The 56,618-nt window shown below is 71.4% G+C and carries 52 protein-coding genes (1 of these 52 only partly in view); 24 read left to right on the forward strand and 28 right to left on the reverse strand.

The features are described from left to right. Window positions 1-167: 167 nt before the first annotated feature. From ACH4K4_RS08525 to ACH4K4_RS08555, 7 genes are all read left to right on the forward strand, one after another. Window positions 168-1,049 (forward strand): helix-turn-helix domain-containing protein, encoded by an 882-nt coding sequence (locus ACH4K4_RS08525; RefSeq protein WP_398165744.1) that lies wholly within the window; start codon window positions 168-170, stop codon window positions 1,047-1,049. Between the two features lie 3 nt (window positions 1,050-1,052). Next, entirely contained in the window at window positions 1,053-1,256 is a 204-nt protein-coding gene (locus tag ACH4K4_RS08530; RefSeq protein WP_398165745.1) for a DUF397 domain-containing protein, read from the forward strand. A gap of 290 nt (window positions 1,257-1,546) precedes the next feature. Further along, window positions 1,547-2,842: an ABC transporter substrate-binding protein gene (locus ACH4K4_RS08535; RefSeq protein ID WP_398165746.1), complete on the forward strand. Its 1,296-nt coding sequence runs from the start codon at window positions 1,547-1,549 to the stop codon at window positions 2,840-2,842. Window positions 2,843-2,928: 86 nt separating this feature from the next. Beyond that, window positions 2,929-3,843: a carbohydrate ABC transporter permease gene (locus ACH4K4_RS08540; RefSeq protein ID WP_398166296.1), complete on the forward strand. Its 915-nt coding sequence runs from the start codon at window positions 2,929-2,931 to the stop codon at window positions 3,841-3,843. 3 nt (window positions 3,844-3,846) lie between these two features. After that, the gene (locus ACH4K4_RS08545) at window positions 3,847-4,725 is read left to right on the forward strand and encodes a carbohydrate ABC transporter permease (RefSeq protein WP_398165748.1); all 879 of its coding nucleotides are present in this window, start codon (window positions 3,847-3,849) and stop codon (window positions 4,723-4,725) included. A gap of 134 nt (window positions 4,726-4,859) precedes the next feature. Continuing rightward, complete coding sequence (locus ACH4K4_RS08550; protein WP_398165749.1) at window positions 4,860-5,303, forward strand: GNAT family N-acetyltransferase; 444 nt, start codon at window positions 4,860-4,862, stop codon at window positions 5,301-5,303. Window positions 5,304-5,664: 361 nt separating this feature from the next. Next, window positions 5,665-6,618: a TauD/TfdA dioxygenase family protein gene (locus ACH4K4_RS08555; protein WP_398165750.1), complete on the forward strand. Its 954-nt coding sequence runs from the start codon at window positions 5,665-5,667 to the stop codon at window positions 6,616-6,618. An 80-nt stretch (window positions 6,619-6,698) separates the two neighbouring features. Here ACH4K4_RS08555 and ACH4K4_RS08560 read toward each other — a convergent pair whose 3' ends face one another. The 3 genes from ACH4K4_RS08560 to dusB all read right to left on the reverse strand — a co-directional run bounded on the left by ACH4K4_RS08560 (window position 6,699) and on the right by dusB (window position 12,419). Continuing rightward, on the reverse strand, window positions 6,699-7,580 hold the full coding sequence (locus ACH4K4_RS08560; RefSeq protein WP_398165752.1) for an ArsR/SmtB family transcription factor: 882 nt from the start codon (window positions 7,578-7,580) through the stop codon (window positions 6,699-6,701). A gap of 550 nt (window positions 7,581-8,130) precedes the next feature. Further along, window positions 8,131-10,869 (reverse strand): pyruvate, phosphate dikinase, encoded by a 2,739-nt coding sequence (ppdK, locus tag ACH4K4_RS08565; protein WP_398165754.1) that lies wholly within the window; start codon window positions 10,867-10,869, stop codon window positions 8,131-8,133. Between the two features lie 422 nt (window positions 10,870-11,291). Next, on the reverse strand, window positions 11,292-12,419 hold the full coding sequence (gene dusB / locus ACH4K4_RS08570) for a tRNA dihydrouridine synthase DusB (RefSeq protein ID WP_398165755.1): 1,128 nt from the start codon (window positions 12,417-12,419) through the stop codon (window positions 11,292-11,294). A 159-nt stretch (window positions 12,420-12,578) separates the two neighbouring features. On the opposite strand from dusB, the gene ACH4K4_RS08575 reads away from it, so the two are divergent. Beyond that, window positions 12,579-14,054, forward strand: coding sequence for an MFS transporter (locus ACH4K4_RS08575; protein WP_398165757.1), 1,476 nt, complete (start codon window positions 12,579-12,581; stop codon window positions 14,052-14,054). Here the strand turns inward: ACH4K4_RS08575 and ACH4K4_RS08580 are convergent. Beyond that, the gene (locus ACH4K4_RS08580) at window positions 14,027-14,971 is read right to left on the reverse strand and encodes a helix-turn-helix transcriptional regulator (protein WP_398165758.1); all 945 of its coding nucleotides are present in this window, start codon (window positions 14,969-14,971) and stop codon (window positions 14,027-14,029) included. The genes ACH4K4_RS08575 and ACH4K4_RS08580 overlap by 28 nt on opposite strands. A 101-nt stretch (window positions 14,972-15,072) precedes the next feature. On the opposite strand from ACH4K4_RS08580, the gene ACH4K4_RS08585 reads away from it, so the two are divergent. The 4 genes from ACH4K4_RS08585 to ACH4K4_RS08600 all read left to right on the forward strand — a co-directional run bounded on the left by ACH4K4_RS08585 (window position 15,073) and on the right by ACH4K4_RS08600 (window position 19,054). Next, on the forward strand, window positions 15,073-16,521 hold the full coding sequence (locus tag ACH4K4_RS08585; protein WP_398165759.1) for an MFS transporter: 1,449 nt from the start codon (window positions 15,073-15,075) through the stop codon (window positions 16,519-16,521). 157 nt (window positions 16,522-16,678) lie between these two features. Next, window positions 16,679-17,686, forward strand: a complete 1,008-nt coding sequence (locus ACH4K4_RS08590; protein ID WP_398165760.1) for an aldo/keto reductase — start codon at window positions 16,679-16,681, stop codon at window positions 17,684-17,686. 112 nt (window positions 17,687-17,798) lie between these two features. Next, a complete protein-coding gene (locus ACH4K4_RS08595) occupies window positions 17,799-18,383 on the forward strand; it encodes a TetR family transcriptional regulator (protein WP_398165762.1) in 585 nt (194 codons plus the stop codon). Between the two features lie 74 nt (window positions 18,384-18,457). Next, entirely contained in the window at window positions 18,458-19,054 is a 597-nt protein-coding gene (locus tag ACH4K4_RS08600; protein WP_398165763.1) for a Uma2 family endonuclease, read from the forward strand. Between the two features lie 5 nt (window positions 19,055-19,059). Here ACH4K4_RS08600 and ACH4K4_RS08605 read toward each other — a convergent pair whose 3' ends face one another. Together ACH4K4_RS08605 and ACH4K4_RS08610 are read right to left on the reverse strand one after the other, a co-directional pair. Next, window positions 19,060-19,692 carry a response regulator gene (locus ACH4K4_RS08605; RefSeq protein ID WP_398166298.1) on the reverse strand — a complete coding sequence of 211 codons (633 nt, stop codon included), beginning with the start codon at window positions 19,690-19,692 and terminating at the stop codon, window positions 19,060-19,062. A gap of 20 nt (window positions 19,693-19,712) precedes the next feature. After that, window positions 19,713-20,921: a sensor histidine kinase gene (locus tag ACH4K4_RS08610; RefSeq protein WP_398165764.1), complete on the reverse strand. Its 1,209-nt coding sequence runs from the start codon at window positions 20,919-20,921 to the stop codon at window positions 19,713-19,715. A 175-nt stretch (window positions 20,922-21,096) separates the two neighbouring features. Here ACH4K4_RS08610 and ACH4K4_RS08615 point away from each other — a divergent pair, with 175 nt between their 5' ends. Further along, window positions 21,097-21,504 carry a hypothetical protein gene (locus ACH4K4_RS08615; RefSeq protein ID WP_398165765.1) on the forward strand — a complete coding sequence of 136 codons (408 nt, stop codon included), beginning with the start codon at window positions 21,097-21,099 and terminating at the stop codon, window positions 21,502-21,504. A gap of 101 nt (window positions 21,505-21,605) precedes the next feature. On the opposite strand, the gene ACH4K4_RS08620 is transcribed toward ACH4K4_RS08615, so the two are convergent. Beyond that, window positions 21,606-22,988 (reverse strand): glycine--tRNA ligase, encoded by a 1,383-nt coding sequence (locus ACH4K4_RS08620; protein WP_398165766.1) that lies wholly within the window; start codon window positions 22,986-22,988, stop codon window positions 21,606-21,608. Between the two features lie 200 nt (window positions 22,989-23,188). Here ACH4K4_RS08620 and ACH4K4_RS08625 point away from each other — a divergent pair, with 200 nt between their 5' ends. From ACH4K4_RS08625 to ACH4K4_RS08640, 4 genes are all read left to right on the forward strand, one after another. Further along, window positions 23,189-24,154, forward strand: a complete 966-nt coding sequence (locus ACH4K4_RS08625; protein WP_398165767.1) for a metal ABC transporter substrate-binding protein — start codon at window positions 23,189-23,191, stop codon at window positions 24,152-24,154. Window positions 24,155-24,221: 67 nt separating this feature from the next. Continuing rightward, on the forward strand, window positions 24,222-24,995 hold the full coding sequence (locus ACH4K4_RS08630) for a metal ABC transporter ATP-binding protein (protein WP_398165768.1): 774 nt from the start codon (window positions 24,222-24,224) through the stop codon (window positions 24,993-24,995). 1 nt (window position 24,996) lies between these two features. Next, on the forward strand, window positions 24,997-25,905 hold the full coding sequence (locus tag ACH4K4_RS08635; protein WP_398165769.1) for a metal ABC transporter permease: 909 nt from the start codon (window positions 24,997-24,999) through the stop codon (window positions 25,903-25,905). Between the two features lie 97 nt (window positions 25,906-26,002). Next, window positions 26,003-26,431 carry a Fur family transcriptional regulator gene (locus ACH4K4_RS08640; protein ID WP_398165770.1) on the forward strand — a complete coding sequence of 143 codons (429 nt, stop codon included), beginning with the start codon at window positions 26,003-26,005 and terminating at the stop codon, window positions 26,429-26,431. A gap of 80 nt (window positions 26,432-26,511) precedes the next feature. Here the strand turns inward: ACH4K4_RS08640 and ACH4K4_RS08645 are convergent, their stop codons facing one another. From ACH4K4_RS08645 to leuA, 4 genes are all read right to left on the reverse strand, one after another. Continuing rightward, complete coding sequence (locus ACH4K4_RS08645; protein ID WP_398165771.1) at window positions 26,512-27,327, reverse strand: isoprenyl transferase; 816 nt, start codon at window positions 27,325-27,327, stop codon at window positions 26,512-26,514. Window positions 27,328-27,405: 78 nt separating this feature from the next. Next, window positions 27,406-28,152, reverse strand: coding sequence for a DNA repair protein RecO (gene recO / locus ACH4K4_RS08650; RefSeq protein ID WP_398165772.1), 747 nt, complete (start codon window positions 28,150-28,152; stop codon window positions 27,406-27,408). 57 nt (window positions 28,153-28,209) lie between these two features. Further along, on the reverse strand, window positions 28,210-28,935 hold the full coding sequence (locus tag ACH4K4_RS08655) for a TerB family tellurite resistance protein (protein WP_398165773.1): 726 nt from the start codon (window positions 28,933-28,935) through the stop codon (window positions 28,210-28,212). 250 nt (window positions 28,936-29,185) lie between these two features. Then, window positions 29,186-30,973 (reverse strand): 2-isopropylmalate synthase, encoded by a 1,788-nt coding sequence (gene leuA, locus ACH4K4_RS08660; RefSeq protein ID WP_398165774.1) that lies wholly within the window; start codon window positions 30,971-30,973, stop codon window positions 29,186-29,188. 302 nt (window positions 30,974-31,275) lie between these two features. Between leuA and ACH4K4_RS08665 the strand changes: the two genes are divergently transcribed. From ACH4K4_RS08665 to ACH4K4_RS08680, 4 genes are all read left to right on the forward strand, one after another. After that, the gene (locus ACH4K4_RS08665; protein ID WP_398165775.1) at window positions 31,276-32,340 is read left to right on the forward strand and encodes a M4 family metallopeptidase; all 1,065 of its coding nucleotides are present in this window, start codon (window positions 31,276-31,278) and stop codon (window positions 32,338-32,340) included. Between the two features lie 61 nt (window positions 32,341-32,401). Beyond that, entirely contained in the window at window positions 32,402-32,668 is a 267-nt protein-coding gene (locus ACH4K4_RS08670; RefSeq protein ID WP_398165776.1) for a protealysin inhibitor emfourin, read from the forward strand. Between the two features lie 82 nt (window positions 32,669-32,750). After that, window positions 32,751-34,136, forward strand: a complete 1,386-nt coding sequence (locus ACH4K4_RS08675; RefSeq protein ID WP_398165777.1) for a GH1 family beta-glucosidase — start codon at window positions 32,751-32,753, stop codon at window positions 34,134-34,136. Further along, complete coding sequence (locus tag ACH4K4_RS08680; protein WP_398165778.1) at window positions 34,133-35,392, forward strand: MFS transporter; 1,260 nt, start codon at window positions 34,133-34,135, stop codon at window positions 35,390-35,392. The genes ACH4K4_RS08675 and ACH4K4_RS08680 overlap by 4 nt, the downstream gene beginning before the upstream one ends. Before the next feature lie 17 nt (window positions 35,393-35,409). On the opposite strand, the gene era is transcribed toward ACH4K4_RS08680, so the two are convergent. Genes era through ACH4K4_RS08705 form a run of 5 tightly spaced genes read right to left on the reverse strand, consistent with a single transcriptional unit; the run spans window position 35,410 to window position 41,808 of the window. Then, on the reverse strand, window positions 35,410-36,357 hold the full coding sequence (era, locus tag ACH4K4_RS08685) for a GTPase Era (RefSeq protein WP_398165779.1): 948 nt from the start codon (window positions 36,355-36,357) through the stop codon (window positions 35,410-35,412). A gap of 54 nt (window positions 36,358-36,411) precedes the next feature. Then, on the reverse strand, window positions 36,412-37,677 hold the full coding sequence (locus ACH4K4_RS08690; protein WP_398165780.1) for a cation:proton antiporter: 1,266 nt from the start codon (window positions 37,675-37,677) through the stop codon (window positions 36,412-36,414). Next, the gene (locus ACH4K4_RS08695) at window positions 37,659-39,101 is read right to left on the reverse strand and encodes a cytochrome P450 (protein ID WP_398165781.1); all 1,443 of its coding nucleotides are present in this window, start codon (window positions 39,099-39,101) and stop codon (window positions 37,659-37,661) included. The genes ACH4K4_RS08690 and ACH4K4_RS08695 overlap by 19 nt, the downstream gene beginning before the upstream one ends. Next, window positions 39,098-40,189: an alpha-hydroxy acid oxidase gene (locus ACH4K4_RS08700; RefSeq protein ID WP_398165783.1), complete on the reverse strand. Its 1,092-nt coding sequence runs from the start codon at window positions 40,187-40,189 to the stop codon at window positions 39,098-39,100. The genes ACH4K4_RS08695 and ACH4K4_RS08700 overlap by 4 nt, the downstream gene beginning before the upstream one ends. After that, entirely contained in the window at window positions 40,186-41,808 is a 1,623-nt protein-coding gene (locus ACH4K4_RS08705; protein ID WP_398165785.1) for an NAD(P)-binding domain-containing protein, read from the reverse strand. The genes ACH4K4_RS08700 and ACH4K4_RS08705 overlap by 4 nt, the downstream gene beginning before the upstream one ends. Window positions 41,809-42,013: 205 nt before the next feature. On the opposite strand from ACH4K4_RS08705, the gene ACH4K4_RS08710 reads away from it, so the two are divergent. Further along, window positions 42,014-43,624: a class I adenylate-forming enzyme family protein gene (locus tag ACH4K4_RS08710; protein WP_398165787.1), complete on the forward strand. Its 1,611-nt coding sequence runs from the start codon at window positions 42,014-42,016 to the stop codon at window positions 43,622-43,624. 29 nt (window positions 43,625-43,653) lie between these two features. On the opposite strand, the gene ACH4K4_RS08715 is transcribed toward ACH4K4_RS08710, so the two are convergent. From ACH4K4_RS08715 to ACH4K4_RS08735, 5 genes are all read right to left on the reverse strand, one after another. Next, entirely contained in the window at window positions 43,654-44,007 is a 354-nt protein-coding gene (locus ACH4K4_RS08715; protein ID WP_398165789.1) for a cytidine deaminase, read from the reverse strand. A gap of 99 nt (window positions 44,008-44,106) precedes the next feature. After that, window positions 44,107-44,307: a DUF397 domain-containing protein gene (locus ACH4K4_RS08720; RefSeq protein WP_398165790.1), complete on the reverse strand. Its 201-nt coding sequence runs from the start codon at window positions 44,305-44,307 to the stop codon at window positions 44,107-44,109. Between the two features lie 53 nt (window positions 44,308-44,360). Next, window positions 44,361-44,561, reverse strand: a complete 201-nt coding sequence (locus tag ACH4K4_RS08725; protein ID WP_398165792.1) for a DUF397 domain-containing protein — start codon at window positions 44,559-44,561, stop codon at window positions 44,361-44,363. Continuing rightward, complete coding sequence (locus ACH4K4_RS08730) at window positions 44,558-45,385, reverse strand: helix-turn-helix domain-containing protein (protein WP_398165794.1); 828 nt, start codon at window positions 45,383-45,385, stop codon at window positions 44,558-44,560. Before ACH4K4_RS08730 ends, ACH4K4_RS08725 begins: the two co-directional genes overlap by 4 nt. A gap of 1,149 nt (window positions 45,386-46,534) precedes the next feature. Beyond that, window positions 46,535-47,317 (reverse strand): helix-turn-helix domain-containing protein, encoded by a 783-nt coding sequence (locus tag ACH4K4_RS08735; protein ID WP_398165795.1) that lies wholly within the window; start codon window positions 47,315-47,317, stop codon window positions 46,535-46,537. A gap of 105 nt (window positions 47,318-47,422) precedes the next feature. Here ACH4K4_RS08735 and ACH4K4_RS08740 point away from each other — a divergent pair, with 105 nt between their 5' ends. Next, a complete protein-coding gene (locus tag ACH4K4_RS08740) occupies window positions 47,423-48,670 on the forward strand; it encodes an MFS transporter (RefSeq protein WP_398165796.1) in 1,248 nt (415 codons plus the stop codon). Here ACH4K4_RS08740 and ACH4K4_RS08745 read toward each other — a convergent pair. The 4 genes from ACH4K4_RS08745 to ACH4K4_RS08760 form a co-directional block, all read right to left on the reverse strand. Continuing rightward, window positions 48,633-49,952 carry a hemolysin family protein gene (locus tag ACH4K4_RS08745; RefSeq protein WP_398165798.1) on the reverse strand — a complete coding sequence of 440 codons (1,320 nt, stop codon included), beginning with the start codon at window positions 49,950-49,952 and terminating at the stop codon, window positions 48,633-48,635. The two genes, ACH4K4_RS08740 and ACH4K4_RS08745, sit on opposite strands and share 38 nt — an antisense overlap. A 14-nt stretch (window positions 49,953-49,966) precedes the next feature. Next, the gene (gene ybeY / locus ACH4K4_RS08750) at window positions 49,967-50,464 is read right to left on the reverse strand and encodes an rRNA maturation RNase YbeY (protein ID WP_398165800.1); all 498 of its coding nucleotides are present in this window, start codon (window positions 50,462-50,464) and stop codon (window positions 49,967-49,969) included. Between the two features lie 25 nt (window positions 50,465-50,489). Next, the gene (locus tag ACH4K4_RS08755; RefSeq protein ID WP_398165801.1) at window positions 50,490-51,491 is read right to left on the reverse strand and encodes a PhoH family protein; all 1,002 of its coding nucleotides are present in this window, start codon (window positions 51,489-51,491) and stop codon (window positions 50,490-50,492) included. 169 nt (window positions 51,492-51,660) lie between these two features. Beyond that, a complete protein-coding gene (locus tag ACH4K4_RS08760; protein ID WP_398165803.1) occupies window positions 51,661-52,872 on the reverse strand; it encodes a carbohydrate kinase family protein in 1,212 nt (403 codons plus the stop codon). A gap of 66 nt (window positions 52,873-52,938) precedes the next feature. Between ACH4K4_RS08760 and ACH4K4_RS08765 the strand changes: the two genes are divergently transcribed. After that, the gene (locus tag ACH4K4_RS08765) at window positions 52,939-54,273 is read left to right on the forward strand and encodes a 6-phospho-beta-glucosidase (RefSeq protein ID WP_398165804.1); all 1,335 of its coding nucleotides are present in this window, start codon (window positions 52,939-52,941) and stop codon (window positions 54,271-54,273) included. An 11-nt stretch (window positions 54,274-54,284) separates the two neighbouring features. Here the strand turns inward: ACH4K4_RS08765 and ACH4K4_RS08770 are convergent, their stop codons facing one another. The 3 genes from ACH4K4_RS08770 to ACH4K4_RS08780 all read right to left on the reverse strand — a co-directional run. Then, window positions 54,285-54,923, reverse strand: a complete 639-nt coding sequence (locus ACH4K4_RS08770; protein WP_398165806.1) for an MBL fold metallo-hydrolase — start codon at window positions 54,921-54,923, stop codon at window positions 54,285-54,287. Further along, on the reverse strand, window positions 54,923-56,008 hold the full coding sequence (locus ACH4K4_RS08775; RefSeq protein ID WP_398165808.1) for an S-(hydroxymethyl)mycothiol dehydrogenase: 1,086 nt from the start codon (window positions 56,006-56,008) through the stop codon (window positions 54,923-54,925). The genes ACH4K4_RS08770 and ACH4K4_RS08775 overlap by 1 nt, the downstream gene beginning before the upstream one ends. A gap of 95 nt (window positions 56,009-56,103) precedes the next feature. Further along, on the reverse strand, window positions 56,104-56,618 hold the end of the coding sequence (locus ACH4K4_RS08780; protein WP_398165810.1) for an enolase C-terminal domain-like protein. It continues 829 nt past the right edge of the window; 515 of the gene's 1,344 nt are visible here — the last part of the coding sequence; its start codon lies beyond the right edge, outside the window; the stop codon is at window positions 56,104-56,106.

Below are 56,618 nucleotides of genomic sequence, written 5' to 3' on the forward strand. Positions count from 1 at the left end.
GACGCGCACCCTGCGCCAACGAATGCCGCCGCGCGAGCAGTTCGTTCGTTACGGACGGTAGGGGCGGGGCCGCGTCGGCCACAATGCAGCCGTGCAAATTTCACCCGTGCGGGTTGCGGCGACCCGTAACTGCACGCGAACGGCCACCATGGGCAAAGGTGGACGACATGGAACGCAGCCAGACACCGCAGGGCAACCGCATGTCGACCGTGCTGGGCCGTCGCCTCGGCGGCGAACTCGCCAAGCACCGCCTCGACGCCGGCCTGACACAGGGACAGGCAGCCAAGGTCATCAGCGCCTCGACCGGCAAGGTCGCCAGAATGGAGAGCGGCTGGGTCCCCATGCGCGACCCGGATGTGCGCGTCTTGTGCGAGCTGTACGGGGTCACCGATCCGGTAGCGGTAGGCGGGCTGCTCGAACTGGCGCGCGTGGACCGTGAACGGCGTAAGGCGAAGGGATGGTGGAACGACTTCCCCGATCTGGGTGACATGCGCGAGTACATCACCCTGGAGAACGCCGCGACCACTATTCGAACGTGGCAAATCGCCTTCATCCCCGGGCTTCTTCAGACGCCGGCGTACGTGCGTGCATTGGTCTTCGGAAACTCTTCACGAAGCCACACCGACGGCGGGCAGCAGGTCGTCGCGACACGCCTGGCGCGCCAGCAACGCCTGCACGATCACGCGCCGCTGTCTCTACGGGTCGTCATCCACGAGGCCGCTCTCCGCCACCTCGTCGGCGGCAGCGACGTGATGCGCGCCCAGCTCAAGCACTTGGCCGAGGCCGCTCAGCAGAGCAACATCGAAGTTCGGGTGTTGCCCTTCACTGCGGGAGAGCATGCGGGCATGGGCGGCACGTTCAACATCATCTCGTTTGCCGAACCGGGTGCCATGGATGTTGTTTACACCGAGACGGCGATGGGGCAGTTGTGGGTCGAAGGCGGCGATGGAGCCGCCCAGCACGACAGGTTGTTCAGACGCCTTGCGGAGAGCGCACTCTCCCCCGCCGACTCAAACGCATTCATCAACGCTCTACACAAGGAGATGTGAACGGTGACACCAGAATGGCGCAAGTCCAGCTACAGCAGCGCCGACCGCGAGTGCGTCGAGGTAGCCACCAACCACCCCCACACCATCGCCATACGCGACTCCAAGAACCCCACCGGGCCCATACTCCGCCTCTCGCCCGACGCGTGGGTCAGCTTTCAAACTGCCGTCGCGGGGGGCCGCTTCGGGCTGCCGGGTGGGGGCATATAGGGCGCGCCTGCACAGCGGGCTGTCCGAGGGACGCGGTGGGGCCGCCCGTACCGAAATCATGCACGTGGGGTCTGACAATCGGCCTGGGGCGGGAACACCAAGACCATCCACGGCGCTCACCCCTACGGGCGCCCTCACCGGCCGGTTTCGTGAAGGTGCAATGCGTTCTTCACGCCGGTGCGGCAAAGTAGGCGCCCGTGGCGGGCGGTGATCGACGATCACCGGAGCCGCACGGCAGCCGTACGACGACCACGCGCGACGCGCGACGGGCTACGCAGGGGGCGATCGGCATGACACGCGGCAGCGACAGAGGCAGAGTCAGAGGCGCCGAGGTCGGCAGGCGGCGGGTGCTCGGCGCCGCCGGTGGCGTGGCGCTCACCGCCGTACTGGCGGCCTGTGGTTCCAATACCGGCCGCAGCGGGAAAGGTTCGGGGCCGGCACTGAGCCAGTGGTACCACCAGTACGGGGAGCCGGGCGCCGAGCAGGCCGTGAAGCGGTACGCCGCCGCGTACGACAAGGCGCGGGTGAGCGTGCAGTGGCGGCCCGGCGACTACGACCGGCAGACGGCCGCCGCGCTGCTGACGGATTCGGGACCTGACGTCTTCGAGGTCAACGGTCCGAAGCTGGAGCAGTTGAAGGGCGGCCAGGTCGTCGATCTGACCGCGGAGATCGAGTCCGTCAAGGACGACTTCAACCAGGCGGTGCTCAAGCCGAAGATCTGGCGGGACAAGGTCTGGGCGGTGCCGCAGGCCATAGACACGCAGTTGCTCTACTACAGGAAGAGCATGCTGAAGCAGGCGGGTGTGGAACCGCCGCGCACCGTGGACGCGTTGGTGGACGCGGCCAAGGAGCTGACCGCCCGGCTCCGTGGCGACAAGGTCAAGGGGCTGTTCCTGGGGAACGACGGCGGGGCCGCCGTGCTGGGCGGTACGCCGCTGTTCGCCGCGGGGCTGAGCCTGATCACCGAGGACGGGAAGGCCGGGTTCGACGACCCGGCCGCCGCCCGCGTGTTCGCGAAGATCCGGCAGCTGTACGCCGACGAATCGTTGCTGCTGGGGGCGCCGACGGACTGGTCCGATCCGGCGGCCTTCGTGCAGGGGCTGACCGCCATGCAGTGGTCGGGGCTGTGGGCGCTGCCGCAGGTCGAGAAGGCCCTGGGGGACGACTTCGGGGTGCTGCCGTTCCCGAAGGACGGGGCCGGCGGGCCGGCCGTGCCGGTGGGCGCATACGGCGCGGCGGTCAGCGCCCGCAGCGAGCACCGGGACGCGGCCAAGGCGTATGTGAAGTGGCTGTGGGTGGACGGGGCCGACAAGCAGGAGGACTTCGCGCTCTCGTACGGCTTCCACATCCCGGCCCGTACCTCGCTCGCCAAGAAGGCGAAGCAGCTCCAGGAGGGCTCGGCGGCCGACGCGGTCTCGTACGCCACCCGGTACGGCCACGCCGAGCCGCTGCTCTGGACGACGCCGAGCAGCACCGCCTATCAGGACGCGCTGAACCGCGTCATCAAGGGCGGCGCGAACCCGGAGAGCGAGCTGAAGGCCGTGGTGCGCAAGGTCGAGGCCGAGTTGCGGCGGGCCGGTAAGTGACCGCCGGGCGGACGGGGGCGGGTACGGGGGCGGGGACGAGTGCAGGTACGAGTGCGGGTACGGGTACCGGCGCGCGGTCTGGCGGGCTGCTCGGGCGGCTTCGGGGGCCGCAGAACCGGAACCTGTGGTTCTGGGCCTTCGTGGGCCCGTTCGCCGCCGGTCTGGCCCTGTTCACGTACGTGCCGCTGGCCTGGAGCGCCTACCTCAGCTTCTTCGACGCGCACAACACGGTCACCCCGACGGACTTCGTCGGGCTGGACAACTACGCGGCGATGCTGGGCGACCGTGCCTTCCTGAGCAGCCTGGGCACCTTCGCGCTGTTCACGGCGTTCATCGTGCCGGCCACGTACGTCCTCTCGCTCGCCCTGGCGCTCATGGTCAACCGGCTGCGGTTCGCCCAGGCGTTCTTCCGCTCGGTCTTCTTCCTGCCGACGGCCTGCTCGTACGTGGTCGCCGCCCTGGTCTGGAAGTTGTCGATCTTCAACGGGGTGCGGTTCGGGCTCGCCAACACCGTGCTGGGGTGGTTCGGCGCGGACCAGACCGCCTGGCTGTCCACGACCGACCCACCCTGGTACTGGCTGGTGATCGTGACCGTCCGGCTGTGGCTGCAGGCCGGTTTCTACATGATCCTGTTCCTGGCCGGACTGCAACGGATCTCGCCCCGCCTGTACGAGGCGGCCGCGGTGGACGGCGCGCGGCCCGGCTGGCAGACGCTGCGGTACATCACGCTGCCGCAGCTGCGCGCGACGTCGGTCGCCGTCGTACTGCTGCTGGTGATCAACGCGTTCCAGGCGTTCGACGAGTTCTACAACCTGATGTCCGACGCGCGCGGCTATCCGCCGTACGCGCGCCCGCCGCTGGTCTACCTCTACTACACCGCACTCGGACAGGAGCAGAACCTCGGCCTGGGCAGCGCGGGCGCGGTGATCCTGGCGCTGATCATCGCCGTGGCGACCGTCGTGCAGGCCCGCTGGTTCGGCCTCGGGCGGAGGGAGGACTGACCGATGCCGACGACTCCGCCTACAGGACGCGCACGCTCCGGTGCCCGGCAGGACGCCCGCGTACGGGCCGGGCGCGCGCTGCGTGCGGTGCTCCTCGCCGTCCTCGCCGTGCTGTTCCTCATCCCGTTCTACCTGCTCGTACGCAACGGGCTGGCCACCGAACAGGACATCACCGCACCCGACTGGACGTTCTTCCCGCGCGACGTCCAGTGGTCGAATCTCGCCGAGGTGTTCGACGATCCGAACCTGCCGCTGGCGCGGGCGCTGCTGAACTCCACGCTGATCGCGGTCGCGACGACGGTGGGCACGGTGCTGCTGGCGTCGCTGGCCGGGTACGGGCTGGCCCGCATCCCGTACCGCCACGCGAACGCCGTCTTCTACGCCGTCCTCGGCACGCTGATGGTCCCGGCGGCCGTCACGTTCGTGCCCAGTTTCGTGCTCGTCTCGTCGCTCGGCTGGATCTCCACCCTGCGCGGGCTGATCGTCCCGACGCTGTTCAGCGCCTTCGCCTGCTTCATATTCCGCCAGTACTTCCTGGGGTTCCCGCGGGAGCTGGAGGACGCGGCGCGGGTGGACGGGCTCGGGTACTGGCGTACGTACTGGCGGGTCGTGGTGCCCAACTCGCGGCCCGTCTTCGCCGCCGTCGGCACCATCGTGTTCATCGGCGCGTGGAACGCGTTCCTGTGGCCGCTGGTCATCGGCCAGGACAAGGAATCCTGGACGGTGCAGGTGGCTCTCTCCACCTTCACCACGGCGCAGAACCTCAACCTGCACGAGCTGTTCATGGCCGCGGCGATCTCGATCGCGCCGCTGGTGGTGGTGTTCGTGCTGTTGCAGCGGTACATCGTGGCGGGGGTGGAGCGGTCGGGAATCGACGACTGAGCGCGCGGGACGCCGTACACCTTGGCGTGCGGGGAACGGCGGTGGGCCTGCCGGAGCGCGGCGGCGGTCTCCGGTGCCGGCCGCGCGCGGAAAGTCGGTGGCGGTACGCCGGGGACGTATGGGGATACTCGGCCATGAGCGATGCGGAAACGCCGGTCCCGGAGCCGGCTCTCACGGTCGGCGAGCACGACCCCAAGCTGGACAAGCGCCTGGAGGACGAGCTCGACGCCTTCAACGCCGCCGCCACGGACGGCGCCGAGCACGCCGAGTTCTCGGTGCGGGTGACGGACGAGGACGGCGAGCTGGTCGGCGGCCTGAGCGCCTGGACCTGGGGCGGGCTCTGCGGGATCCACCTGCTGTGGGTCCGGGAGGACCGCCGCGCGGAGGGCTGGGGCGCGAAGCTGCTGCGGGCCGCCGAGGAGGAGGCGGTACGGCGTGGCTGCGACCGCTCCACGGTGTCCTCGTACACCTTCCAGGCGCCGGGTTTCTATCAGCGCCAGGGGTACACCGAGGTGGGGCGCGTGCCGGGCATGCCGGGTGGCCACGCGGACGTGTACCTGTTCAAGAAGCTGGGCTGAGGCGGGCCGGCGCCCGTTCCCCGTACACCGGACATGAGGTACGGTGCGAGCCATGACCACGTACTCGATCTTCCGTGAGACGGAGCCGCCGCACCACGGCCCCCACGGCGAGTGCGCTCCCCGCGGCATGACGTTCCTGCGCCGCCGCGGCCGGGTGGGATCTCCCCCGGCCGCTTTCCGCTGCTGTCGGTGACTCCCGGGCTCCGGGCCCTCCCGAGAAGCAGCGACCGCCCACCGCGGGCAGCTCCGCACCCCGAAAGGCGGCACTCTGCGCGCTCTGCGTCCGCATCCACGCTGGCGTCCCTGCCGTACTCCTCGTTCCTGCCGTACTCCTCGTTCCGCGCCCCGTCAGGAGGACACGTTGCCGGCCGCAGCCGACTCCCTCACCCCCGTCCCCGCTCCCTCCGCCCCCGCGCTCCGCGACCACCGCATTCCCGCCGACGGCCTGTACGAGGGCCACCGCGTCCTGCGCCGCACCCCCGAGGGCTGGGAGGACCGCCCGTACGAGCGCTTCGCGGTCGTCCCGCAAGCGGCCACCATCGGCGCGGAGATCCGCGGCCTCGACCTGTCCCGCCCCCTGGCCCCCGCGCTGCGCGAGGAGTTGAACCGCGCGCTCCTGGAGTGGAAGGTGCTCTTCTTCAGAGGCCAGCACCTGACCTCCGCCGCGCAGCGCGCCTTCGCCCGCAACTGGGGCGAGCTGGAGACCAACCCGCTGCTGGCGACGGGCGACGCCGAGGACGTGGCCCGGTTCGACCGCAGCGCCGTGTCCACCTTCGAGAACGTCTGGCACACGGACGTCACCTTCCGCGAACGCCCGGCGCTGGGCGCGGTGTTGCAGCTGCGTGAGGTGCCGGCGTTCGGCGGCGACACCATGTGGGCCGACATGGCGGCCGCGTACGACAACCTGCCGCAGGACGTACGGGACCGTATCGACGGGGCCACCGCCGTCCACGACTTCCTGCCGGGCTTCGCCCGTTTCTACTCCGCCGAACGGCTGGCGCCGTTCCAGGACCGGTTTCCGCCGGTGGAGCACCCGGTGGTGCGCCGGCACCCGGAGACCGGCCGCCGGATGCTGTTCGTCAACACCTCGTTCACCACGCACATCGTGGGCATGGAGCGGGCGGAGAGCGACCGGCTGCTGCGGTTCCTGTTCCAGCAGGCGCACGTGCCGGAGTATCAGGTGCGGTACCGCTGGCAGGCGGGCGACGTCGCCTTCTGGGACAACCGCGCCACCCAGCACTACGCGGTCAACGACTACGGCGCGCAGCGCCGGGTGGCCGAGCGGGTGGCCGTCAGGGGCGACCGGCCGTACTGACCGAGGGCGCCACCGGTCGAGGAACATCGCCGGTCGAGGAGCGCCGTCGGAACGTTCCTGCACGCCTCCGGCCGCCGCCCCTAAGCATCCACCTCCCGGGCCTCCAGCCCACGGATCTCCAGCCCCCGCGTATCCACTCCCCGGACGTCCACCTCAGGCCCGCCCCGCAGCAACGCCGCCCCCAGCGGCGTCAACGTGTGCAGGACCGCGCTGCCGTGACGCAGCGTCAGCAGCAGGCCGGCGTCCCGCAGCACCGTCGCATGCTGGCTGGCCGAGGCCAGCGAGACGTCGACGCGCCGCGCCAGCTCGCTCGTCGTGCAGCCGCCGCCCACACCGTGCAGGATCGCCGAGCGGGTACGCCCGACGAGCTTGCCCAGGGAGTGGGCGGGCGGCACCGGCGGCGCGGGGCGGGGCGCCGGGTGGTCGACGGGATAGACGAGCACCGGCGTGAGGTCCGGGTTGTAGAGAGTGACGGGGGCCCGGCGGCAGAAGTAGGACGGCAGCAGGAGCAGCCCCCTGCCGTTCAGGAAGAAGTCCCGGTCCACCGGGTAGTCCACTTCCAGGACGGGCGGCAGCCAGCGCATGGCCGGCGGGAGCGAGGCGAGCAGTTGGTCGGCCCCGCCGTCCACCAGCGCGCGGCCGCGGGCGGCGCGGTCCGCTTCTATGCGGGCCTGGAGGCGCGGCCAGTACGGGGCGACCGCGTTCTCGTAATAGCTCCGCAGCGCCCCGGTGAGCCGCCCGAGCGCGGCGGAATCGCCCTCGCTCAGCTCCCGTAACCACGAGGGCAACGGCCGGGTGGCCGGCAGCCTGGAAAGTTCGGCGTGCAGTCGCGCGGGCGGGGTTGCGCGGAGCGCTTCGAGTCCTTCGTCGATGCCGAGCAGCCCCTCCGGCGGCGTCAGGAAATCCGGAAAATAGCCTCGCGTCGGAACGAGCGGCGCCAACAGCCGTGTTTCACCGTTCAACCGGCAACGCGCTTCGGAGCGCCATTTACCGAAGGCCGGCCCCGGCCGCCGGTCGCGCAGTCGGTGAAAACTTAAAACGGTCTCCCACAGCACGTCAGGCCGCGCGGCTATGCGCACCCGGGCCAGATCCGGTCCACTGAAATGGACGCGTAGCACCGAACCCCCACCATGCTCCCTAGTCGACCCCCGGCCATCTGAGTATGCACGCAGACACAGCCTGTCACCACGTTCTTTTGGCCAGAGTTGAAAGGGGTCGCGCCAACACCGCGATCCCGGAAAGCTGTTACTCAATTCGACGGCAGTGCGAATGGAACGGATTGCTCGATCCCGTGGGGGGTGACGAGGCAAAAACCGACCGCTCAGCATTTGCCGTGGAAGGCCGTCAACCAGGCCGACATGGCTGACGGCAGCTCCCGAGGGGGGAGTCCGGAGAAAAGCGAGGGCGGCACCTCCGCACAGGTGCCGCCCTCGTTGGGTTCCGGAGCCGGCGTCAGGGTGAGGGTTGGATGGTCTGACGCCAACTCCGGTTGGTGCGTGGGACGTTGCCGCGTCAGCGGCTGTCGCTGCCCAGGGACTCCGCCGCGGCGCGGCCCGCTTCCAGGCGGGCCACCGGGATGCGGAACGGGGAGCAGGAGACGTAGTCCAGGCCCACCTCGTGGAAGAAGTGCACCGACTCCGGGTCGCCGCCGTGCTCACCGCAGACGCCCAGCTTCAGGTCGGGGCGGGTGGCCCGGCCGGCCTCGGCGGCGCTGCGGACCAGTGAGCCGACGCCGTCCTTGTCGATGGTCTCGAACGGGCTGACGCCGAAGATGCCCTTCTCCAGGTAGGCGGTGAAGAAGCTGGCCTCGACGTCGTCGCGGCTGAAGCCCCAGACCGTCTGGGTCAGGTCGTTGGTGCCGAAGGAGAAGAAGTCGGCGGACTCGGCGATCTGGCCGGCGGTCAGCGCGGCGCGGGGCAGCTCGATCATGGTGCCGAGGGTGAGCTTGAGGTCCACGCCGTGGGCCTTCTCGACCTCGGCGATGACCTGCTCGGCCTCCTCGCGGACGATCTCCAGCTCCTGGACGGTGCCGACCAGCGGGATCATGATCTCGGCGCGCGGGTCGCCCTTGGCGGCGTTCTTGCGCTCGGCCGCCGCCTCGGCGATGGCCCGTACCTGCATGGCGAACAGGCCGGGGATGACCAGGCCGAGGCGGACGCCGCGCAGGCCCAGCATCGGGTTCTGCTCGTGCAGCTTGTGCACGGCCTGGAGCAGGCGCAGGTCGTTCTCGTTGGCGTCCTTGCGGGACTCGGCGAGGGCGACGCGTACGGACAGTTCGGTGATGTCGGGCAGGAACTCGTGCAGCGGCGGGTCCAGGAGGCGGACCGTCACCGGCAGGCCGTCCATGGCCTCGAACAGCTCGACGAAGTCGGCCTTCTGGAGGGGCAGCAGGCCCCCGAGGGCGGCCTCGCGGTCGGCGTCGGTGTCGGCGAGGATCAGGCGCTCGACCATCTCGCGGCGCTCGCCGAGGAACATGTGCTCGGTGCGGCACAGGCCGATGCCCTGGGCGCCGAAGCGCCGGGCGCGGGCGGCGTCCTCGGCGTTGTCGGCGTTGGCCCGTACCCGCAGCCGGCGGACCCGGTCCGCGTACGCCATGATCCGGTGCACGGCCTTGACCAGCTCGTCGGCGTCGTCGGCGCCGGCGTGCATCCGGCCCTCGAAGTACTCCACGACCGGGGACGGCACGACCGGCACCTCACCGAGGTACACCTTGCCGGAGGAGCCGTCGATGGAGACGACGTCGCCCTCCTCGACCACGATGCCGCCGGGCGCGGTCATGCACCGGCGCTTGGTGTCGACCTCCAGTTCCTCGGCGCCGCAGACACAGGTCTTGCCCATGCCGCGGGCGACGACGGCGGCGTGCGAGGTCTTGCCGCCGCGCGAGGTCAGGATGCCCTCGGCGGCGATCATGCCGTTGAGGTCGTCGGGGTTGGTCTCGCGGCGGATGAGGATGACCTTCTCGCCGGAGCGGGACCACTTGACCGCGGTGTAGGAGTCGAAGACGGCCTTGCCGACGGCGGCGCCGGGCGAGGCGGCGATGGCCCGGCCGATCTGCTGCGTCTTCGCGTTCTCGTCGAAGCGCGGGAACATCAGCTGGGCGAGCTGCGCGCCGTTGACCCGCTGGAGCGCCTCGGCCTCGTCGATCAGGCCCTGGTCGACGAGCTGGGTGGCGATGCGGAAGGCGGCGCCGGCGGTGCGCTTGCCGACACGGGTCTGCAGCATCCACAGCTTGCCGCGCTCGATGGTGAACTCGATGTCGCACAGGTCCTTGTAGTGCGTTTCGAGCGTTTCCATGATCTGCATCAGCTCGTCGTAGGACGGCTTGTCGATGCCTTCGAGGTCGGCGAGCGGCACGGTGTTGCGGATGCCGGCGACGACGTCCTCGCCCTGCGCGTTCTGCAGGTAGTCGCCGTAGACGCCCTGCTGGCCGCTGGCGGGGTCGCGGGTGAAGGCGACGCCGGTGCCGGAGTCCGGGCCGAGGTTGCCGAAGACCATGGAGCAGACGTTGACGGCGGTGCCGAGGTCGCCGGGGATGCGCTCCTGGCGGCGGTAGAGCTTGGCGCGGTCGGTGTTCCACGAGTCGAAGACCGCGCGGACGGCGAGGTCCATCTGCTCGCGGGGCTCCTGCGGGAAGTCCCGGCCGGTCTCCTTGGCGACGATGTCCTTGAACTGCCCGACCAGGTTCTCCAGGTCGGCCGCGTCCAGGTCGACGTCGACGCGTACGCCCTTGGCCCTCTTGGCCTCCTCCAGCGCCTCCTCGAAGAGGTCGCCGTCCACGCCGAGCACGGTCTTGCCGAACATCTGGATGAGCCGGCGGTAGGAGTCCCACGCGAAGCGCTCGTCGCCGGCCTGGGCCGCGAGGCCGGAAACCGACGCGTCGGACAGGCCGATGTTCAACACGGTGTCCATCATGCCGGGCATCGAGAACTTTGCCCCGGAACGCACCGAAACGAGAAGGGGGTTGTCGGCCTGGCCGAGCTTCTTGCCCATGGTCGCTTCGAGCGCTTCGAGGTGCTCGGTGACCTCGGCACGCAGTGCCGCGGGCTCTTGGCCGCTGTCGAGGTAGACCTTGCAGGCCTCGGTGGTGATGGTGAACCCCGGCGGAACGGGAAGCCCCAGGTTGGTCATCTCGGCGAGGTTGGCACCCTTGCCGCCGAGAAGGTCCTTGAGGTCCTTGTTGCCCTCGGTGAAGTCGTAGACGAACTTCGAAGGCTCGGACGGGGTTACGTGGGGATCTTGTGTTTCCGGCACGAGACTGTCTCCTCGCTGGGGGTCCCCCCTGCGAAGCCGGGGGAGGGCTGCCCTGACGGCGAGGAACATACCCAGATCGAAGGTGTCTGGGTACGTCCACTCGGTCGACATACGCCCGTAACCCGTCGTCCGCCAGCAGATCGAAAGTCGTGGCGGCCGGAGCAAGGCGTTCAAGTCTTGAAGCCAGGGTTGCTCAGGGCGAGGGAACGGGCGGTGACCGGTCACCCACCGCGAACTTCGCTTGATCATGCGAACGCGAGGCTGGTGGCACCCAGTGCCACCGTTTGGAAGGTGCACTCCCCCGTCAACTGCTCATCTGAGCGCACCCCCTATCAAGGGTGGCGAGAATCACGCCCCCTCGCACGCCCCGGTCCCGCCATACGGACCCGGTTCCGAACCCGGAACCGGACCCGGCGAGCGCCTCAGCCGCCCGAAGTGTCCAGTTCCGCGTCGGCCGTGACGCCCGTACGGTCGTACGGATCGTCCAGCCAGCCGTCGGGCAGAACCACCCGGTTCCGGCCAGATGTGCGGCCGCGCGGTCCGTCCGCGCCCGCGGGCCACGGCTGGTCCAGGTCCAGCTCGCTCATCAGAGCGTCCAGTTCGTCCAGCGACGAGGCGATTGCCAGCTTCTTCCGCGCCTCGGAGCCGATCGCGAAGCCCTTCGTGTACCAGGCGACGTGCTTGCGGAAGTCGATGACGCCGCGCGCCTCGTCCCCCAGCCACTCCCCCAGCAGCGTGGCGTGCCGCAGCATCACGGCAGCGACCTCCTTGAAGGTCGGCTCGGCGTACGTACCGGTGCCCTCGAACGCCGCCACCAGATCGCCGAACAGCCACGGCCGCCCCAGGCACCCGCGCCCCACGACGACGCCGTCACAGCCGGTCTCGCGCACCATCCGCAGCGCGTCCTCCGCCGACCAGATGTCCCCGTTGCCGAGCACCGGGATCTCCGGCACGGCCTCCTTCAGGCGCGCGATGGCCTCCCAGTCGGCGGTGCCGCCGTAGTGCTGGGCCGCGGTCCTGCCGTGCAGCGCGATGGCCGTGACGCCCTCCTCGACCGCGATCCGGCCCGCGTCGAGGTAGGTGATGTGGTCGTCGTCGATGCCCTTGCGCATCTTCATCGTCACCGGCAGATCACCCGCGTTGGCGACCGCCTCGCGCAGGATGGAGCGCAGCAGGTGCCGCTTGTACGGGAGGGCCGAGCCGCCGCCCTTGCGGGTCACCTTCGGCACCGGGCAGCCGAAGTTCAGGTCGATGTGGTCGGCCAGGTCCTCTTCGGCGATCATGCGGACGGCCTTGCCGACGGTGTCCGGATCGACGCCGTAGAGCTGGATGGAGCGCGGCTTCTCCGTCTCGTCGAAGTGGATCAGCTGCATGGTCTTCTCGTTGCGCTCGACCAGCGCCCGCGTCGTGATCATCTCGCTGACGAAGAGGCCCTTGCCGCCGGAGAACTCCCGGCACAGGGTCCGGAAGGGGGCGTTGGTGATCCCGGCCATCGGCGCGAGGACCACGGGCGGCTGCACCGCGTGCGGGCCGATCTGCAGCTGAGTCATGAGGAGCGGGTTTCCTTCGGGGTCGGCGGGTGGAGGGGGCGACCTCCCATTGTCGCGCACTCGCGCGACGGCCCCGCCAGAGCCGGATGCCCCCTGGTCGCGCACTCGGGCGGCCGCCTTGCCGGAGCCGCCCGCCCGCATTCGTTGTAGCGTTCATCTATGCCTGAGCCGAGCCACCGGCGGCGTCTGCTCGTCCTGGCGATCTGCTGCATGAGCCTGCTGATCGTCAGCCTCGACAACACCGTCCTGAACGTCGCGCTGCCCTCCATGCGGAAGGACCTGGACACCACGGTCTCCGGCATGCAGTGGACGATCGACGCCTACACCCTGGTCCTCGCCGCGCTGCTGATGCTGGCCGGCTCCACCGCCGACCGGCTCGGCCGGCGCCGCGTCTTCCAGGCGGGCCTGGTGGTCTTCGCGCTCGGCTCGCTGCTGTGCAGCCTGGCGCCGAATCTGGAGTGCCTGGTGGCGTTCCGCATGGTGCAGGCCGTCGGCGGCTCGATGCTCAACCCCGTCGCCATGTCGATCATCACCAACACCTTCACGGAACCGCGCGAACGGGCCCGCGCGATCGGGGTGTGGGGCGGCGTCGTCGGCATCAGCATGGCGGCCGGGCCGATCGTCGGCGGGCTGCTGGTGGAGTCGGTCGACTGGCGGGCGATCTTCTGGATCAACGTCCCCATCGGGGCGCTCGCGCTGTTCCTGACCGTGCGGTACGTGCCGGAGTCGCGCGCGCCCAGGCCGCGTCGCGTGGACCCGGTCGGCCAGCTCCTGGTGATCGTGCTGCTCGGGGCGCTGACGTACGCGATCATCGAGGCGCCGGCGGCCGGCTGGACCTCGCCGCTGATCCTCGGCTTCGCCGCGACGGCCGTCGCCGCGCTCGCCGGACTGCTGCTGTACGAACGGCGCCGCGCCGAACCACTGATCGACCTGAGGTTCTTCCGCAGCGCGCCGTTCAGCGGCGCCACCGTCGTGGCGGTCTGCGCGTTCGCCGCGCTCGGCGGCTTCCTCTTCGTCAACACGCTCTACCTCCAGGACGTCCGCGGCCTGTCCGCCCTCGACGCCGGCCTGTACATGCTGCCGATGGCCGGGATGACGCTGGTCTTCGCGCCGCTGTCCGGGCGGCTCGTCGGCGCCACGGGCCCCCGCCTGCCGCTGCTGCTGGCGGGGCTGGCGATGGGAACCAGCGGCGTGCTCTTCGCGGCCTTCGAGGCGGAGGCGGACACCGCCCTGCTGTTCACCGGGTACGTGCTCTTCGGTATCGGCTTCGGCCTGGTCAACGCGCCCATCACCAACACCGCGGTCTCCGGGATGCCCCGGACGCAGGCGGGCGTGGCCGCGGCGATCGCCTCCACCAGCCGGCAGGTGGGCCAGTCGCTGGGCGTCGCGGTGATCGGGGCCGTACTGGCCGGCGGGACCCGCGCCGCCGCCACCGGCAGCACGTTCGTCGAGGCGAGCCGCCCCGCCTGGTGGATCATCGCCGGCTGCGGCGCGGCCGTCCTGCTGCTGGGCGCCCTGACCACCGGCCGCTGGGCGCGGGGCACCGCGCACCGGGCCGCCGAGCTGCTCGAACAGTCCGCGCCGGCCGGGCAGGCACCGCCCGGCAGTCAGCCCTCGGCGCGCACCAGCTCCTGAAGGCGCTCCAGCCGCTCCCGCGACTCGTCGTCTTCGGGCGTGTAGGTGAGCATCCTGGGGCCGTGCTTGGGGCCGGTCCACAGGCCGGTGGAGGACAGGCGCAGCAGGCCGACGTCCTTGTGGCGGAACAGCTTGGAGTGGCTCACCGGCCGTACGACCTCCTGGCGCGCCCAGATCTCGCGGAACTGCGGCGACGCCGCCTCCAGCCGTGCCACCATCGCCTTCCAGGCGGGCTCGGCGACATGGTCCGCCATGGAAGCGCGGAACTTGGCCGCCATCACGCGCAGCGTCTCGTCCAGGTCCACCAGGCTCGCCCGCCACTGCTCGTCGGTGAACGCCAGCCACAGGCAGTTGCGGTCCTCCTCCGGGAGCGCGTCCAGGTCGCACAGCAGCCGCCCGTACGTGCTGTTGTACGCGAGGATGTCGAACCGGCTGTTCTGGATGACGGCGGGGAACGGCGCCAGTTGGTCGAGCAGCAGCCGCATCGGCAGCGGTACGCCGGTGCACTCCTTGCCGCGCACCGGGTCGATCGCCCCCGCCAGCGCGAAGAGGTGGGCACGCTCGGCCCGGTCCATCTGGAGCCCCCTGGCCACCGCGTCCAGCACTTGCGGCGAGACCCGGATGTCCCTGGCCTGCTCCAGCCACGTGTACCAGGTGACGCCGACCGCCGAGAGGTGGGCGACCTCCTCGCGGCGCAGGCCCGGCGTACGGCGGCGGGCGCCGCGCGGCAGGCCGACCTGCTCCGGGGTGATCCGCTCGCGGCGGCTGCGCAGGAAGGCGGCCAGCTCGCCACGCCTGACGGCGCCGTCCGTGGCCGTCGGGCGCTCCGCTGTCCCGGGCGGGGTGGCGCTGGTCTCCGGCCGGGTGGCGCTGGTCTCCGGGAGAGTGGTGCTGGTCTCCGGCAGGGTGGCGGTCATGATCCCAGAGTGCCGGAGCGCCCAGCCCGTTGCCAGGTAGCGCTGGTACCAGGATAAGGACACTCTGGTACCCCCCTGCGCGGCCGACGATCGTCGTACTCGTGAGCGATACCCACGTACGAACCGTCCCCGTGCGGACCCCCGTGTCCGCCCCGCACCGCCCGGCCTCTCCCCTGCTGAGCACGCTCGGCCTGGCCACCGTGCTGCTCGGCGCCGCCCTGCCGATGATCGACTTCTTCATCGTCAACGTCGCGCTGCCGACCATCGACCGTGACCTGCGCGCGGGCCCGGCCCTGCTGGAGATGGTCGTCGCGGGCTACGGCGTCGCGTACGCGGTCCTCCTCGTCGTCGGCGGCCGGCTCGGCGACATGTTCGGCCGGCGGCGCCTGTATCTGTGGGGGCTGGCCGCCTTCGGGCTCACCTCGCTCGCCTGCGGACTGGCGCCCGACGCCTGGACGCTGGTCGCGGCACGGGTGGCCCAGGGCGCGGCGGCCGCGCTGCTGCTGCCGCAGGTGCTGGCCACCATCCAGGCCGCGACCAGCGGCGCGCGGCGGGCCAAGGCGGTCAGCCTGTACGGCGGTACGGCCGGGGTCGCCAGCGCCGTCGGGCAGGTGCTCGGCGGGCTGATGGTCGCGGCCGACCTGGCCGGGACCGGCTGGCGCGCGGTGTTCCTGGTGAACGTGCCGATCGCCGCGGTCGCGCTGCTGCTCGCGCTGCGCAGCGTGCCGGAGACCCGCTCGCCGCACCCTTCCCGGGTCGACGTCCCCGGCACCGTGCTGCTGGCCGTCGCGCTGGTCAGTCTGCTGCTGCCGCTGACCGAGGGCCGTGCGGCGGGCTGGCCGGTGTGGTCGTGGCTGCTGCCGCTGGTCTTCCCGTTCGCCGCCGCCGCGTTCATCGCCGTGGAACGGCGCGCCGAACGCACCGGACGCACCCCGCTCGTACCGCCGTCCCTCCTGCGCCTGCGCTCCGTGCGCAGCGGCCTGACCGTGCTCCTGCCGTTCTCGCTGGGCTTCGGCGGCTTCATGTTCGTGGTGGCCGTCGCCCTCCAGGACGGACTGCGCTACGGGCCGCTGGCGGCCGGACTCTCCCTCGCGCCGCTGTGCGTGGCCTTCTTCTTCGCCTCGCTGGCCGGGCCGCGGCTGGTGGCCCGCTTCGGGCGGCGGGTGGTGCTGGCCGGCTCGCTGATCCAGGGGACCGGGCTGCTCACGCTGGCACTGGTCTTCCGTACGCAGTGGCCGGACGTGTCCGCACCGGCCATGGCGGGCGCCATGACGGTCCTCGGCGTGGGCCAGGGCCTGGTCCTGCCGGTCCTGATGCGGATCGTGCTCAGCGAGCTGCCGGCGGCGCAGGCCGGAGTGGGCGGCGGCGCCATGGTCACCACCCAGCAGGCCGGCCTGGCCCTGGGCGTCGCGACCCTCGGCACGCTCTTCCTCGCCCTGCTGCCGTCCATCGGCGTACGGAACGCCCTCGTCGTCGCGCTCCTGGCGCAGCTGGCGACGGTGCTCCTGAACGCGGGCCTGACGTTCCGGTTGCCACGGGTGGTGCGGTAGGCGGGGGGACCGGCACGGGGTCCCCTCGGACACCAAATGACAGATATTGAAACCTGTCATCGCACGTGTCATGGTTGAGGCGTGCCGCCGCGCATGCCGCGCCCACCGCGGCGCGTGGCGGCCCTCCACCCACCCCTCCCCTTCTGAGGAGCACCCCGTGCAGACCCGCACCCTCGGCACCACAGGCCCGCAGACCTCGGCCCTCGGCCTCGGCTGCATGGGCATGTCCGCCCTGTACGGCGACCCGGGCGACCGGGCCGAATCCGTCGCCACCATCCACGCGGCCCTCGAAGCCGGCGTCACCCTGCTGGACACCGGCGACTTCTACGGCATGGGCCACAACGAGCTGCTGATCAACGAGGCGCTGCGCACCGCGCCCGCCGCCCGCCGCGAGCAGGCGCTGACCAGCGTGAAGTTCGGCGCCCAACGCACCGTCGAAGGCGACTTCATCGGGTTCGACGGCCGGCCCGCCGCGGTGAAGAGCTTCGCCGCGTACTCGCTCCAGCGCCTGGGCACCGACCACATCGACATCTACCGGATCGCCCGCGTCGACCCCGACGTGCCGATCGAGGAGACGGTCGGCGCCATCGCCGAACTGGTCGAGGCCGGTCACGTACGGCACATCGGGCTGTCCGAAGCCGGCGCGGACACCCTGCGCCGGGCCGCCGCCGTCGCCCCGATCTCCGACCTCCAGATCGAGTACGCGCTGATCTCCCGCGGCATCGAGGAGACGATCCTGCCCACCGCGCGCGAGCTGGGCATCGGCATCACCGCGTACGGCGTGCTCTCCCGCGGCCTGCTCAGCGGCCACTTCACGCGAGACCGCAAGCTGGCGGCGGATGACTTCCGCGCGGCGAGCCCGCGCTTCCAGGGCGAGAACCTCCAGCGCAACCTGGACCTGACCGACGCGCTGCGCAAGATCGCCGAGGAGAAGGGCGTCACGGTCGCGCAGACCGCCATCGCCTGGGTGCTCGCCCAGGGCGAGGACATCGTGCCGCTGGTCGGCGCCCGCCGCCGGGACCGGCTGGCGGAGGCACTGGGCGCGCTGGACGTCACCCTGGACGCCGCGGACCTCGCGGCCATCGAGCACGCCGTCCCGGCGGGCGCCGCGGCCGGCGACCGCTACCCGACGGACCAGATGGCCCTCCTGGACAGCGAGCGCTGACCTTAGGGGCACACTCGGGGGCCGTGCGGGTACGGTCCGTGGGAGGACGCCCCCGCGTCCGTACCAGGACGCCCCGCACGGCGTCCCCGACCGAAAGGCCCGTACGCCCGCCATGCCTCCCGCCGAGACCCTGACCCCCGAACGCATCCTCGAAGCCACCGAGGACGTACTGCGCCGCTACGGCCCGGCCAAGGCCACGGTCGTCGACGTGGCGCGCGCGCTGGGCGTCAGCCATGGCAGCGTCTACCGGCACTTCCGTACGAAGACGGCGCTGCGCGAAGCGGTCACGCAGCGCTGGCTGGACCGGACGAGCGGCCAACTGCGGGCCATCGTCACCGAGGACGGCCCGGCGCCGGAACGGCTGCGCCGCTGGGTGCACACGCTGTTCACCGCGAAGCGGCACAAGGCGGGCGACGACCCCGAACTGTTCGCGACCTACATGACGCTGGTCGGCGAGAGCGGCGGCGTCGTGGAACAGCACGTCGCCGACCTGACCGGCCAGTTGGCCGCGATCATCCTCGACGGCATCGAACAGGGCGCGTTCGCGCCGGGCGACTCGGCGACCCTGGCCCGCGCGGTCTTCGACGCGACCGGCCGCTTCCACGACCCGTGTTACGCCGCGGAGTGGGCGAAGCCCGGGATCGAGGAGGCGACGGAGGCGGTGGTGGAGTTGGTGTTGCGGGGGCTGGGGGTTTGACGTAACGGGGGCGACTGTCAGTGGTGGCCGCTACGCTGTGTGTTGACTGGCTCACTTCGCGAGAAGGGCGCATCATGACAGTGATGTCCGAACGATCGAAGAGCATAGACGTTCCCCGCGGCTCGGCCCGCTTCCAGGAGCTGTGCCAGACGCTCCTGAGCATGTACGTGCCCGATGGTTACCGGGCGGAGATCATCGGGGGGAACATCGTCGTGTCACCATGGTCGAGGGGTTACTACGGCAACGTCATGCGATCGATCCGATCACAGCTGGATCCATACGCTCCGCACACTCACCACCTTGAGTCCGCCCCCTTCTTGTTCGCCTTCCCTGGGCAGGAACGGGCTTACGGACCGGATGTCTACGCCGCCGCTGCGAGCGCGTTCGACACTGACTCCGTCTTCCTCGACGGCGAAGCGCTTTCCCTGGTCGGTGAGCTGACCTCCACGTCGACGCGTGACGTTGACTGGGGGGACAAACTCGCTGTGTACGGACGCGCCGGTGTGCCGGTGTGTCTGCTCGTGGACATGCAGAAGCAGCAGACAACGGTCTTTTGGGGGCCCTCCGAGAACGGCTACAACGGGTCCGAGACCACGTTGTTCGGCAACAAGCTCCGCATCCCCAAACCTTTTGACTGCGACTTGGACACCACCGACTTCATCCGACCCTGACCCCCTCACACCCCCAAGAACCGCAACACCGCCAGCACCCGCCGATGATCCGCGTCCGCCCTCGGCAGATCCAGCTTGGCCAGGATGTTGTTGATGTGTTTCGCCACCGCTGACTCGCTCACCACGAGCGCTCCCGCGATGCCCGCGTTGGAGCGGCCCTCCGCCATCAGGGCCAGCACCTCCCGCTCGCGTTCGGTCAGCCGCTCCAGTGGGTCGCTCTGCCGTCGTACGAGCAACTGCGCCACCACCTGAGGGTCCAGTGCCGTACCGCCATCGGCGACCCTGCGCAGCGCCTCGATGAACTCCTCCACGTCCGCGACCCGCTGCTTGAGCAGATAGCCGATGCCGCTGGTGTTCGAGGCCAGCAAATGCGCGGCGTACCGTTCCTCCACGTACTGCGACAGCATCAGTACGGCCGTGTCCGGCCACCGCTCCCGGATCTCCAGCGCCGCGCGCACCCCCTCGTCCGTGAAGCCGGGCGGCATCCGTACGTCCACCACCGCGAGGTCAGGACGGTGCCCCTCCACCGCCGCCAGCAGCGCCTGCGCGTCACCGGCCTCGGCTGCCACCTCGAAACCGGCCGTCTCCAGCACCTTCACCAGCCCGACCCGCAGCAGGACGGAGTCCTCGGCGATCACGGCGCGGCGTACGGCGGGCGTCAGGTCGTGCACGGCAACTCCACGGTCATGGTGGTCGGGCCCCCGACGGGGCTGCTCATCCGGAACGCCCCGTCCACGGAGCGCACGCGCTGGGCCAGCCCCTTCAGACCGCTCCCCCGTGCCGGATCGGCACCGCCCACCCCGTCGTCGGCGACGACCACCCGCAGTATCTCCCCGAGGCGGGTCACGGTCACCTCGGCCCGGGTCGCCTCCGCGTGCTTGGCCACGTTGTTGAGGGCCTCGGAGACGACGAAGTAGGCGACCGCCTCGACGGCGGGGGCGGCCCGGCCGGGCAGGTCCGTCCACAGCCGTACGGGCAGCGGCGCCCGGGCCGCGAGGCCCGACAGCGCGGCGTCCAGGCCGAGTTCGTCCAGCACGGCCGGATGCAGGCCGCGCACCAGGCTGTTCAGCTCCTCGATGGCCTCCATGGCCTGGCGGTGGGCCTCGTCGACGACCTGCCGGGCCTCGGGCGGCAGGTCCAGCGTGACCTTGGCGAGCCCCAGGTTCAGCGCGAGCGCGACCAGCCGCTGCTGCGCGCCGTCGTGCAGGTCGCGTTCGATGCGGCGGCGTTCGGCGTCGGCCGCGTCGACCGCGCCGGCCCGGCTGGCGGTCAGGTCCTCGACCCGCCGTTCCAGTTCTTCGGAGCGGCTGACGTACAGCACCGCGCGGGCGACGACATTCTCCAGCCGTACGAGGCCGCCGGCCAGGGCGGGTACGGCGGCCAGCACGAGCAGGCCCGCGACCGTGGCGTAGCCGAGCGGAGTGGCGTACCCACGGTGCTCGACCCGCCACTGCCACCCGAGTGTCGCTGTCCACACCAGGCTGGTCGCCGCCGCCAGGGCCGCGCCGATTACTGCCAGCAAGGCGACTTCGAGAATTCCGAAGAGCGGCCCGATCAGGCAGTTGTAGGCCCACTGCCGCTTGCCCTCACGGAAACGCAACCTTGGCAGGTCCACGCCGCACAGCGCCCGGAAGCGCCACCGCTGGGCCTCGGTCAGGCCATAGGCGGAGAGGACGAGCAGCGTCACCGGAATCAGCAGCCCCAGGGTCCCCCAGGTGGTCCCCGGACCGAGGATGTCGGCGATGTGCAGGCACGCCCATGAGCACAACAGGGGCGGTATGCCATGCAACGGCACCCCCGCGGCCGCGAAGAGAAGGTCACGGCGCAGCCGTACAAGCGCACGGCGCAGCCGGGGCGGGATGTTCATGATCCAACGGTATGCGGGGGCCCGGCGGGCGGCCATGAAGCCACTTTCCGCTCCCGGGGTGCAACTAGTGCCACCCCAGGTCGGAAACGGGCGTTACTGACGGCGACCGCCCTCGCCGGAAGAGTGGGACACGAGCCCGAAAGCCGGGCCGCCCCGGCCCGGAAGAGGCACACCCATGGCGCTCATCGCCTTCGTCCCGCCTTGTGCGACCCGCCCGTTCACCCTCGCGGCGAGCCGCCGTACGTGGGCGGGGCGGGTGCTGACGGGGGCCGGGCTGGCCCTGCTGCCGTGGATGGGCTACCTCGCGGTGGCCCTGCCGCCCGCCGGGGCGGCGGCCTGGGTGGCGCTGGACGCGGTCGAGGCGGCGTGCCTGCTGGCTGCCGGTACCCGGCTCGTGAGCGGGCGGCCCGGCCACCGCGCCGCCGCTGCGGTGGCCGCGGCGCTGCTCGCCGCCGACGCGTGCGCCGACGTGGCGACGGCCGGGCCGGGCAGCGAGCTGGTGGTCGCCCTGGTTATGGCGGTCGGCGCGGAGCTGCCGCTGGCGATCACCTGCGCGGCACTCGCCGCGCGATCGCCCCGGTGACCCGTCGTGACGATCTCGCGGAAAACGAACGCCGGCCGGGCTGGACGATTCCAGCCCGGCCGGCGTTTGAGGCCGTCAGTTCGGCGGCGCCCCGCGCAGGGTCAGCAGCCCAGCAGGCGCCCGCCCAGGTACGACTGGATCTGGTCCAGCGACACCCGCTCCTGCTTCATCGTGTCGCGCTCGCGCACGGTGACCGCGTTGTCGTCCAGGGTGTCGAAGTCGACGGTGACGCAGAACGGCGTGCCGATCTCGTCCTGGCGGCGGTAGCGGCGGCCGATGGCGCCCGCGTCGTCGAAGTCGATGTTCCAGTTCTTGCGCAGGTCCGTGGCCAGGCCCTTGGCCTTCGGCGAGAGCTGCGGGTTACGGGACAGCGGCAGCACGGCGACCTTGACCGGCGACAGGCGCGGGTCGAGGCGCAGCACCGTGCGCTTCTCCATCTTGCCCTTGGCGTTCGGCGCCTCGTCCTCGTTGTACGCGTCGAGCATGAAGGCGAGCATCGCGCGGCCGACACCGGCCGCCGGCTCGATGACGTACGGGGTGTAGCGCTCGCCGGCCTCCTGGTCGAAGTACGACAGGTCCTGGCCGGACGCCTTGGAGTGCGAGGACAGGTCGTAGTCCGTGCGGTTGGCGACGCCCTCCAGCTCGCCCCACTCCGAGCCGCCGAACTGGAAGCGGTACTCGATGTCGGCGGTGCGCTTGGAGTAGTGCGAGAGCTTCTCGGCGGGGTGCTCGTACCAGCGGATGTTCTCCTCGCGGAGGCCGAGGTCGCGGTACCAGTTGTACCGCTGCTCCATCCAGTACTCCTGCCACTGCTCGTCCTCGCCCGGCTTGACGAAGAACTCCATCTCCATCTGCTCGAACTCGCGGGTGCGGAAGATGAAGTTGCCGGGCGTGATCTCGTTGCGGAAGGACTTGCCCATCTGCGCGATGCCGAAGGGCGGCTTCTTGCGGGAGGTCTGCTGGACCTGGGCGAAGTTGGTGAAGATGCCCTGGGCGGTCTCGGGGCGCAGGTAGGCGACGGAGCCGCTGTCCTGGGTCGGGCCGAGGTGGGTGGAGAGCAGGCCGGAGAACTGCTTGGGCTCGGTGAACTGGCCCTTGTTGCCGCAGTTCGGGCAGTTGACGTCGGTCAGGCCGTTCTCGGGGAGGCGGCCGTGCTTGGCCTCGTACGCCTCTTCCAGGTGGTCCGCGCGGAACCGCTTGTGGCAGGCGGTGCACTCGGTGAGCGGGTCGGTGAACGTCGCGACGTGGCCGGAGGCCTCCCAGACCTCGGGGGCCAGGATCACCGACGAGTCGATACCGACCACGTCGTCGCGCGAGGTGACCATGGAGCGCCACCACTGGCGCTTGATGTTCTCCTTGAGCTCGACGCCGAGCGGACCGTAGTCCCAGGCGGCGCGCTGGCCGCCGTAGATCTCACTGCACGGGTATACGAAGCCACGGCGCTTGCTCAGGCTGACGATTGTGTCGATCTTGTCGGCGGCCACGGTGCTCTCTTCATTGCGACGACGAACGATTAATAGGAGCGGCGCCCTGGCGCCTCCTCGGGGGGTGGTGGTCGGGAGGCGGGCGGGCGAATAGCTCAGGTTACCGGCGGCCCTGCCCCCCGGATCAAATCGGTTCCCCGGCAGCCGCCCGCGAGACCCCTTGTTGACAATCGTTTCCACTTTTGTTGAAAATGAGTGTCATGAACGTACGACGTCACATACCTACCGCCGTCATGGCCGGAGCCTCCGTCCTCGGAATGCTGGCCCTGTCCGCCTGCTCCGACTCCGGCGGCGGCAACAAGAGCGGCAAGCTCGCCGTGACGGCGTCGTTCTACCCGATGGAGTACCTCGCCAAGGAGATCGGCAAGGACCACGTACAGGTCACGGACCTGACCTCGCCGGGCACCGAGCCGCACGACCTGGAGCTCAGCCCCCGGCAGACCGCCGATCTCGGCAAGTCGGACGCGATCCTCTACCTCAAGGGCATCCAGCCCGCCGTCGACCAGGCCGTCGAGCAGGCCGGCGTCGAGCACACCATCGACGCGGCGTCCCTCACCCAGCTGGAGAAGCACGGCGCCGAGGTCGGCGGCCACGACGAGGGCCACGACCACGAAGGCCACGACCACGGCCACGAGGCGGACGGCGACGACCCGCACATCTGGCTCGACCCGGTGAAGTACGCCCAGGTCGCCAAGGGTGTCGGCAAGGCCTTCGCGGAGGCCGACCCCGCCCACAAGGCCGACTACGCCCGCAACACCGACGACGTGGTCAAGAAGCTCGACGACCTGAACAAGAAGTTCGCGGCCGGGCTCAAGAACAAGAAGTCGGACACCTTCATCACCACCCACGCCGCCTTCGGCTACCTCTCGGAGCGCTACGGCCTGACCGAGGAAGCCATCAACGGCATCGACCCCGAGTCGAGCGACGTGAGCGGCAGCCGCATGAAGGAGCTGCAGAAGCTCGCCAAGGAGCACGGCGTCGACACGGTCTTCTTCGAGACGCTCACCAACCCCGAGATGGCCAAGACCCTCGCCAGGGACCTGGGCGTGAAGACCGACGTGCTCGACCCCATCGAGGGCATCACCAAGAAGTCCAGGGGCAAGGACTACGTCCAGGTCATGGAGTCCAACCTCGCGGCGCTGCAGAAGGCGCTCGGCGCCAAGTGACCGGGCGGGCGACGCGGCCGCCGGCGCGGCGGGACGAACACGTACGGCACGACGGGAGGACCCGGCCATGACGGACCAGGACACGGTCATATCGCTGCGCGCGGCGGTCGCGGCGCTCGGCGCACGCCCCGTACTGCGCGGCGTCGATCTGACCGTACGGCGCGGCGAGGTGGTGGCCCTGCTCGGCGCGAACGGCTCCGGCAAGTCCACCGCCGTCCGCGCGGTGGTCGGGCAGGTGCCGCTGACCAGCGGCGAGCTGGAGCTGTTCGGCACCCCGCGGCGCCGCTTCAAGGACTGGTCGCGCATCGGGTACGTGCCGCAGCGCACGACGGCGGCCGGCGGCGTCCCCGCCACCGTCCGCGAGATCGTCGCGTCCGGCCGGCTCTCCCGTACGAAGCTGAGGTGGCCGGGCAAGGCCGACCGGGACGCCGTCCACCGGGCGCTGGACCTGGTCGGCATGGCGGACCGCGCCAGGGACTCCGTCGACGCGCTCTCCGGCGGCCAGCACCAGCGGGTGCTGATCGCCCGCGCGCTGGTCGCCCGGCCCGAACTGCTGATCATGGACGAGCCGATGGCCGGCGTGGACCTGGCCAGCCAGGAAGTGCTGGCCGAGACGCTGCGGGCGCAGGTCGCCGCGGGCGCCACCGTGCTGCTGGTGCTGCACGAGCTGGGCCCGCTGGAGCCGCTGATCGACCGCGCGGTGGTGCTGCGCGACGGCTGCGTGGTGCACGACGGGCCTCCCCCGGAGGCAGTCGGCCAGCACGCCCTGCCCGGCCACGACCACGTCCACCCGCACGCGGACCCGGCCGCCGAGCCGGTCAGGACAGGACTGCTGAGCTGACATGGACCTTCTGACCTATCCCTTCATGCAGCGCGCGCTGCTGGCCGCCCTCCTGGTCGGCCTCACCGCGCCCTCCGTCGGCGTCTACCTCGTCCAGCGCCGCCAGGCACTCATGGGCGACGGCATCGGCCACGTCGCGCTCACCGGCGTCGCGCTCGGCTTCCTGCTCCAGGCCTCGCCCGTGTGGATGGCCGTGGTGGTGGCCACGCTCGGCGCGATCGCCATGGAGCTGGTGCGCGCGTACGGCAAGACGCGGGGCGACATCGCGCTGGCGATGCTCTTCTACGGCGGCATGGCCGGCGGCGTGATGATCATCAACCTGGCGCCCGGCGGGTCCACCGCCAACCTCACCAGCTACCTCTTCGGCTCGATCAACAGCGTGTCGTCCGGCGACGTCGTCGCGACCGGCATCCTGGCCGCCTTCGTGATGGCCGTCACGCTCGGCCTGCGCCGGCAGCTGTTCGCCATCTGCCAGGACGAGGAGTTCGCCCGGGTGATGGGCCTGCCCGTACGGGTGCTGAACCTGGTGCTGGCGGTCACCGCCGCGCTGACCGTCACGGTCGCGATGCGCGCCGTCGGCCTGCTGCTCGTCAGCGCGCTGCTGGTGGTGCCGGTCGCCGCCGCCCAGCAGGCCACCCGCGGCTTCGCGATGACCCTCGCGCTGTCCGTCGCCATCGGTGTGGTCGTCACCCTCTCCGGTACGGTCTTCTCCTTCTACGTGAACGTGCCGCCCGGCGCGAGCATCGTGCTGCTGGCCATCGTGGTCTTCGCGGGTATGGCTGCTTTGGCCGCGCCATTGGCCGGAAAGCGCGCGCGGGCCGCCGCCAAGGACGCCGAACAGTGCACTCTGGATCTGCCCGGCAGCCGCTCCCCCGGTGACGACGTCAGCGTGCCGGGTGCCAAGGGGTAGGCATTCGTGTAAGCGTTGCCTCCGGGCTCTGGTCATCACCTGGCACAATGGCCGGACTGATGTGCAGGGGGACGTCCCGATACCTAGGGAGGCAACGGTGGCGAGCACGGGATCTCCGGTGCGCGGCCGGTCGACACGGCAGCGGGCCGCCGTCGCGGCGGCACTGGACGAGGTGGACGAGTTCCGCAGCGCGCAGGAGCTGCACGACATGCTCAAGCACCGGGGGGACTCGGTCGGGCTGACCACGGTCTACCGGACGCTGCAGTCGCTCGCCGACGCGGGCGAGGTGGACGTGCTGCGGACCAACGAGGGCGAGGCGGTCTACCGCCGGTGCAGCACCGACGACCACCACCATCACCTGGTCTGCCGCAACTGCGGCAAGGCCGTCGAGGTGGAGGGCCCGGCCGTGGAGAAGTGGGCGGACCAGATCGCCGCCGAGCACGGCTTCCAGGACGTCGGGCACACCATCGAGATCTTCGGTACGTGCGGTGAGTGCGCGGCCAAGGCGGCCGCCGGCTCCGGGTGACACCGGCGCCACCGACAGAACGCGACGCGGCCGGGCCCCCACGGAGGGGCCCGGCCGCGTTCGTATGCCCGGCTTTCACACTAGGACTGCGCGGGCTGCACCTCCGGTGCCGCGCCGAAGCGCCGGTCCCGCTTGGCGTATTCGAAACAGGCGTCCCACAGGTTCCGCCGGTCGAAATCGGGCCAGAGAATGTCCTGGAAGACCATCTCGGCGTAGGCGCTCTGCCAGATCAGGTAGTTGGACGTGCGCTGCTCGCCCGACGGCCGCACGAACAGGTCCACGTCCGGCATGTCCGGGTAGTACATGTACTTGGCGACGGTCTTCTCGCTGACCTTCGACGGGTCCAGCTTCCCGGCCCGTACGTCGGCGGCGATGGCGGCCGCCGCGTCCGCGATCTCCGCCCGGCCGCCGTAGTTGACGCAGAAGTACAGCGTCATGGCGTCGTTGTCCTTGGTCTGCTCCTGGGCGACCTGGAGTTCCTGCACCACGGACTTCCACAGCTTCGGCATCCGGCCGACCCAGCGGATGCGGATGCCCAGTGCGTCCATCTCGTCGCGGCGCCGCCGGATGACGTCGCGGTTGAAGTTCATCAGGAAGCGCACCTCTTCGGGCGAGCGCTTCCAGTTCTCGGTGGAAAAGGCGTACAGCGACAGGTTCTTGACGCCCATCTCGATGCAGCCCTTGAGCACGTCCAGGACGACACCCTCGCCGACCTTGTGGCCCTCGGTACGGGGCAGGCCGCGCTCCTTGGCCCAGCGGCCGTTGCCGTCCATGACGATCGCCACGTGGTTCGGGACGAGTTCGCCGGGAATCTTCGGCGGACGCGCACCGGACGGGTGCGGCTCGGGCGTCTCGTATTCGCGTCGGCCGCGCCCCAGAATTCCGCGTCGTGCCATCCGGTCCACATCTCCTATGCGTAGTGCGTGGTGCGCTCGTGTCCGAGCCGGTGCTCGCCCCCGAGCTGCTGAGCCTATCTACTTCTCTACGTACCGCAGCGAGCGCAGGCCGCGCTCCAGATGCCAGTGCAGATACGCCGCCACGAGCCCGCTGCCCTCCCGTACGTGCCGGGGCTCGCAGGCGTCCGCGGTCGCCCAGTCGCCGGACAGCAGCGCGGCCAGCAGACCGATGGCCTCGGAGGAGGGTACGACGCTTCCCGGCACTCGGCAGTCGCCGCACACCACGCCGCCCGAACCCACGGAGAAGAAACGGTTCGGGCCCGGCAGGCCGCACTTGGCGCAGCCGTCGAAGCTGGGCGCGTAACCGTTGACCGCGAGCGAGCGCAGCAGGAAGGCGTCCAGGACGAGGTGCGGCTCGTGCTCGCCGCGCGCGAGCGTGCGCAGCCCGCCGACCAGCAGCAGGTACTGCTGTACGGCCGGCTCGCCCTCGTGGTCGGTGAACCGCTCGGCGGTCTCCAGCATGGCCGTACCGGCGGTGTAGCGGGCGTAGTCGGTGACGATGCCGCCACCGTAGGCGGCGATGGTCTCACTCTGTGTGCACATCGGCAGCCCGCGCCCGACCAGCTCGCCGCCGCGCGCGTAGAACTGCACGTCGACGTGGGAGAACGGCTCCAGCCTGGCGCCGAACTTGGACTTCGTGCGGCGCACGCCCCGGGCCACGGCCCGTACCCGGCCGTGACCGCGCGTGAGGAAGGTGATGATCCGGTCCGCCTCGCCCAGCTTCTGGGTGCGCAGCACAATGCCGTCATCGCGGAACAGACTCATGCGGTCCATTCTCGCGCACGCGGCGGGGGCTCCGGTCCCGGCCGCCCCGCGCCGCCCTCAGGACGGTGTGCGGGCGGCGGCCAGCAGGCGGGCGGTGTCGTCCGGGCACAGCAGGAGCGCCGCGCCGACGGTGGTGAGGACCTCCCGCTCGGACGGCAGGTACGGGCCGTCGGCGAGGGCGATGCGGGCCCCCTGGAGGAGCAGCGCCTCCCGGCCGGTCGGAGCGAGGTGCGGGGCCAGCGGCTCCAGGGCCTCGTGCAGCTCTATGGCCAGCGCCGTGCCGCACGGGTCGAGACCGCCGCCGGGGCGGCCGGCGCCCCCGGCGGAGGAGCGCGACAGGGCGCCGTCGTGCGCGCCCGGCAGCCGTCCGGTGTCGGCGGCGAGCGCGGCGAGCAGGGTCAGCAGCTGGTCTTCCGTACAGTCCGCGAAGCCCGCGGCGCGCACCGTCCCCACGGCGGTGGCGCGCACCCCCGCCGAGGCCGTGCCGCCCGCCGCCAGCACGGCCAGCGTGACGGTGTGCACGGCGTCCCTGAGCATCGCCGAGAAGCGCGTCGTGGTGGGGTGGTCCAGCGCGTCCAGGCCGAAGTGGCCGCGGCAGGCCGAGCATTCGACGACCGGGCCCGCGGTGCCGCGCGGCAGCAGCGGCACTCCCAGGACGGTGAGGCGGCGGCGGCCGGTCCGCCGGAGGTAGTTGCGGTCCCCGCCGCACTCGGGGCAGAAGAAATCGCCGTCGGCGACGGTGCGCCAGGACGTCCGCACACCCATCACAGCCAGCTTGTGCATCACGTCGACCCTCCGTAACGCTTCGGCATCTTTGCCGCGTTGACGTGATGTTAGCCACATCCGCGAGGCGCCGTCAGTAGCTCGGACCGGACAAGACGGCCGTTTAAACCGGTTGAACAGCCAAGCGCCCCCCGGCGCACGCGGGAGGAGCCGGGGGGCGCCGGACGCGTCGCAGGTCACGGCCGGTGGGTGCCACGGACGGCGGTACGGCCCGCGGGCCGGCGCCGCCCGCGGCGGACCGGACCGGTGATCAGCGGCTCGCGCGGTTGACCGCGGAGACGGCCGCCTTGATCGAGGCGCGCACGATGTTCCCGTCGATGCCCACGCCCCACAGCACCTTGTCGCCGATCGCGCACTCGATGTACGCGGCGGCTTGGGCGCCGACGCCCTCGCTCATCGTGTGCTCGACGTAGTCCAGCAGCCGCACGTCCACGTCGATGGCGTGCAGCGCGTCGAAGAACGCCGCCAGCGGGCCGTTGCCGGTGCCGGTCAGGACCGTGTCGGCGCCGTCCACGACCGCCTCCACGGTCAGCGCGTCGGTGCCCTCGGTCGTGGTGGAGGTCTGCGCGCTGCGCAGCGCGATCCGGCCCCAGGCGTTCTCCGGGGTCGGCAGGTACTCGTCCTGGAAGACGGACCAGATCGCGTCCGGCGTGACCTCGCCGCCCTCGGTGTCCGTCTTCTCCTGGATGGTCTTGGAGAACTCGATCTGCATCCGGCGCGGCAGGTCCAGCTTGTGGTCGTTCTTCAGGACGTACGCGATGCCGCCCTTGCCGGACTGCGAGTTGACGCGGATCACGGCCTCGTAGGAGCGGCCCACGTCCTTGGGGTCGATGGGCAGGTACGGCACCGCCCACTCCAGGTCGTCCACGCTCTTGCCCTGCTCGGCGGCCTGGACCTCCATGGCCTCGAAGCCCTTCTTGATGGCGTCCTGGTGGGAGCCGGAGAAGGCGGTGTAGACCAGGTCGCCCGCGTACGGGTGGCGCGGGTGGATCTCCATCTGGTTGCAGTACTCGGCGGTCCGGCGGACCTCGTCGATCTGCGAGAAGTCGATCTGCGGGTCCACGCCCTGGCTGAACAGGTTCATGCCCAGGGTGACCAGGTCCACGTTGCCGGTGCGCTCGCCCTGCCCGAACAGGCAGCCCTCGACGCGGTCCGCGCCGGCCATGATCGCCAGCTCGGCGGCGGCCACCGCGGTACCGCGGTCGTTGTGCGGGTGCACGGACAGGCAGATGTGCTCGCGCCGGGACAGGTTGCGCGACATCCACTCGAAGCGGTCGGCGTGCGTGGAGGGGGTGGAGCGCTCGACGGTGGCCGGCAGGTTCAGGATGATCTCGCGGCCCGCCTCGGGCTGCCAGACGTCCATGACGCCCTCGCAGACCTCCAGGGCGAAGTCCAGCTCGGTGTCGGTGAAGATCTCCGGGCTGTACTGGTAGCCGAAGGCCGTCTCCGGGCCCAGGATCTTCTCCGCGTACTCCACGACCAGCCGCGTGCCGTCCACGGCGATCTGCTTGACCTGCTCGCGCGAGCCGCGGAAGACCACCCGGCGGAAGACCGGCGCGGTGGCGTTGTACAGGTGGACGGTGGCCTTGCGGGCGCCGCGCAGCGACTCCACGGTCCGCTCGATCAGCTCCTCGCGGGCCTGCGTCAGGACGGAGATCGTCACGTCCTCGGGGATCGCGTCCTCTTCGATGATCGAACGTACGAAGTCGAAGTCGGTGGCGCCCGACGAGGGGAAGCCGACCTCGATCTCCTTGTAGCCCATCTTGACCAGCAGGTCGAACATCTCGCGCTTGCGGGCCGGCGACATCGGGTCGATCAGCGCCTGGTTGCCGTCGCGCAGGTCCGTGGACAGCCAGCGGGGGGCCTGGGTGATGCGCTTGTCGGGCCAGGTGCGGTCCGGGATGTCCACGGCCTCGTAGCCGCCGTAGCGGTGCACCGGCAGGCCGGAGGGCTTCTGGGTGCGGGTGGCGTTGGTGACGGGCGTGGGGCGGCCGACGGCGTTTTCTGCGTTCTGAGCAGGAATCGACGGGTTCGTCATGGTGGCGCGGGGCTCCTCGTTTGTCCGCGGGGGGAGAGGCCGACGGGGCGAAAATCGCAGCACCGAATCCCGCGGGGAGGGGGTCGGCCTACGACAACAGACCCTCGCCGCGGCAGCTAAGGAGAAGCAGCCCGTAACGCATGATGCACAGCACCCTAGCCGAGGTGACGCGGAGATCGCGGCCCCGTATCAGTATGCGGGACCGGGCGGATCTAACCCCTTAAACGCGATCAACCACACGTTTTCAGGAATCATGACGGCAGGGAGTGACACGCCCGTGACCCAGTGCCACATTGCCGTGCATGAACCCTGAAGCCACTCCGGCCCACCCGGTCTTCTGCACGATCGTGCCGCCCCACGTCCTCGACCAGCTGTCCCGGCTCGACGACGCGGACCGCTCCGGGCGCGCCCTGCGCACCCTGGAGCACGACGCCCTCCAGCGCACCCGCCGCCGCATCACCACCGTCCGCGGCCTCGGCGCGCCCACCGGCACCCCCTCGGACAAGCCGAACCGCACCATCTACGACGCGAAGCACCAGGAAACGCTGCCGGGCAAGAAGGTGCACTCCGAAGACGACAAGCCGTCCAAGGACGCCTCCGTCAACCGCGCGCACGCGGGCCTCGGCGCGACGTTCGAGCTGTACCTGAAGGTCTACGGCCGGCGCTCCATCGACGACTCCGGCCTGCCGCTGAACGCCACCGTCCACTACGGCGAGAACTACGACAACGCCTTCTGGGACGGCCAGCGCATGGTCTTCGGCGACGGTGACAACGACCTGTTCCTCGACTTCACCATCCCCGTGGACGTCATCGGCCACGAGCTGACCCACGGCGTCACCCAGCACACCGCCAACCTGGACTACTTCGGCCAGTCCGGCGCGCTCAACGAGTCCATGTCGGACGTCTTCGGCGCCCTGATCAAGCAGTACGCGCTCGGCCAGAACGCCTCCCAGGCCGACTGGCTGATCGGCGCCGGGCTGCTCGGCCCGAACGTCACCGGCGAGGCGCTGCGCTCGATGAAGGCCCCGGGCACCGCGTACGACGACGACGTCCTCGGCAAGGACCCGCAGCCCGCGACGATGGACAACTACGTCAAGACCTCGCGCGACAACGGCGGCGTGCACATCAACTCCGGCATCCCCAACCACGCCTTCTACCTGCTCGCCACCGACCTCGGCGGCAACGCGTGGGAGCGGGCCGGCAAGATCTGGTACGCCGCGCTGACCGGCGGCGAACTCGACAAGGACGCCCAGTTCGCCGACTTCTCGCGCCTGACGGTCGCCACCGCGCGCACCTTGTACGGTGACGGCGAGGAAGTGCAGTCCCTCCTGAAGGCGTGGTCGCAGGTGGGTCTCCCCACGGACTGACCCCGCGCGGTCTGGCCCGTTCCGTCCGTTTCCCCGAGCCCCACTGGGTAGGAAGCCCGTCATGCGAATCCAAGTTCGACGCACCGGCGGCTTCGCCGGCATCGAGCGGTTTGCCGAGGTGGACACCTCCGGCCGCCCGGATGCCGCGGAATGGCACACCCTGGCCGAGCGGGCAGCCGCCGCCGGCCGGGGCACTCCCCCGGTAGGCGTCCCAGACGGTTTCAGCTATCAGATCACCATCGACGGCCACACGGTCTACGCCTCCGACCCCCGCCTCACCGAGGAGCAGCGCAAACTGATCACCAGGGTGCTCAAGGAAGGCAGCTGACCCGGACATCCGGCGGACGGCCAACTCCCGTCCCGTGCACACCCCTTGACACCCGTACGCGACGGTAACCAGGATCCGGCGCATGAACGCGTCGTCCGTGTCGTCCGGATCCTCGCCGTGTCCGCTGCCGCGCTTCCCCGCGGGCTTCCTGTGGGGGGTGTCCACCTCCGCGTACCAGATCGAGGGGGCGGTGGACGAGGACGGGCGGGGGCGGTCCTCGTGGGACGTGTTCGCGGGTGAGCGCGGGCGGATCAAGGACGGGACGGACGCCCGGGTGGCGACCGGGCACTACCACCGGTACCGCGAGGACGTGGCGCTCATCAAGGAGCTGGGCGTCGGCGCGTACCGGTTCTCCGTCGCCTGGCCGCGGGTGATGCCGGACGGCGGCCCGGCGGTCAACGAGGCGGGGCTGGACTTCTACGACCGGCTGGTCGACGAGCTGTGCGCGGCGGGCGTGCGGCCCGTGCCGACGCTCTTCCACTGGGACACCCCGGAGGCCGTCGAGGCGGCGGGCGGATGGCTGGAGCGGGACACGGCGCGGCGGTTCGCGGCGTACGCGGACGCGGTCGCGGCGCGGCTCGGCGACCGGGTGGACCGGTGGATCACGCTCAACGAGCCCGCCGAACTGACGTTGCTGGGGTACGGGCTGGGGCAGCACGCGCCGGGCAGGCGGCTGGGGTTCGAGGCGCTGCCCGCCGCGCACCACCAGTTGCTCGGGCACGGGCTGGCCGTACAGGCGCTGCGGGCGCGGGGAGCGGGCGGCATCGGCATCGCCAACTCGCACGGGCCGACCTGGGCCGCGTCGGAGTCGGCCGCCGACCGGGAGGCGGCCGGGCTCTACGACCTGCTGCTGAATCGTTTGTTCGCGGAGCCGGTGCTGCTGGGGCGCTACCCGGAGGAGGAGCTGACGGCAGCGCTGCTGTCCGGCCCGGTGGACGAGGACCTGAAGGTCATCGGTACGCCGCTGGACTGGTACGGGATCAACTACTACCAGCCGACGAAGGTGGGGGCACCGGACCCGGAGGCCACCGGCCCCGCCGGCTTCGCGGGGATCGAGCTGCCGCCGGGGCTGCCGTTCGCGCCGCGCGAGATCGAGGGGTACCCGCTGACGGACTTCGGCTGGCCGGTGGTGCCGGCGGCGCTGACCGAGCTGCTGACCGGGTTCCGCGACCGCTACGGCGACCGCCTGCCGCCCGTGGTGATCACCGAGAACGGCTGCTCGTACGAGGGCGTCGAGGACCGGGAACGGATCGCCTTCCTGGACGCGCACCTGCGGGCCCTGCGCGACGCGATCGCCGCCGGGGTCGACGTACGCGGCTACTTCGTCTGGTCGCTGCTGGACAACTTCGAGTGGGCCGAGGGGTACGCCCGGCGCTTCGGGCTGGTGCACGTCGACTACGGCACGCTGGCCCGCACCCCGAAGGCCTCCTACCGCTGGCTGCGGGACGCGCTGCGGGCCCAGCGGTGACCGGCGCGGGGGCCGCGGGCACGCCCGGGGCCCTCGCCGAACCGGCCGAGCGGGCGGGCCGCGGCTGGATCGCGGCGCTGGCGCTGGCCAACGGGGCGGTCTGGGTCGGCTGGTACGGGCCGATACAGGTCCTGCTGGCCCTCCAGGCGGCCGAGCTGGCGCCGCCGGGCACGTCCAAGGAGTCGGTGCTCGCGTGGGTGACGGGCCTGGGCGCGGCGGTCTCGCTCGTCGCCAACCCGCTCTTCGGCGCGCTGTCGGACCGTACGGCCTCGCGCTTCGGGCGCCGTATGCCGTGGATCGCGGCCGGTGTCCTCGGCGGCGCGGCGGCGCTGTGCCTGCTGGCGGCCGCCCGGAACGTGGCCGCGATGGCGGCCGGGTGGTGTCTGGTGCAGCTCGCCCTGAACGCCGCGTTCGCCGCGGTCACCGCGGCCGTACCGGACCGCGTCCCGCACCTCCAGCGCGGCACGGTCGGCGGCTGGCTGGGCGCGGCGCAGTTCCTGGGGGTGGTGGCCGGTACGGGCCTGGCGTCCGCCGCCGGCGGCATCGCGGCGGGCTACGCGGCCTGCGCCGCCTTCACGGTGCTGGCCGCCCTCCCGTACGTGCTGCGCTACCGGGACCTGCGGATCGGGCCGGGCGACCGGCCGCCGTTCGCCTGGCGGCCCTTCCTCGCGGGCTTTTGGATCAGCCCGCGCCGCCATCCCGACCTGGCCTGGGCCTGGCTGACCCGCTTCCTGGTCAACCTGGGCAACGCGATCGCCCTGCTGTATCTGCTGTACTACCTGCGCGACGCGCTGCACCGGCCGCACCCCGAGGACGGCGTGCTCGTCCTGACCGCCGTCAACGGCGTGATGCTGCTCGCCACGGTCGTCGTCGGCGGGATCCGGTCGGACCGTACGGGCCGCCGCAAGCCGTACGTGCTGTGGGCGGGCGTGATCATGGCGGGGGCCACCGCCCTGCTCGCCGCCTGGCAGACCTGGACCGGCGCGCTGGTCGCCGCGGCGCTGCTGGGCGTCGGGTTCGGCGTCTTCACGTCGGTGGACTTCGCGCTGATGACGGACGTGCTGCCGGCCGCCGCCCACCGGGGCAAGGACCTCGGCGTCGTCAACATCGCCAACTCGCTGCCCCAGGTCGCGGCGCCCGCGCTGGCCGCGCCGATCGTGACGTACCTGGGCGGCTACCGGGTGCTGTACCTGGTGGCGGCGGGTATCGGGCTGGCGGGGGCGCTGCTGGTGCGGCGGATCCGCGGGGTGGCGTGAGAGCCCGTGTCCGCCGGTCAGAAACCGAGCTTGCGGAGCTGCTTCGGGTCGCGCTGCCAGTCCTTGGCGACCTTCACGTGCAGGTCGAGGAAGACCGGCGTGCCGAGCAGCGCCTCGATGTGCTTGCGGGACTTCACACCGACGTCCTTGAGCCGCTTGCCCTTGGGGCCGATGATGATGCCCTTCTGGCTGGGCCGCTCGATGTAGACGTTGGCGTGGATGTCCAGCAGCGGCTTGTCCGCCGGGCGGTCCTCGCGCGGCAGCATCTCCTCGACCACGACGGCGATGGAGTGCGGCAGCTCGTCCCGTACGCCTTCGAGCGCCGCCTCACGGATCAGCTCGGCGACCATGACCTGCTCGGGCTCGTCGGTGAGGTCGCCCTCGGGGTAGAGCGGGGGGCTCTCGGGGAGCATCGGGACGAGCAGATCGGCGACCAGCTGCACTTGCTTGTCACCGACCGCGGACACCGGGATGATCTCCGCCCACTCGATGCCCAGGTCCCGGCCGAGCCGGTCGACCGCGAGGAGCTGCTCGGCGAGCTGCTTGGAGTCCACCAGGTCGGTCTTGGTGACGATGGCGATCTTCGGGGTCTTCTTGATCCCGGCCAGCTCGCCCGCGATGAAGCGGTCGCCGGGGCCCAGCTTCTGGTCGGCGGGCAGGCAGAAGCCGATCACGTCGACCTCGGCCCAGGTGGTCCGGACGACGTCGTTGAGGCGCTCGCCGAGCAGGGTGCGCGGCTTGTGCAGGCCCGGGGTGTCGACCAGGACGAGCTGGGCGTCCGGGCGGTGCACGATGCCGCGCACGGTGTGCCGGGTGGTCTGCGGGCGGTTGGAGGTGATCGCCACCTTCGTGCCGACCAGAGCGTTCGTGAGGGTCGACTTGCCCGCGTTGGGGCGGCCGACGAAGCACGCGAAGCCGGCGCGGTGCTGGGCGGAGGACTCTGTACGAACGCTCATGGCGCCCATTGTCCCCGATCGGCACGACGGCGCCGACCACGGCGTCCCCGTACGGGCCGCCGGTCAGGGTACGGCGCCGACCCGCTCGGCGGGCGCCCCGGCCGTCCGGCGCGCGTCGATACGGTCCCACAGGGTCAGCATCGGGGTGGCCATCACCGTCGTCACCAGCGCGACCACGACCAGCACCGCGAACATCGACGGGGTCACGATGCCGGCCGCCAGCCCGATGTTGATCGCGATGAGCTGCATCAGGCCCCGCGCGTTCATCAGCGTGCCGACGCGCAGCGCGACCGCGCCCTCCTCGCCGGCCACCCGCGCCGCCAGCCAGCAGGCGCCCAGCTTGCCGAGGACGGCGAGGGCGACGCAGCCCGCGGTGAACAGCAGCAGGCCCGGCGAGGCCAGCAGCGCGAAGTCCGTGTTCAGGCCCGAGTAGGTGAAGAACAGGGGCAGGAAGACGATCCGGCCGATCGGGCCGATCGTCCCGATGGCCCGGTCCACCGCCTCGGAGCGCGGGAAGACCACGCCCAGACTGAACGCGCCGAAGACCGCGTACAGGCCGATGCGGTCGGTGTACCAGGCGGCCAGGAAGAGCGCGAGCACGGTGATCAGCAGCAGCTCGTCGGGGGGCCGGCGGTCCGCCAGGCCCGCCATGCGGGTCCCGGAGCGGGCGAGCAGGGCGAGCACGGCCACCAGGACGACGGTCCCCCCGAGGGCGAGGGCCAGCGGCCCGGTGCCGCTGCCGGCCATGCCCAGCACCCCGGCGAGCAGCACCCACGCCAGCGCGTCGTCGACCGCGCCGGACGCCAGGGACAGCGAGCCGAAGCGGGTGCCGGTCAGGCCGCGCTCGGTGATGATGCGGGCCATCATCGGGAACGCGGTGATGGCGAGGGTCACGCCGACGAACAGCGCGGACACCGCCACGGACACGTCCGCCGGGAAGACGTCGACCCGGTCGTGGACGGCGTAGGTCAGGCCCACGCCCATCGCGAGCGGTACGAAGATGCCGGCCGCCGAGATCATCGCGGCCGGCCCGGCCACCGTCCGGATGCGGGCCAAGCGGAACTCGTACCCGGTCTGGAACATGAAGACGACCAGCCCGATCTGCCCGGCGACATACAGCGCGGGCCGCAGCTCCGGCGGGAACAGGGCGGTCTCCACGCCGGGTGCCAGCAGCCCCAGCACGGACGGCCCGAGCACCACCCCCGCGACCATCTCGCCCACCACGGGCGGCTGGCCCAGCGCGCGCAGGGCCCGGCCGACGAGCCGGCAGACGAGCAGGATGACGACGACGGCCAGGAAGAAGACCGGCCCTAACTCCGTGGTGGACATGGCGGAACGTCCTTCGTCTCGCGGGGAGGCTCGGCGGAACCGGACGGCAGCGGGACGCCCTGGGTGTCGTGGGCGGCGAAGTAGCGCTCGGCCGGACGCAGGCGGCGGGCGTCCAGCACCATCCACGTACCGAGGACGAGTTGGGCGCCGCTGCGCCAGACGTCCTCCCACCGGTCGCGCACCCGCAGGAAGACCCGGGCGGCGAGCAGCCGGTGGCGCGGCAGCGGGCGGTCGCGCCGGACCAGCAGGCAGGGCGCGCGGTGCGGGATGGACCGGGTGTGGGCGACGGTGGAGTGGAGGGTGAAGCGGCGCAGCACCTCGCGGGTCGCGGCGTGCAGCGCCAGCGGCGCGGGCCGCCAGGCCGGGCAGGGGCGGTTGGCGGCGACGCCGAACGGGATGTGGTGCTGGTGCCTGGCCACGAGGCGGTCCCAGCGGGAGGGGTCGAAGACGCCCGGGTCGGTGTAGCCGGTGGCGTGGTACTCGGGGTAGTTGAAGCACAGCACCGAGCCGGCCGGGATGACCTTGCCGGGGCCGAGCGGGATGTCGTCCGTGCTGACGCGGTGGGCGACGCCGAAGAGCGGGTAGAGCCGCAGGGTCTCGTTGAGGACGTTGGTGAAGCGCCGGTCGTCGTCCGGCGCGTCCGCCAGGGCCTGCTGTACCTCGGGGTGCTGGGCCAGTGCCAGGAGCAGGTGGGCCATGGCCTCCGACATCTGGACGACGGCCGTGTTGAAGAACGTGCCCTGGAGGTAGTACGCCTGCTCCTGCCGCGTGAGGCCGCCCGGCAGGTGGTGCGGGGGCACGTGCCCGGCGTCGATGCGCCGCCGCAGGTAGCGGGTGAGGCGGGTACGGCGGGCCAGGTGGCGCGGCCTGGTGCACTTCAGGGCGTTCACCACGTCCTCGGCGTTGGCCACGATGAGGCGCCGGGCACCGGGCGGGCACGGTTCGCGGAAGACGAGTCCGTAGAAGAACTCCGCCCACACCGGCATCATCAGGTCGCGCAGCCGGACGAACGCGGCGCGTCCGGTGACCAGTTCGTCGAGGACGGCGGCGGTACGGCGGGCCGCGGCCGCCGTCAGCTCCCGGCCGGGTCCGGCGAGCACGGCGAGGGTGGTGCGGGCGACCTCGTCGTAGCGCGGGCCGTCCTCCAGGTGCTCCTGGTGGACCTCGGGGCCGGGGGCGAGCCAGTACCAGAAGAGGTCCGAGAGGGCGGCGCCCCGGCTGCGGCCGTTGGCGGCCGGGTGGGAGTAGATCTCCTGGAAGCGTTCGGCCGGGACGTCGGCGTTCGGGAAGGCGAAGCCCTCGTCGCCGTTGATCCGGGCGAAGAGCGCGACGCGGGCCGCGACGACGGTGCGCGGCAGCCAGTACGGGACGGAGAGGAGGACGGCGCCGGCGGTGAGCAGCCGGGCGGTCCGGGAGCGGCTCATCCGCCCTCCCCGGTCCGCAGGCTCCCCCGCGCGACCACGAGGCCGGGGCCGAGGTCCGCCGGACGGCTGCCCCCGCACAGCGCCAGTACGTGGTCGAACTCCGCGCGCAGCAGCTCCAGTACGTGCCGGACGCCGGCCTCGCCGTCCGCGGCCAGTCCCCACAGCACCGGGCGGCCGACGCCGACGGCCGACGCTCCCAGGGCGAGGGCCACGGCGACGTCGGAGCCGCGGCGGACCCCGCCGTCCAGCAGCACCGGCACCCGGCCCGCGACGGCCGCCGCGACGGCGGGCAGCGCCTCGACGCTCGCCGGCGCGGCGTCGAGCTGCCGGCCGCCGTGGTTGGAGACCAGCAGGCCGTCGATGCCCTCGGCGACGGCGAGCCGGGCGTCCTCGGGGTGCAGGACGCCTTTGAGCAGGACCGGCAGGCGGGTCAGCGCGCGCAGCCGGCGCACGTCGTCCCAGGAGAGTGCCGCCGGCATGGCGATGGCCCGGGGGCGGTCGCCGTCGGCGCCGGGCAGGCCGCGCATGTTCTCGGCGGCCAGGCCGTCGGGCAGGTCGCCGAAGCCGTGCCGGGCGTCGCGTTCGCGGCGGCCGAACACCGGCGAGTCGACCGTGACGACCAGCGCGGAGCACCCGGCCCGCTCCGCCCTGCGGACCAGCTCCGCGGTGACCTCCGGTTCGGGCTGCGGGTACAGCTGGAACCAGACGGCCGCCGCCGGGTCGACGGCGCGGGCGGCGGCGGTGACCTCGGCCACCGGCACGGTCGCGGCCATGCCGGTGACCAGGACCGTGCCGGCCGCCGCGGTCGCGCGGGCGGTGGCGCTCTCGCCCCGCGGGTGGGCGAGGCGGTGGAAGGCGGTGGGCGAGACCAGGACCGGCATCGCGAGGCGGTCGCCGCACAGCGTCACGGACAGGTCCCGTTCGGCGGCGCCGCGCAGGACGCGCGGCAGCAGGGCGAGCCTGCGGAACGCCGCCTCGTTCTCGCGCAGTGCCGTCTCCTCGCCGGCGCCCCCGGCGATGAAGTCGTACACCGGCGCTTCGAGCCGCTCCCGGGCCCGTTCGCGCAGGTCGGCGAGGGTGGGGATCACGGCCGGGCCGCCGGGGACGGGTCGTCGAGCCGGTCGCGCAGGAAGTTGCGCAGGGGCGTGCGGTGGACCTCCTCGCTGTCCCACTCGTTCTCCAGGTTCTCGGTGAGGTGGTGCTCGGCGGTCGCCTTTCCGGGCGCCGCGCCGTCGAAGGAGCGGACGACCGGGTGCAGGTAGCGGCCGTCGAGGCCGGTGGTGTCCTGCTGGGAGACGCGGCCGGCGGTGATGTCGAACGGGTTCACCTGGTCGTGGCCCTCGCCGTATTCGAGGGTGACGGTGAAGTAGCGGCCGACGTCGCCGAAGCGGCCCTCCCCGACGGCGGTGTGCAGATGGTCGACCGGAACCTCTTCGCAGTAGCGGACCGCCCCGTCCCCGTCCTCCCGGTCCACGAGCACCGCGTCGGCGAGGAAACCGAACAGCTGCCACAGCGCGGAGCTGCGGTTGACGCGGGCGATGACGGCGTCGGTGACCGCGCCTGCGGTGGCGGGCAGGCCGCGGGCGGGCCAGGGGCGGCCGTGGTAGCGCGCTTCGAGGATGCGGTGCAGGGCCCGTACGCCGTACCGGAAGCCGTGGATGAAACCACTGGTGGATTTCTTGAAATCGCGTACCTGGGTGATGGTGCCGGCGAAGTACAGGCCGGGTACGTTCGGTGATTCCCAGGCGTCGGTCTGGGCCGGGAAACGGTCGTTGATCGTGAGTTCCGGGCGGCAGTCGGGTGCGAATATGGACGGATCGAAGCGGAAACCGGTGGCAAGGATGACCCGGTCGTAAACGATGTCCTTGACGACCTCCCGCACCCGGGAAAAGGACACGGATACCACGTACGTGCCGTCCGGCTGCTGCCGTATACGCAGGATGTGCCCGTCCAGCAGCGCGTTCTGCGATTTCAGCTGGTAGGTGTCGAGGAAGTTGTTGTTGACGGCCCGCAGATGCCCGACGAAATGGGTCTGCCAGGCGAGCTTCAGCGAACCGGGCCCGGCCACGTGGATGACCGCGGCGGTCTCGACGAGGTTGTCGGCGGTCTCGAAGGCGGAGTTGCCGCGGCCGACGACCAGCACCCGCTGGCCGGTGAAGCCGGCGGGGTCGGTGCCGACCTCGCCGTAGCGCTCGGCCGTCCGCACCCCCTCGATGTCGGGCACGTACGGCAGCCGGACGCCGGTCGCCACGATGAGCCGGCGGGCGCGGTAGGTGTTGCCGTCCTGGTCACGGGCGAAAAAGTCGCCGGTCGCGGCGCCGCCCGGCCTGGTGATCCCGGTGACGCGGGTGCCGTGGCGGATGCGCAGCCGGTGGGCGGCGGCGAAGTCGGCGAGGTAGCCCACCATGTCGTCGGCGTCGGGGAAGTAGCGCGGGGTGCGGGCGGTGAACAGCGGCGCGCCCTCGTCGGAGAGCAGCGAGTTCCAGTCGGTGCGCAGGTTCAGCTCGGGGTCGTCCCAGCCGGTGTGCACCTTGTTGATCGAGATGAGCTTGCGGTGGCGGGGAAAGCGGGTGAAGAACGTGCCGGGGGCCGGACCCGACTCCACGATGAGATAACTGCGCCCGGCCCGTTGCAGGAAATATCCGGCTTGTAATCCCGCGGGCCCCGCGCCGATCACGAGATAGTCCGTCGATTCTTCGTGGCTCACGCAATTCTCCTGTCACCTGAGAGGGCTGGAGATGGAGCGGAACCCGACAGTACTTGAGCTTTAAAGAACGACACCAGACCGCGCTTTTGTGACATGCGTCACACTCATTTCCGGGTTTGCGAGTACGCTTCGGAAGCCAGTGTCGGAAGGTCCGGGATTTTTACCCGGCGCAACCTTCTGTCACGGCCACAGGAGCGGATGCGAAATGAACCAGCCCGAAGCAGGCCCTTTCCCGCAGGCCCTCGTCGACGCCTTCCGCCGGCAGCCGGACGCGCCGGCGTTCGAACACCGGGGACGCGCCGTGCCGCGCGGCGAGGTCCTGGAGGTGACCGCCCGCTGCGTGCGCGGACTGCGCGCCGAAGGCGTCGGCCCCGGGTCCTCGGTCGCGGTGGGCACCGGCGTCACCCCCGAGGCGTTCGCCCTGCGCATCGCCGTCCACCTGCTGGGCGCCCGGCTGACCGGCCTGCGCCCCGGACTGCCGCCGCGGCACCTCGCGCGCATCCTGGCGGACGGCGTCGACGTCCTGGTGCACGACGAGCCGTCGGACACCGGCGAACTCCGCGCCGCGGCCACCCCCGTACGCCACCTCTCCTTGGAACGCGACCTTTTACCCAGCGCCCTTTTACACAGCGACCCGATACGCAGCGAACTGCCACCCGGGGACCGGAACCGGTTACGCACACCCCCTTCCCCCACACCCGACCACGACCTCGTCGCCAGGGGCCGCCCGGACGACCCCGCCCTGATCACGCTGACCAGCGGCAGCACCGGGCAGCCCAAGGGGTGCGCGCACACCTACCGCACCCTGACCCGGAGTTGGTCGTGGCAGCCGGCCCGCCGGACCGCGCGCACCGCCGCGCTCGCCGACGCCTACGCGCGCTTCCTGCTCTTCGGCACCCTCAGCAGCGCGGTGATCTTCGAGCATCTGGGCCTGTGCCTGCTGGGCGGCGGCACCGCCGTCATCCCCGACCCGCCGCTGTCCTTCCCGGAGGTCTTCGCGCGGCACCGCGTCACCGCCTGCCTGCTGACCGTCCCCCGGCTGCACCACATCCTGAACAGTCTCCGCACCAATCACACGGACACCACGAGCCTGCGCGCCCTGCTCGTGGCCGGATCCCCGCTGGCACCGCACCGGCTCGCCGAGGCCACCGAACGGCTCGGCCCCGTCGTGTACCACGGCTACGGGCAGACCGAGACCGGCATGCTCACCCTGCTCGCCCCCGGTGACCTGGCCCGATGGCCGACGACGGCACTCGCCTCGGTCGGGCGGCCCCTGGACGGGGTGGAGATCAGCGTGCGGAACCCGGCCGACGGCACGCCGCTCACCGACGGCACGGCCGGCGAGCTCTGGGTCCGTACGGACGGAGCACTGGCCGGCTACTGGCAGGACGAGCCGGAGACCCGCGCGGTGCTGCGCGACGGCTGGGTACGCACCCGCGACCTCGGCCGCCTCGACGAGAACGGCCTCCTGCGGCTGACCGGCCGCACCCGCGACGTGATCATCGTCAACGCCGTCCTGCACTACGCCGGCGCGATCGAAGCGACCCTGGCCGGCCACCCGGACGTGGACCAGGCGTACGTCGTGGGCGCGCCGGACGAACGGACCGGCGAGGCCGCCCACGCGTTCATCGTGCCCACGACCGGGCGCAAGCCCGACCTCGCGGCGCTACGCGCACACGTGGCCGCCGAACTGGGCGAGGCCGGCGCGCCCGCCACCATCACCGTCATACGGGACGTGCCGGTCGGCGCGAGCGGCAAGCCCGACAAACAGGCACTGCTGGCATCACTCGACGACCGCGGCACCGAAAGCCTTTAGGCGGCGCCGCGAACCCTTGCCCCTCTTCGTCAGCCCGCCTGGACGGTGGCCCGCAGCGTGCCGTCCGGGCCCGCGACCAGGACCGGCGTCCCGGCGCCGCCCAGGTCCCGCACGGCCGCGCGGTCCTCGTCCGAGGCCGTCTGCGCCTCGGTCACCACGGCCGCCGCCTCCAGCGACTGCGCACCACTCGCGACGGCCATGGCCACCGCCGTACGCAACGCGCTGAGCTGCAACGATTCCAGGGCGACGGTACCGGCTACGTAGGTACGCCCGGTCTCGTCGCGTACGGCGGCCCCCTCCGGCACACCGTTGCGGGCGCGCGCGGAACGGGCCAGCGTGATGATCTTGCGGTCTTCCGGGTCCAGCGGTGCGGCTTCGCTCATACGGGCGAGCATATGCGGCGGCCGGGCAGCGGGCGCGAGGGGGCAAGAAAGCGCCCCGCCCCGCCGCTCCATGGGGGCGACGGGGCCGGCCGGCCAAGATCAGACAGCCGCCCGCCGGGCGAACCCCACCAGCCCGGCCCACGCACCCGGCGTGAGCACCAAATGCGGGCCATCCGGACGCTTGGAGTCACGGACAGGAACCACACCGCACGAAGCGGCAAGGTTGATGGCGACCTCGATGCACTGACCACCGTTGTCGCTGTACGAGGACGTGAACCATTGCGCGTTTTCGGTCGTCACAAGGTGCCCTTTCGTAACGTGTCGACTCTGGGCCACCGCCGGTCAGCCAGGCGTCAGACAGCCGCCCGCCGGGCGAACCCCACCAGCCCGGCCCACGCACCCGGCGTGAGCATCAAATGCGGGCCATCCGGACGCTTGGAGTCACGGACAGGAACCACACCGCACGAAGCGGCAAGGTTGATGGCGACCTCGATGCACTGACCGCCGTTGTTGCTGTACGAGGACGTGAACCATTGCGCGTTTTCGGTCGTCACAAGGTGCCCTTTCGTAACGTGCTGATAATGGCCACCGTCTCCGCTTGAGAGGGTGCTTCAGCCTGTAGCTGATGGTAGGCCGTCAACGTCGGGAGTACGAACGCGCTTTCCCGCTCCAGGTGCCCTCGTTGGGCGGATTCGGCGTACGACATGAGCGAGCGGTCCGGCAGCGTCAAGACCGTTACGGGAAGATCGAACGGACGACGGTCGCCCATGCCGAACGGGGCCATCTGCAGCACGGTGTGCGGGAGTTGGGAGAACTCCAGCAAACGCGCGAACTGGGCGTCCATGGTGGAAGGTCCACCGATGGGGCGGCGGAGGCCGCTTTCGTCAAGGACCGCGATCACCCACGGCGGGGGCGTGCGTTCCAGGGTGGCTTGCCGTTTGGCGACGAGGGCGATCCGCTCTTCCGCTTGCTCTTCTGTGATCGCCCCCCGCTTCACCGCACTATCCGCGAGAACCGTTGTGTACTCCGGTGTCTGGAGGAGTCCGGGGATGACGCCCACCTCATAGAGCCGGATCTCCGCTGCCCGCGCCTCATGTCTCACGTACTCGGGGAATCCCTCCAACAGTGCGCTGTGGCGCACCGCCCGCCCCTCGCGTTCGAGCTGGTCGCCCGTGCCGAGCACTTTGTCGGCTCCTGCTGAGAAACGAGCGGTTGGAGGACGCCGACCAGTTTCGATGGCAGAAATATGCGTCCCGGAGTACCCCATGCGCTGGCCCAGTTCCTCCTGCGTCCATCCGCGCACATCCCGCAACGTGCGCAAACGGTCGCCGAAGCGCGCTTCCGGTGAGCGGTCGGGTTCCAACTCTTTTCGATTCAACTGCGGTCACCCAACTTCCCGTGCAGAAACTGCAAGTTGAAGAGGTACTGACTGTAGAGCACGCTGAAGACCTCCGATAGCGGAATCACTACGGAGAAGCACGAACCCGCCCGCCACCCCGAAAAAACAAGGAGGGACGGCTGATGACGCAGCCGCCGGAGGCGCAGAAACCGAACGACAGTCCGCCGTCAGCACTTACACCCTCCACGCCGAAGCCGGAACCGGTAGTTCACGTCGGTTGCCCCACCTGCCGTGCGGCCGGACAAGGCCGGGCGTTGGCCCGGCTGCAGAAGCACACGGTCTCGCTTCGCGCCTACAACCGGATCATTGCCGGCCACCCGCACCGGAGCGAGACGTGATCCGGTGTCCCGAAGTGAAAAGTGGTGAGAATCAGTGACCGGCTCCGCGCGCGAGGAATTTCGTTGCGCCATGGAAACCCATGGCGCAGACGGAATGCTCCTGATGCGTACCAGCGGCGGATCACCTGCCGTCCCCGGCTCCCTACCCCGGCTCACGGGCGAGATGGAAGTCACGGTTGAGTGCACCACCTTGCTTGACGGCAAGAACAGGAAATGCGGCAGGAAATCGGGGCCTTGGATGACTGTTCTGCCTGCGCGTGCGTGGGTCCGTGCGCACGCGGAGACGACCGGGCACACGGATTTCACGGAGCACGCCGACTCGCGCCTTGTGGCGCTTCGGCCTTTCGAGGTACCTCATTCAGGTGGCGGGCAGGCGATTTCCGCGACCCGGTGACACAAGGGCGGAATACTCCGTCTCCCGCCGACCGAAGGAACGTGCCATGGCCTGGATTTGCTCGCACTGCAACCAAGCTGAGGGGGTCGCCTATGTGAAGAACGAAGACGGGATCACGCCGTTCCCCTGTCTGCGCTGCAACGTCAATCCCGTGCACGCTTCTCCGGGATCGGTGGCAAGGGGGTCCGCGCCCTGTCGGGCCGTTGCGTGCCGGGGGCTGGTCCATGACGTCTACGAGTACGACAGGGCCGGCCGCCTGCATCGCGTCACACGGGCGCCATGTCAGTGCGGGCAGTCCCAAGCCGTAGAGGTGGACCATGCCCGTACGAAGAGAGGGCATTTCATGCCCCGTGCCGGGGTGTGACGGTCCGAGAGCGGTTGTCGCTCCCGTACCGGCTACGGAACGCGGTGCTCGAAGTAGGACGACGGCGTGGTGCCCAGTGACCGGCGGAACATGGCCGTGAAGGCGCTGGGGGTCGCGTAGCCGAGGCCGGTGGCGACGGTCGTTACGGGGATGCCTCTGGCGAGCAGGGTGACCGCGTGGACGAGCCTGGCCTGCTGCACCCAGCGGGCCGGGGTCATCCCGGTCGCGGCCGCGAATCTGCGGTGCAGGCTGCGCGGGCTCAGGTGGGCGTGGGCCGCGGCGTTGGGCGTCGTCCAGTTGTCGCCGGGGCTGCGCCGGATCGCCGCGCAGAGGCCGGCCAGCCGGGGGTCGTCCGGCGCCGGCAGGTGCAGGGCCGGTACGGGGCGCGGCGCGAGTTCGTGGAGGAGGAGGGCCATCACCGTGCCGTCGCGGCCGTCCACGTCGTACTCCAGCGGCAGCCGGGTGGCCTCGTCGATCAGCTCGCGCAGCAGGGGGGACACGGAGACGACGGTGGGGGCGCCGGGCAGGCGCCAGGCCGTCTGCGGCTCGATGTAGAGGGTGCGCATGGCGACGGCGCCCGCGCAGGTCATCGCGTGGGTGAGGCCGGCCGGCACCCATACGCCGCGGGTCGCGGGGACGACCCACACGCCGTGTCCGGTGGCCACGGAGATGGCGCCGGTGGTGCCGTAGATCAGCTGGGCGCGGGGGTGGTGGTGGTCCGGGATGTGGTGGCCGTCGGGGAGGTCGCGGGCCATGGCGGCGACCGGTCTGGGGACGCGCTGGTAGTCCTCCCGGTTCTCGCTCTTCCCGTACACGGCGCCCTTCCGTAGCTGTCATGGAGTGTCGTCGGCAGGAATTCGACAGTGCTTGGCGCTATGACGCAAGCAGGCCAGTGCGGGCCCGGCCTAGCGTCGGATCATGTGAACGAATCCGTCGTCGAATCCGCCGAGTCCGCTTCCGCTCCCCCGCGCGCCGGCCGCCCGCCCGGCCCCGGCCTGACCCGCCGTACGGCCCTCGTGCTCGCCTTCACCAGCGCCGTCACCGCCGCCAACGTCTATCTGAACCAGCCGTTGCTGGGCGCGGCCGCCGACTCCTTCGGTGTGTCCCCCGACGTCCTGGGCGCCGTCCCCACCGCCACCCAGCTCGGCTACGCGGCGGGCATCCTGCTGCTGGTGCCCGCGGGCGACAGCCACGACCGGCGACGGCTGATCCTCGGCCTCGGCACGGCCTCCGCCCTCGCGCTCGCCGCCTGTGCGGTCGCGCCCACCGTGGCGTGGCTGGTCGTGGCGGGCTTCGCGGTCGGGCTGCTGTCCCCCGTACCGCAGCTGGTCACACCACTCGCCGTCGCACTGGCGGCGGGCGGCGGGGAGGCGAACCGGGGGCGGGTGGTCGGCACCGTGCAGGCCGGTCTGCTGGTCGGGGTGCTGGCGTCCCGCGCGTACGCGGGGGCGCTGGCGGAGCAGGTCGGCTGGCGTGCGGTGTTCGGGTGTTCCTGCGCCCTGACGCTGCTGACCGTGCTCGTGCTGCGCCGGGCCCTGCCCCGCGTCCCGGCGGCGGGGTCCGCCTCCTACCGGGCCACGCTCGCCTCGCTGCCGCGGCTGTTCGCCGCCCACCCGCCGGTCCGGCGGATCACCGTGTCCGGCGCGCTGGTGGGTATCGCGTTCGGCGCCTTCTGGACGACGCTGACGTTCCTGCTGGAGGGGGAGTACGGATACGGGTCGACGGAGATCGGCCTGTTCGGGCTGGTGGCGGCGGCGAGCGCGCTGGCCTCGCCGTACGCCGGGCGGCTGGCCGACCGGCTCGGCCAGCGCGGCGCCATGGCGGCGCTGATCGGGTTGGTGATCGCGGGCTGGCTGCTCCTGCTGCCGGGCGGCAGCGCCCTGGCGTGGCTGCTGGCGGGGGTGGTCGTGCTGGACGTCGGGGTCTGGGGCAGCCAGGCCGCGTCGCAGGCGGCGCTGTTCGGTCTCGACCCCGCCGTGCACAGCCGCCTCAACACCCTCTACTTCACGCTGCGCTTCCTCGGCATCGGCGTGGGGTCGCTGGTGGGCACGGTGGCCTGGTCGGGAGGCGGCTGGCCCGCCGTGGTGGCCACCGGGGCCACCACGGCGCTGGCCGGGCTGCTCGTCGCGGTCAGTCCCGAGCGGCTGCGCCGCCGTCGTCGTCCCTGACCGGCTCGCACAGCACCGTGACGATCTTGTTGCGGCGCCCCGCCGGGGCCTCCGCGGTCAGCCGCAGCGCCTTGGGCGACAGGGCGGAGACGTTGTCGCCGAGGTCGATCTCGGCGGTGGCGCCCGCGATGGGCACCCGGCCCAGCTGCTTGGCGAGCAGGCCGCCGACCGTCTCCACGTCCTCGTCGTCCAGCTCGGCGAAGCCGTACAGCTCGCCGAGGTCGCCGATGTCGAGACGGGCGGTGACGCGGTAGCGGCCGCCGCCCAGGTCCTCGACGGGCGGCAGCTCCCGGTCGTACTCGTCGGTGATCTCGCCGACGATCTCCTCCAGGATGTCCTCGATCGTCACGATGCCGGCCGTGCCGCCGTACTCGTCGATGACGACCGCGACGTGGTTGCGGTCCTGCTGCATCTCGCGCAGCAGGTCACCGGCGTTCTTCGTGTCGGGCACGAAGACGGCCGGACGCATGGCCGTGGAGACCAGCTCGGTTTCGGCGTCCCGGCTGATGTGGACCTTGCGGGCGAGGTCCTTCACGTAGACGATGCCGACGACGTCGTCCTCGTTCTCGCCGGTCACCGGGATACGGGAAAAGCCGGAGCGCAGCGCGAGGGTCAGCGCCTGGCGGATGGTCTTGAAGCGCTCGACCGAGATCAGGTCCGTGCGCGGCACCATCACCTCGCGTACGAGGGTGTCGCCGAGCTGGAAGACGGAGTGCACCATGCGGCGCTCCTCGTCCTCGATCAGCGACTCCTTCTCCGCGAGGTCGACCAGCGAGCGCAGCTCGGCCTCGGAGGCGAAGGGGCCCTGGCGGAAGCCCTTGCCGGGGGTCAGCGCGTTGCCCAGGAGGATCAGCAGCCGCGGGATCGGGCCCATGATCCGGGCCAGCGGCAGCAGCACGTACGCCGCGGCCGTGGCGGTGTTCATCGGGTGCTGGCGCCCGATCGTACGGGGTGAGACGCCGACGGCCACGTAGGAGACCAGCACCATCACGGCGATGGCGACGGTCAGCGCCTGCCAGGTGCGGTCGAAGGACCGCAGGCAGGCGTAGGTGACCAGCACGCCGGCCGCCATCTCGCAGCCGACGCGCACCAGCAGGGCGACGTTCAGGTAGCGGACGGGGTCGGCGGCGACGGCGGCCAGCTTCGCGCTGCCGCGCCGCCCGGACCGTACGGCCTCCTCGGCGCGGAAACTGGTGGTGCGGGCGAGGCCCGCCTCGGCGCACGCCGCGAGCCAGGCGACGACGACGAGAAGGACCGCTACCGCTACGAGTTGGGTGGTCACGAGGTCACCAGCCGTCAGGTGACGGTCGGGGCGGGGGAGGGCCCCGTCAGACCGCGCTCGGCACGCCAGCCGTCGATGATCGCCGCCTGGAGGCCGAACATCTCGGCCTTCTCCGAGGGCTCCTCGTGGTCGTAGCCGAGCAGGTGGAGGACGCCGTGCACGGTCAGCAGCTGGAGTTCCTCGTCCATGCTGTGGCCGGTCGGTGCCTCCTCGCCCTGCTTCTTGGCGACCTCGGGGCACAGCACGATGTCACCGAGGAGCCCCTGCGGGGGCTCCTCGTCGTCCTTGGCGGGCGGACGCAGCTCGTCCATCGGGAAGGACATGACATCGGTCGGACCCGGGAGGTCCATCCACTGGATGTGGAGCTGTTCCATGGCGTCGGCGTCGACGACGATGACCGACAGCTCGGAGAGCGGGTGGATGCGCATCCGGGCCACGGCGTAACGGGCGACGTCCAGGATCGCCTGCTCGTCGATGTCCGTACCGGACTCGTTGTTGACGTCGATCGACATGTAGTGCTGCTTCTCGTTTCTCAGGTCACTTGCCGTTGCGGCTGTCGTACTTCTCGTACGCGTCGACAATACGGCCGACCAGCTTGTGCCGGACGACATCGTGGCTGGTGAGCCGCGAGAAGTGCACGTCGTCCAGCCCCTCCAGGATCTCCTGGACCTGCCGCAGACCGCTCTTCGTACCGCCGGGCAGGTCGATCTGCGTGACGTCACCGGTGATGACGATCTTCGAGTCGAAGCCGAGGCGGGTCAGGAACATCTTCATCTGCTCGGGGCTGGTGTTCTGCGCCTCGTCGAGGATGATGAAGGCGTCGTTCAGCGTACGCCCACGCATGTACGCCAGCGGCGCCACCTCGATCGTCCCCGCCGCCATCAGCCGCGGGATCGAGTCGGGGTCGAGCATGTCGTGCAGGGCGTCGTACAGCGGGCGCAGGTACGGGTCGATCTTCTCGTAGAGCGTGCCGGGCAGGAAGCCCAGGCGCTCGCCCGCCTCGACCGCGGGCCGGGTCAGGATGATGCGGTTGACCTGCTTGGACTGCAGGGCCTGCACCGCCTTGGCCATGGCGAGGTAGGTCTTGCCCGTACCGGCGGGGCCGATGCCGAAGACGACCGTGTGGTGGTCGATGGCGTCGACGTAGCGCTTCTGGTTGAGCGTCTTGGGGCGGATGGTGCGGCCCCGGTTGGACAGGATGTTCTGGGTGAGCACCTCGGCGGGGGTCTCGCTCTCCGTGCCGCCGTTGCCGGCCGAGCGCAGCATCGCGATGGAGCGCTCCACCGCGTCCTCCGTCATCGGCTGGCCGGTGCGCAGCACCAGCATCATCTCGTCGAAGAGGCGCTGGACCAGTGCGACCTCGTCGGCGTCGCCGACCGCCCTGATCTCGTTGCCGCGCACATGGATGTCGGTGGCGGGGAACGCGTTCTCGATGACCCGCAGCAGGGCGTCTCCCGAGCCCAGGACCGTGACCATCGGGTGCTTGGCCGGGACGGTGAACTGGGCGTGTGCCTGCGGTCGTGTAGGTGACTGAGTCATGGGCCGGCTCTGTGGCCTGCTCATCCCCCATTCGTTGCGCTGCAAGAGGTGTCCGCAGCTCGGTTCCTTGGGATACCAAGGGTACGACGGTGCACCGACAAGCCCGAAGCGTTTTCCGGCGTTCGCCCGGTCCGGTGTTCCCCCGGTGGCGGGACCCGGGCGCGGCCGCTCAGGCGGGGCGGCGGAACCCGAGCGTGGGCAGGGCGCGGGCCAGCGGCCAGGAGCGGGCCGCGGTGGGCAGGAGCGCGTCCAGGAAGGCGTAGCGGCGGCGCAGCGCGGCCGCGTCCCGGACGCACGCCGCGCCCGTACCGTCCGGCGTCCGCCCGTACGCCTCCGCCGCCGTCACCCGCTGCCACCAGGCCGCGATCTCCACCCACCCCGGCGCGGACAGCGAGCCGCCGAACTCCTGCACGGACAGCGCGGCGGTCAGCCCCGCGAAGGCCAGCCGGTCGGCCAGCGGCCACCCGGCCAGGGCGCCGGTGACGAAGCCCGCCACGAAGACGTCCCCGGCGCCGGTCGGGTCCATCGCCTCCACGGCGATGGCGGGCACCTCGGCGGTCTCGCCGGTCCCCCCGTCCACCGCGTACGCGCCCTCGGAACCCAGCGTGACCACGGCGAGCGGCACCAGGTCGGCCAGCTTGCGCGCGGCGGCGCGCGGGCAGTCCATGCGGGTGTAGCGCATCGCCTCCTCCGCGTTGGGCAGGAACGCCTCGCAGTGCTCCAGCTCGGCGAGGTCGGCCGGGTCCCAGCGGCCGGTGTCGTCCCAGCCCACGTCCGCGAAGATGCGGCTGCCGCGCCCGGCGGCGCAGCCGAGCCAGCCCTCGCGGCCGCCACCGGGCTCCAGCGAGGCGACGCAGGCCCGCGACGGCGGCGGGCAGCCCGGCGCGTGCCTGCCGTCGAAGGCGGTACGGGCGGGGCCGCTGGGCGCCTCGTGGCCGTGCGAGACCATCGTGCGCTCGCCCTCGTACGCCATGGAGACGGTGACCGGCGAGTGCCAGCCGACGATGGTGCGCGACATCGACAGGTCGACGTGCTCGCCCTGCTCCAGCGCTTCCCAGCAGTACTCGCCGTACATGTCGTCGCCGAAGGCGGCGGCGAGCGAGGTGCGCAGGCCCAGGCGGGCCAGCGCGGTCGCCATGTTGGCGACGCCGCCGGGGCTGGAGCCCATGCCGCGCGCCCAGGACTCCGTACCGCGCACGGGCGCCGAGTCCAGGCCGGTGAAGATGATGTCCAGGAACACCGTGCCGGTGAGATAGACGTCGGTGGGCGGATCGTCCCCGGTCCGTACGGCGGCGAGCGGGTCGAGCGCGGGTGCCGGACCCGGCGGTACGTGGCTGACCGGACCGCTGCCCGCGGGCCGCTGGACTTCGTGTGCGCTCACCGTGCCTGCCCCTCTCCTTCGTGCACGTGACGCCAGTCTGCCCGATGCTGCGGTACGTTCCGGCCCATGAGGCTCACGATTCTGGGCGGCGGGGGTTTCCGGGTACCGCTGGTCCACCGCGCCCTGCTGGACGATCCCGCCAGGTCCGTGTCCGAGGTGACGCTGTACGACACCGATCCGCGCCGGGCGGCGGTGATCGCTTCCGTACTGGCCCGGCAGGCGGAGCGGCGGACCGGCGGCGGGCGGCCGTCTCCCGTACGCGTACGGGTCGCCGACTCCCTCGACGACGCGCTGCGCGGCACCGACTTCGTCTTCTCCGCGATCCGCGTCGGCGGCACCGCGGGCCGGGTCGCGGACGAGCGGATCCCGCTGGACGCGGGCGTGCTGGGCCAGGAGACGGTGGGCGCGGGCGGTGTCCTGTACGGGCTGCGCACGGTGCCCGTGGCGCTGCGCGTCGCCGAGCGGGTGGCGGCGCTCGCGCCGGACGCCTGGGTCGTCAACTTCACCAATCCGGCCGGGATCGTCACCGAGGCGATGTCGCAGGTGCTGGGCGAGCGGGTGATCGGCATCTGCGACTCGCCGGTCGGGCTGGTGCGGCGCGCCGCGCGGGCCGCGGGCGCCGACCCGGACCGGGTGACGTACGGCTACACCGGCCTCAACCACCTCGGCTGGCTGCGCTCCCTGACCGCCGAGGACGGCACGGACCTCCTGGGCGCGCTGCTCCAAGACGCCGACGCCCTCGCCTCCTTCGAGGAGGGCAAGCTCTTCGGCGCCGACTGGCTGCGCGCGTTGGGGGCCATTCCCAACGAATACCTGCACTACTACTACTTCCGCCGCGAGACGCTCGCCTCCGTACAGAACGCGGCGCAGACCCGCGGGGAGTTCCTCGACCAGCAGCAGGGCGGCTTCTTCGAGGCGGCGTCCGGCGTCTCTCCCGAGGAGGCGTACGCGCTCTGGGAACGCACCCGGCTGGAGCGCGAGGAGACGTACATGGCCGACAGCCGGGAGGCGACCGGCGGCTGGCAGCGCGACACCTGCGACCTGGAGGGCGGCGGCTACGACCAGGTGGCGCTGGCCGTCATGCGCGCCATCGCGGGCGACCGGCACGCGCGCCTGATCCTGAACGTACGCAACGGCACGACGGTGCCGCAGCTCGCACCCGAGGCGATCATCGAGACGGTGTGCGAGGTGGACGCGCACGGCGCGCGGCCGCTGCCGTGCGCGCCCCTGCGCGAGGACCAGTTGGGCCTGATGCTCCAGCTCAAGGCCGTCGAACTGGCCACGGTCGAGGCGGCCGAGTTCAAGGACCGGGACGCGGCGCTCCGCGCGATGGCGCTGCACCCGCTGGTGGACTCGCCGGCGGTGGCCGCCCGCATCCTGGAGCGGGCGGCCGCACTCTGACGTCCGGGGGCTCAGTGCCCCCGCTTCACCCACTCCTCCAGGTGCGGCGCCTCGGCGCCGATCGTCGTCCCGTCGCCGTGCCCGGTACGGACCTCGGTCTCCGGGGGCAGCGTCAGCAGCCGCTCCCTGATCGACCCGACGATGGTCGGGAAGTCGGAGAACGACCGTCCGGTGGCGCCGGGGCCGCCCTGGAAGAGGGTGTCGCCGGTGAAGACCGTGCCGTGCTCCCCGAGGTCCGGCGCGTACAGGCAGACCGCGCCCGGCGCGTGCCCCGGCGTGTGCAGCACGGTCAGGTCGACACCGCCGATGGTGAGCACCTGGCCGTCCGCCAACGACTCCTCCGGCGCCCGGTCCGGGTGGGTCTGCCTCCACAGCGGCAGGTCGTCCGGGTGCAGGTAGACGGAGGCGCCGGTACGGGCGGCGAGCGCCGGGGCCGCGTCGACGTGGTCGTTGTGCGCGTGGGTGCACACGATCGCGCGCAGCGTACGGCCGTCGAGCGCTTCGTAGATCGCGTCGGCGTCGTGCGCCGCGTCGATGACGACGGCCTCGATGTCGTCGCCGACGATCCACACGTTGTTGTCCACCTCCCACGTACCGCCGTCGAGCGAGAAGGTGCCGGACGTGACGAGGTGGTCGATGCGGGCCGCCATCACAGCACCACCACCGAGCGCAGCACGTCACCCTGGTGCATCCGCTCGAACGCCTGCTCCACGCCGTCGATGCCGATCGTCTCCGTCACGAAGCCCGCCAGGTCGATCCGGCCCTGCTGGTGCAGGTCCACCAGCATCGGGAAGTCACGGGACGGCAGGCAGTCGCCGTACCAGGACGACTTCAGCGCGCCGCCGCGTCCGAACACGTCCAGCAGCGGCAGCTCCAGCTTCATGTCCGGCGTCGGCACGCCCACCAGGACCACCGTGCCGGCCAGGTCGCGCGCGTAGAACGCCTGCTCGTACGTCTCCGGGCGCCCCACCGCGTCGATCACGACGTCGGCGCCGAAGCCGCCGGTCAGCTCGCGGATGGCCTCGACGGCGTCCGCGGCGCGCGAGTTGACGGTGTGGGTGGCGCCCATCGTCTTCGCGGTGGACAGCTTGCGGTCCTCCACGTCCACGGCGATGATCCGCGACGCGCCGGCCAGCCGGGCGCCGACGATCGCCGCGTCGCCCACGCCGCCGCAGCCGATGACGGCGACGGAGTCACCGCGGCTCACGGCGCCCGTGTTGATCGCCGCGCCGATACCCGCCATCACGCCGCACCCGAGCAGCCCGGCGACGGCCGGCGACATCTCCGGGTCGACCTTGGTGCACTGCCCCGCCGCGACCAGCGTCTTGTCCGCGAACGCGCCGATGCCGAGCGCGGGCGTCAGCTCGGTGCCGTCCTTGAGCGTCATCTTCTGCTCGGCGTTGTGCGTGTCGAAGCAGTACTGCGGCCGGCCGCGCAGACACGCCCGGCACTGCCCGCACACCGCCCGCCAGTTCAGGATCACGAAGTCACCCGGGGCGACATCGCTCACGCCCTCCCCCACGGCCTCCACGACACCCGCCGCCTCGTGCCCCAGCAGGAACGGGAATTCGTCGTTGATCCCGCCCTGCTTGTAGTGCAGGTCGGTGTGGCACACCCCGCAGGCCTGCACCTTCACCACGGCCTCCCCCGGCCCGGGATCCGGCACCAGGATCGTCTCCAGCCGCACCGGCTCGTTCCTGCCCGGCGCGATGACGCCTCGCACTTCCTGTGCCATCGGGACAGCTCCCTCCAAAGATCACGTACGGGATGAATACGGTACGCGCCCCCGGCGCCCGGAGCGCCGGTCCGCCGGCGGTCCCCCGGCGCCGCTCACCACCGCGGCACCCGGGGTGTCACCCAGCCGGGGTCGGCGGCCCGCATCGCCGCCGCGTCGTCGCGGTCCCGGAACGTGCCGTCGTCGGACAGCCAGCGCTCGTGGAGGGCCGCCAGGCGGTCGCGGTCGAGGGTGACGCCGAGGCCCGGGGCGTCGGACACCGGCAGCGCGCCGTCGGTGAAGACGGGGCGTTCGGTGAGGACGTCCTCAGTCTGCCAGGGGTAATGCGTGTCGCAGGCGTACCGCAGGCCGGGGACGGTCGCGGCGACGTGGGTCATCGCGGCGAGGCTGATGCCCAGGTGGGTGTTGGAGTGCATGGACAGGCCGAAGCCGAAAGTGCGGCAGATCGCGGCGAGTTCACGGGTGTTGCGCAGGCCGCCCCAGTAGTGGTGATCGCAGAGGACGACGTGGACGGCGTCACGGCGGAAGGCCTCGGGGATCTCGGCGAAGGAGGTCACGCACATGTTCGTGGCGAGCGGCAGGTCCGTACGGGAGGCGACCTCGGCCATGT

Source organism: Streptomyces sp. NPDC017529, assembly GCF_044329785.1.
Lineage (GTDB): Bacteria > Actinomycetota > Actinomycetes > Streptomycetales > Streptomycetaceae > Streptomyces.

Bases quoted from the DNA above. Each gene is read 5' to 3' on its own strand.
- ACH4K4_RS08670 (WP_398165776.1), top strand. From the start codon at position 32,402: ATGCGAATCCAAGTTCGACGCACCGGCGGCTTCGCCGGCATCGAGCGG.
- ACH4K4_RS08595 (WP_398165762.1), top strand. From the start codon at position 17,799: ATGCCTCCCGCCGAGACCCTGACCCCCGAACGCATCCTCGAAGCCACC.
- ACH4K4_RS08635 (WP_398165769.1), top strand. From the start codon at position 24,997: ATGGACCTTCTGACCTATCCCTTCATGCAGCGCGCGCTGCTGGCCGCC.
- ACH4K4_RS08715 (WP_398165789.1), bottom strand. From the start codon at position 44,007: ATGAGCGAAGCCGCACCGCTGGACCCGGAAGACCGCAAGATCATCACG.
- ACH4K4_RS08755 (WP_398165801.1), bottom strand. From the start codon at position 51,491: ATGACTCAGTCACCTACACGACCGCAGGCACACGCCCAGTTCACCGTC.
- ybeY (WP_398165800.1), bottom strand. From the start codon at position 50,464: ATGTCGATCGACGTCAACAACGAGTCCGGTACGGACATCGACGAGCAG.
- ACH4K4_RS08690 (WP_398165780.1), bottom strand. From the start codon at position 37,677: ATGTCCACCACGGAGTTAGGGCCGGTCTTCTTCCTGGCCGTCGTCGTC.
- leuA (WP_398165774.1), bottom strand. From the start codon at position 30,973: ATGACGAACCCGTCGATTCCTGCTCAGAACGCAGAAAACGCCGTCGGC.
- ACH4K4_RS08535 (WP_398165746.1), top strand. From the start codon at position 1,547: ATGACACGCGGCAGCGACAGAGGCAGAGTCAGAGGCGCCGAGGTCGGC.
- ACH4K4_RS08630 (WP_398165768.1), top strand. From the start codon at position 24,222: ATGACGGACCAGGACACGGTCATATCGCTGCGCGCGGCGGTCGCGGCG.
- ACH4K4_RS08625 (WP_398165767.1), top strand. From the start codon at position 23,189: ATGAACGTACGACGTCACATACCTACCGCCGTCATGGCCGGAGCCTCC.
- ACH4K4_RS08710 (WP_398165787.1), top strand. From the start codon at position 42,014: ATGAACCAGCCCGAAGCAGGCCCTTTCCCGCAGGCCCTCGTCGACGCC.
- ACH4K4_RS08550 (WP_398165749.1), top strand. From the start codon at position 4,860: ATGAGCGATGCGGAAACGCCGGTCCCGGAGCCGGCTCTCACGGTCGGC.
- recO (WP_398165772.1), bottom strand. From the start codon at position 28,152: ATGAGTCTGTTCCGCGATGACGGCATTGTGCTGCGCACCCAGAAGCTG.
- ACH4K4_RS08645 (WP_398165771.1), bottom strand. From the start codon at position 27,327: ATGGCACGACGCGGAATTCTGGGGCGCGGCCGACGCGAATACGAGACG.
- ACH4K4_RS08665 (WP_398165775.1), top strand. From the start codon at position 31,276: ATGAACCCTGAAGCCACTCCGGCCCACCCGGTCTTCTGCACGATCGTG.
- ACH4K4_RS08655 (WP_398165773.1), bottom strand. From the start codon at position 28,935: ATGCACAAGCTGGCTGTGATGGGTGTGCGGACGTCCTGGCGCACCGTC.
- dusB (WP_398165755.1), bottom strand. From the start codon at position 12,419: ATGACTCAGCTGCAGATCGGCCCGCACGCGGTGCAGCCGCCCGTGGTC.
- ACH4K4_RS08765 (WP_398165804.1), top strand. From the start codon at position 52,939: ATGAGGCTCACGATTCTGGGCGGCGGGGGTTTCCGGGTACCGCTGGTC.
- ACH4K4_RS08770 (WP_398165806.1), bottom strand. From the start codon at position 54,923: ATGGCGGCCCGCATCGACCACCTCGTCACGTCCGGCACCTTCTCGCTC.
- ACH4K4_RS08615 (WP_398165765.1), top strand. From the start codon at position 21,097: ATGGCGCTCATCGCCTTCGTCCCGCCTTGTGCGACCCGCCCGTTCACC.
- ACH4K4_RS08545 (WP_398165748.1), top strand. From the start codon at position 3,847: ATGCCGACGACTCCGCCTACAGGACGCGCACGCTCCGGTGCCCGGCAG.
- ACH4K4_RS08775 (WP_398165808.1), bottom strand. From the start codon at position 56,008: ATGGCACAGGAAGTGCGAGGCGTCATCGCGCCGGGCAGGAACGAGCCG.
- ACH4K4_RS08695 (WP_398165781.1), bottom strand. From the start codon at position 39,101: ATGAGCCGCTCCCGGACCGCCCGGCTGCTCACCGCCGGCGCCGTCCTC.
- ACH4K4_RS08575 (WP_398165757.1), top strand. From the start codon at position 12,579: ATGCCTGAGCCGAGCCACCGGCGGCGTCTGCTCGTCCTGGCGATCTGC.
- ACH4K4_RS08600 (WP_398165763.1), top strand. From the start codon at position 18,458: ATGACAGTGATGTCCGAACGATCGAAGAGCATAGACGTTCCCCGCGGC.
- ACH4K4_RS08580 (WP_398165758.1), bottom strand. From the start codon at position 14,971: ATGACCGCCACCCTGCCGGAGACCAGCACCACTCTCCCGGAGACCAGC.
- era (WP_398165779.1), bottom strand. From the start codon at position 36,357: ATGGGCGCCATGAGCGTTCGTACAGAGTCCTCCGCCCAGCACCGCGCC.
- ACH4K4_RS08525 (WP_398165744.1), top strand. From the start codon at position 168: ATGGAACGCAGCCAGACACCGCAGGGCAACCGCATGTCGACCGTGCTG.
- ACH4K4_RS08610 (WP_398165764.1), bottom strand. From the start codon at position 20,921: ATGAACATCCCGCCCCGGCTGCGCCGTGCGCTTGTACGGCTGCGCCGT.
- ACH4K4_RS08675 (WP_398165777.1), top strand. From the start codon at position 32,751: ATGAACGCGTCGTCCGTGTCGTCCGGATCCTCGCCGTGTCCGCTGCCG.